The 42713-nt window shown below is 71.2% G+C and carries 39 protein-coding genes; 19 read left to right on the top strand and 20 right to left on the bottom strand.

What is annotated here, in order from left to right; translation table 11 throughout:
• On the top strand, positions 1-492 hold a 492-nt coding region (locus tag AB0F29_RS19790), incomplete at its 5' end, for a biotin/lipoyl-containing protein (protein WP_361873666.1).
• Positions 493-619: 127 nt separating this feature from the next.
• Positions 620-1216 (top strand): helix-turn-helix domain-containing protein, encoded by a 597-nt coding sequence (locus AB0F29_RS19785; protein ID WP_361873664.1) that lies wholly within the window; start codon positions 620-622, stop codon positions 1214-1216.
• 116 nt (positions 1217-1332) lie between these two features.
• On the opposite strand, the gene AB0F29_RS19780 is transcribed toward AB0F29_RS19785, so the two are convergent.
• Positions 1333-2292, bottom strand: a complete 960-nt coding sequence (locus AB0F29_RS19780) for a DeoR/GlpR family DNA-binding transcription regulator (RefSeq protein WP_361873662.1) — start codon at positions 2290-2292, stop codon at positions 1333-1335.
• 197 nt (positions 2293-2489) lie between these two features.
• Positions 2490-3929, bottom strand: a complete 1440-nt coding sequence (locus AB0F29_RS19775; RefSeq protein ID WP_007458836.1) for an NAD(P)H-quinone dehydrogenase — start codon at positions 3927-3929, stop codon at positions 2490-2492.
• Between the two features lie 272 nt (positions 3930-4201).
• Here AB0F29_RS19775 and AB0F29_RS19770 point away from each other — a divergent pair, with 272 nt between their 5' ends.
• The 3 genes from AB0F29_RS19770 to AB0F29_RS19760 all read left to right on the top strand — a co-directional run bounded on the left by AB0F29_RS19770 (position 4202) and on the right by AB0F29_RS19760 (position 7647).
• Positions 4202-4639 (top strand): gamma-glutamylcyclotransferase, encoded by a 438-nt coding sequence (locus tag AB0F29_RS19770; protein ID WP_361873660.1) that lies wholly within the window; start codon positions 4202-4204, stop codon positions 4637-4639.
• 116 nt (positions 4640-4755) lie between these two features.
• Complete coding sequence (locus AB0F29_RS19765) at positions 4756-5580, top strand: purine-nucleoside phosphorylase (protein ID WP_361873658.1); 825 nt, start codon at positions 4756-4758, stop codon at positions 5578-5580.
• 426 nt (positions 5581-6006) lie between these two features.
• Positions 6007-7647, top strand: coding sequence for a phospho-sugar mutase (locus AB0F29_RS19760; RefSeq protein WP_361873656.1), 1641 nt, complete (start codon positions 6007-6009; stop codon positions 7645-7647).
• A gap of 80 nt (positions 7648-7727) precedes the next feature.
• On the opposite strand, the gene AB0F29_RS19755 is transcribed toward AB0F29_RS19760, so the two are convergent.
• Complete coding sequence (locus AB0F29_RS19755) at positions 7728-8366, bottom strand: PH domain-containing protein (RefSeq protein WP_361873654.1); 639 nt, start codon at positions 8364-8366, stop codon at positions 7728-7730.
• A 171-nt stretch (positions 8367-8537) separates the two neighbouring features.
• Here AB0F29_RS19755 and deoC point away from each other — a divergent pair, with 171 nt between their 5' ends.
• Genes deoC through AB0F29_RS19740 form a run of 3 tightly spaced genes read left to right on the top strand, consistent with a single transcriptional unit; the run spans position 8538 to position 11837 of the window.
• Entirely contained in the window at positions 8538-9485 is a 948-nt protein-coding gene (gene deoC, locus AB0F29_RS19750; protein ID WP_361873702.1) for a deoxyribose-phosphate aldolase, read from the top strand.
• Between the two features lie 5 nt (positions 9486-9490).
• The gene (locus AB0F29_RS19745) at positions 9491-10930 is read left to right on the top strand and encodes an aldehyde dehydrogenase family protein (protein WP_361873652.1); all 1440 of its coding nucleotides are present in this window, start codon (positions 9491-9493) and stop codon (positions 10928-10930) included.
• Complete coding sequence (locus AB0F29_RS19740; protein WP_361873650.1) at positions 10920-11837, top strand: aldehyde dehydrogenase family protein; 918 nt, start codon at positions 10920-10922, stop codon at positions 11835-11837. The genes AB0F29_RS19745 and AB0F29_RS19740 overlap by 11 nt, the downstream gene beginning before the upstream one ends.
• Before the next feature lie 75 nt (positions 11838-11912).
• Here the strand turns inward: AB0F29_RS19740 and AB0F29_RS19735 are convergent, their stop codons facing one another.
• Positions 11913-12332 carry a hypothetical protein gene (locus AB0F29_RS19735; RefSeq protein ID WP_361873649.1) on the bottom strand — a complete coding sequence of 140 codons (420 nt, stop codon included), beginning with the start codon at positions 12330-12332 and terminating at the stop codon, positions 11913-11915.
• Between the two features lie 61 nt (positions 12333-12393).
• Here AB0F29_RS19735 and AB0F29_RS19730 point away from each other — a divergent pair, with 61 nt between their 5' ends.
• The gene (locus AB0F29_RS19730; RefSeq protein ID WP_361873647.1) at positions 12394-13098 is read left to right on the top strand and encodes a uridine kinase; all 705 of its coding nucleotides are present in this window, start codon (positions 12394-12396) and stop codon (positions 13096-13098) included.
• 6 nt (positions 13099-13104) lie between these two features.
• On the opposite strand, the gene AB0F29_RS19725 is transcribed toward AB0F29_RS19730, so the two are convergent.
• From AB0F29_RS19725 to AB0F29_RS19710, 4 genes are all read right to left on the bottom strand, one after another.
• Positions 13105-14121, bottom strand: coding sequence for a hypothetical protein (locus tag AB0F29_RS19725; RefSeq protein ID WP_361873700.1), 1017 nt, complete (start codon positions 14119-14121; stop codon positions 13105-13107).
• A gap of 61 nt (positions 14122-14182) precedes the next feature.
• Positions 14183-16450 carry a hypothetical protein gene (locus AB0F29_RS19720; protein WP_361873645.1) on the bottom strand — a complete coding sequence of 756 codons (2268 nt, stop codon included), beginning with the start codon at positions 16448-16450 and terminating at the stop codon, positions 14183-14185.
• Between the two features lie 67 nt (positions 16451-16517).
• A complete protein-coding gene (locus AB0F29_RS19715) occupies positions 16518-16985 on the bottom strand; it encodes a hypothetical protein (protein ID WP_361873698.1) in 468 nt (155 codons plus the stop codon).
• A gap of 355 nt (positions 16986-17340) precedes the next feature.
• On the bottom strand, positions 17341-18108 hold the full coding sequence (locus AB0F29_RS19710; RefSeq protein ID WP_361873643.1) for a SigE family RNA polymerase sigma factor: 768 nt from the start codon (positions 18106-18108) through the stop codon (positions 17341-17343).
• Positions 18109-18290: 182 nt separating this feature from the next.
• Here AB0F29_RS19710 and afsQ1 point away from each other — a divergent pair, with 182 nt between their 5' ends.
• From afsQ1 to AB0F29_RS19685, 5 genes are all read left to right on the top strand, one after another.
• Positions 18291-18968, top strand: a complete 678-nt coding sequence (gene afsQ1 / locus AB0F29_RS19705; RefSeq protein ID WP_006127084.1) for a two-component system response regulator AfsQ1 — start codon at positions 18291-18293, stop codon at positions 18966-18968.
• Positions 18965-20494 carry a HAMP domain-containing sensor histidine kinase gene (locus tag AB0F29_RS19700; RefSeq protein WP_361873641.1) on the top strand — a complete coding sequence of 510 codons (1530 nt, stop codon included), beginning with the start codon at positions 18965-18967 and terminating at the stop codon, positions 20492-20494. The genes afsQ1 and AB0F29_RS19700 overlap by 4 nt, the downstream gene beginning before the upstream one ends.
• Positions 20491-21126: a hypothetical protein gene (locus tag AB0F29_RS19695; RefSeq protein WP_361873639.1), complete on the top strand. Its 636-nt coding sequence runs from the start codon at positions 20491-20493 to the stop codon at positions 21124-21126. The genes AB0F29_RS19700 and AB0F29_RS19695 overlap by 4 nt, the downstream gene beginning before the upstream one ends.
• A 118-nt stretch (positions 21127-21244) precedes the next feature.
• Complete coding sequence (locus AB0F29_RS19690) at positions 21245-21817, top strand: VanZ family protein (protein WP_361873637.1); 573 nt, start codon at positions 21245-21247, stop codon at positions 21815-21817.
• Between the two features lie 93 nt (positions 21818-21910).
• Positions 21911-22117, top strand: a complete 207-nt coding sequence (locus AB0F29_RS19685) for a PspC domain-containing protein (RefSeq protein ID WP_215111184.1) — start codon at positions 21911-21913, stop codon at positions 22115-22117.
• Positions 22118-22276: 159 nt separating this feature from the next.
• Here AB0F29_RS19685 and AB0F29_RS19680 read toward each other — a convergent pair whose 3' ends face one another.
• Both AB0F29_RS19680 and AB0F29_RS19675 read right to left on the bottom strand, forming a co-directional pair.
• A complete protein-coding gene (locus tag AB0F29_RS19680; RefSeq protein ID WP_361873635.1) occupies positions 22277-22579 on the bottom strand; it encodes a hypothetical protein in 303 nt (100 codons plus the stop codon).
• Between the two features lie 134 nt (positions 22580-22713).
• Positions 22714-23868 (bottom strand): adenosine deaminase, encoded by a 1155-nt coding sequence (locus AB0F29_RS19675; protein WP_361873633.1) that lies wholly within the window; start codon positions 23866-23868, stop codon positions 22714-22716.
• Positions 23869-23971: 103 nt separating this feature from the next.
• Here AB0F29_RS19675 and AB0F29_RS19670 point away from each other — a divergent pair, with 103 nt between their 5' ends.
• Positions 23972-24733 (top strand): alpha/beta hydrolase, encoded by a 762-nt coding sequence (locus AB0F29_RS19670; RefSeq protein WP_361873631.1) that lies wholly within the window; start codon positions 23972-23974, stop codon positions 24731-24733.
• Between the two features lie 24 nt (positions 24734-24757).
• On the opposite strand, the gene AB0F29_RS19665 is transcribed toward AB0F29_RS19670, so the two are convergent.
• Positions 24758-25711, bottom strand: a complete 954-nt coding sequence (locus AB0F29_RS19665) for a LysR family transcriptional regulator (protein WP_361873629.1) — start codon at positions 25709-25711, stop codon at positions 24758-24760.
• A gap of 62 nt (positions 25712-25773) precedes the next feature.
• Between AB0F29_RS19665 and AB0F29_RS19660 the strand changes: the two genes are divergently transcribed.
• From AB0F29_RS19660 to AB0F29_RS19650, 3 genes are all read left to right on the top strand, one after another.
• On the top strand, positions 25774-27084 hold the full coding sequence (locus AB0F29_RS19660; protein WP_361873627.1) for an MFS transporter: 1311 nt from the start codon (positions 25774-25776) through the stop codon (positions 27082-27084).
• A 134-nt stretch (positions 27085-27218) separates the two neighbouring features.
• Positions 27219-27935: a L,D-transpeptidase gene (locus AB0F29_RS19655; RefSeq protein WP_361873625.1), complete on the top strand. Its 717-nt coding sequence runs from the start codon at positions 27219-27221 to the stop codon at positions 27933-27935.
• Between the two features lie 174 nt (positions 27936-28109).
• Entirely contained in the window at positions 28110-29138 is a 1029-nt protein-coding gene (locus tag AB0F29_RS19650) for a sigma-70 family RNA polymerase sigma factor (RefSeq protein ID WP_361873624.1), read from the top strand.
• 152 nt (positions 29139-29290) lie between these two features.
• Here the strand turns inward: AB0F29_RS19650 and AB0F29_RS19645 are convergent, their stop codons facing one another.
• Positions 29291-29665 carry an STAS domain-containing protein gene (locus AB0F29_RS19645; RefSeq protein ID WP_361873622.1) on the bottom strand — a complete coding sequence of 125 codons (375 nt, stop codon included), beginning with the start codon at positions 29663-29665 and terminating at the stop codon, positions 29291-29293.
• A 286-nt stretch (positions 29666-29951) separates the two neighbouring features.
• Between AB0F29_RS19645 and AB0F29_RS19640 the strand changes: the two genes are divergently transcribed.
• Positions 29952-33239 carry a S8 family serine peptidase gene (locus AB0F29_RS19640; protein ID WP_361873696.1) on the top strand — a complete coding sequence of 1096 codons (3288 nt, stop codon included), beginning with the start codon at positions 29952-29954 and terminating at the stop codon, positions 33237-33239.
• A gap of 80 nt (positions 33240-33319) precedes the next feature.
• On the opposite strand, the gene AB0F29_RS19635 is transcribed toward AB0F29_RS19640, so the two are convergent.
• The 8 genes from AB0F29_RS19635 to AB0F29_RS19600 all read right to left on the bottom strand — a co-directional run bounded on the left by AB0F29_RS19635 (position 33320) and on the right by AB0F29_RS19600 (position 42601).
• The gene (locus AB0F29_RS19635; RefSeq protein ID WP_361873620.1) at positions 33320-33910 is read right to left on the bottom strand and encodes a Uma2 family endonuclease; all 591 of its coding nucleotides are present in this window, start codon (positions 33908-33910) and stop codon (positions 33320-33322) included.
• 112 nt (positions 33911-34022) lie between these two features.
• Positions 34023-35300, bottom strand: coding sequence for a thymidine phosphorylase (locus AB0F29_RS19630; RefSeq protein ID WP_361873618.1), 1278 nt, complete (start codon positions 35298-35300; stop codon positions 34023-34025).
• Positions 35301-35426: 126 nt separating this feature from the next.
• A complete protein-coding gene (locus AB0F29_RS19625; RefSeq protein ID WP_018956019.1) occupies positions 35427-35873 on the bottom strand; it encodes a cytidine deaminase in 447 nt (148 codons plus the stop codon).
• Complete coding sequence (locus tag AB0F29_RS19620) at positions 35870-37135, bottom strand: ABC transporter permease (RefSeq protein WP_361873616.1); 1266 nt, start codon at positions 37133-37135, stop codon at positions 35870-35872. Before AB0F29_RS19620 ends, AB0F29_RS19625 begins: the two co-directional genes overlap by 4 nt.
• Positions 37132-38250, bottom strand: coding sequence for an ABC transporter permease (locus AB0F29_RS19615; RefSeq protein WP_361873614.1), 1119 nt, complete (start codon positions 38248-38250; stop codon positions 37132-37134). The genes AB0F29_RS19620 and AB0F29_RS19615 overlap by 4 nt, the downstream gene beginning before the upstream one ends.
• On the bottom strand, positions 38247-39830 hold the full coding sequence (locus AB0F29_RS19610) for an ABC transporter ATP-binding protein (RefSeq protein ID WP_361873694.1): 1584 nt from the start codon (positions 39828-39830) through the stop codon (positions 38247-38249). Before AB0F29_RS19610 ends, AB0F29_RS19615 begins: the two co-directional genes overlap by 4 nt.
• A gap of 311 nt (positions 39831-40141) precedes the next feature.
• The gene (locus AB0F29_RS19605; protein WP_361873612.1) at positions 40142-41191 is read right to left on the bottom strand and encodes a BMP family ABC transporter substrate-binding protein; all 1050 of its coding nucleotides are present in this window, start codon (positions 41189-41191) and stop codon (positions 40142-40144) included.
• 174 nt (positions 41192-41365) lie between these two features.
• A complete protein-coding gene (locus AB0F29_RS19600) occupies positions 41366-42601 on the bottom strand; it encodes an amidohydrolase (protein ID WP_361873692.1) in 1236 nt (411 codons plus the stop codon).
• Between the last annotated feature and the right edge of the window lie 112 nt (positions 42602-42713).

Genomic DNA, 42713 nt, shown 5'->3' with positions numbered 1-42713 from the left:
GTCGTCGCCGACCCCGCCTTCACCGCGGACCCGTTCACCATCCACACCCGCTGGATCGAGACGGAGTTCGACAACGACATCAAGCCCTTCACCGCCCCCGCCGACGCGGACACGGACGAGGAGGCCGGCCGGGAGACCGTCGTCGTCGAGGTCGGCGGCAAGCGCCTGGAGGTGTCGCTGCCGTCCTCGCTGGGCATGTCGCTGGCCCGCACCGGCCTCGCCGCCGGCGCGAAGCCCAAGCGCCGCGCCGCGAAGAAGGCCGGCTCCGCCGCCTCGGGCGACAGCCTCGCCTCGCCCATGCAGGGCACCATCGTCAAGATCGCGGTGGAGGAGGGCCAGGAGGTCAAGGAGGGCGACCTCGTCGTCGTCCTGGAGGCCATGAAGATGGAGCAGCCGCTCAACGCGCACCGCTCCGGCACCGTCAAGGGGCTCAGCGCCGAGGTCGGCGCCTCGGTCACCTCCGGCGCCCTGATCTGCGAGATCAAGGACTGACCGCCCGGCACACTCCGCAGGGGCCCGGCCCACGTCATGACGACGCGGGCCGGGCCCCTTCGTCACAGTGGCATCCTGGAACCCACAGAAGGTCCGAGGTCCGAGGACCTGGGGAGGGGCTGAAGCCATGGCAGGGGCGATCCCGATGGAGACGAGCACGGCACAACCGCCGGTCCGGCCGATGCGCGCGGACGCGCGCCGGAACCACGACCGGCTGGTGGGCGAGGCTCGCAGGGCCTTCGCCGAGCACGGCACGGACGCGTCGCTGGAGGACATCGCCCGCCGGGCGGGGGTGGGCATCGGCACCCTCTACCGGCACTTCCCGAACCGGGACGCCCTGATGAACGCGGTCTTCCAGGACGCCCTGAGCTCGCTCCTGGACCGCTCCCGGGAGCTGGCGGCGGCGGAAGCCCCGTGCCGGGCGCTGGTGGACTGGCTGGGCGCGATCGTCACTCATGCGGGTGAGTACCGCGGCCTGGCCCACGGCCTGATGTCCGCCTCCCACAACGGGAGCTCGGCACTCGTCCAGTGCCACCTGCCGCTCCGGGAAGCGGGCGCGGGGCTGCTGCGCCGGGCCCAGGAGAGCGGGTCGGTGCGGGCCGACGTCTCGATCGACGATCTGCTCCAGCTCACCAACGCGATCGCGCTGGCGGCCGAGCAGTCGCCCGACGACCCGGAGTTGGCGGAGCGGCTGCTGCGGCTGACGCTGCGCGGGCTGAAGTAGCGGGCCCTGCGGCCGGGCTCGTCGGCCGCTGCGCGGGGCTTCTCCCCGCCCCGCAAAATCCAGCCCCTCCGGCGTTTGAGGAGCGGGGGTTCGGGGGCAGCGCCCCCGACGTGGGCCTACCGGCGTCGCAGGTCCGCCACTCGTGCCCGCTCGCCCGGCACGTCCGCCAAGGCGGAAGCGCTGCGCAGCTGCGGCCCGAGACCGCCGTTCGGCGTGCGCCGCTGGCCGGGGAGCGGCATGTCCCGGCGGGGCTGACGCCCCGGAGGGGGGCTGCCCCCGCCGGACGCGTCCGCCTCCGGACCGGCCACCGTGATCTCCACGCCCTGGTCCGCCAGGGACTGGAGCTCGGCGGCGGCCCGCTCGTCGTGGAGCGGGGGCTCGTCGGTCACCAGACGGGTGATCAGTTCGGTGGGCACCGTCTGGAACATGGTGTCCGAGCCGAGCTTGGTGTGGTCCGCCAGGACGACCACCTCCGCGGCGGCCTGCACGAGAGCCCGGTCGACGCTGGCCGAGAGCATGTTGGAGGTGGACAGGCCACGCTCCGCCGTGAGACCACTCCCGGAGATGAAGGCCCGGGAGACCCGCAGCCCCTGGAGGGACTGCTCGGCCCCGCTGCCCACCAGCGCGTAGTTGCTCCCGCGCAGGGTGCCGCCGGTCATGACGACTTCGACCCGGTTGGCATGGGCCAACGCCTGGGCCACCAGCAGGGAGTTGGTGACGACGGTCAGGCCGGGGACCCGCGCGAGCCGGCGGGCCAGCTCCTGCGTGGTCGTGCCGGCGCCGACCACAATGGCCTCGCCCTCGCCGACGAGGCCTGCGGCCAGGTCGGCGATGGCAGTCTTCTCCGCGGTGGAGAGATGGGATTTCTGCGGAAAGCCGGACTCCCGCGTAAGACCGCCCGGCAAGACCGCACCGCCGTGCCGGCGGTCGAGGAGTCCTTCTGCCTCCAGTGCCCGCACGTCCCGCCGTACGGTCACTTCGGAGGTCTGGACGACGCGGGCGAGCTCACGGAGCGATACCGCCCCGTTGGCACGCACCATTTCGAGGATCAACTGACGACGTTCTGCAGCGAACACGGAACTGACAGTAACCTGGCCGTCGGTGAGTTTTCAGCAGTTTGCGCCGAATAACGGAAGTTGCACTTCAAAGGGGCCTCCAAGTGGTATAGGAGGCCCCTTTGCTGGTCGGCGGTGATCGTCAGGCGGTCGCCGCGCCGCCCGGACTGCCACCCGATTGTGGCGAGGTGCCGGAAAATGCCGCGCTTCCCGGGCTCTCAGCCCTCGCCGGTGAGCTTGCGGGTGTGCAGCTGCCGGGCCACTTCGGCGATCGATCCGGACAGGGACGGGTACACGGTGAACGCGTTGGCGATCTGTTCCACCGTCAGATTGTTGTCGACCGCGATCGAGATGGGGTGGATCAGCTCGCTGGCGCGCGGCGCGACCACGCAGCCGCCGACCACGATCCCCGTACCGGGACGGCAGAAGATCTTGACGAAGCCGTCGCGGATGCCCTGCATCTTGGCGCGCGGGTTACGCAGCAGCGGCAGCTTCACCACCCGGGCCTCGATCTTGCCCGCGTCGACCTCGGCCTGGCTGTAGCCGACGGTGGCGATCTCCGGGTCGGTGAAGACGTTGGCGGAGACGGCCTTGAGGTTCAGCGGGGCGACCGCGTCACCCAGGAAGTGGTACATCGCGATACGGCCCTGCATCGCGGCGACCGAGGCCAGCGCGAAGATCCCGGTGACGTCGCCGGCCGCGTAGACGCCGGGGGCGCTGGTGCGCGAGACCCGGTCGGTGAGGACGTGCCCGGAGTCCTTGAGCCGTACGCCGGCCTCCTCAAGCCCCATGCCCGCGGTGTTCGGGATCGCGCCGACCGCCATCAGGCAGTGCGAGCCGGTGATGACCCGGCCGTCGGCCAGGGTCACCTCGACCCGGTCGCCGACGCGCTTGGCGGACTGGGCGCGGGAGCGGGCCATGACGTTCATCCCGCGGCGGCGGAAGACGTCCTCCAGGACGGCGGCGGCGTCCGGGTCCTCGCCGGGCAGCACCCGGTCGCGGGAGGAGACGAGGGTGACGCGCGAGCCTAGCGCCTGGTAGGCCCCGGCGAACTCGGCGCCGGTGACGCCGGATCCGACGACGATGAGCTCCTCGGGAAGCTCGTCGAGGTCGTAGACCTGGGTCCAGTTCAGGATGCGCTCGCCGTCGGGCTGTGCGTCCGGGATCTCCCGGGGGTGGCCACCGGTAGCTATCAGCACGGCGTCGGCGGTGAGCCGCTCCTCGGTGCCGTCGGCGGCGGTGACGACGACCTGGCGGGACCCGTCGGCGGCCTGGAGCCCGTCGAGCCGGCCCCGGCCGCGCATCACGCGGGCGCCGGCCCGGGTGACGGAGGCGGTGATGTCGTGGGACTGGGCGAGCGCGAGGCGCTTGACCCGGCGGTTGACCTTGCCGAGGTCCACGCCGACGACCCGGGCGGCCTGCTCCACGTGCGGGGTGTCGTCGGCGACGATGATGCCCAGCTCCTCGTACGAGGAGTCGAAGGTGGTCATCACCTCGGCCGTGGCGATCAGGGTCTTCGAGGGTACGCAGTCGGTGAGGACCGAGGCCCCACCCAGACCGTCGCAGTCGACGACGGTCACCTCCGCGCCGAGCTGGGCGCCCACCAGGGCTGCCTCGTAGCCGCCGGGGCCGCCGCCGATGATCACGATCCGGGTCACGAAAAGTCCGCCTCGCGTTGTGTAACCCGCGGCCGTCTGCCGCCCCGGCCGGGGGTCCGGGGGATCGCCCCGGGGGAATGCAGTACGTACTCCATTGTCCCGCACGCGCCAAAGTGCTTCGCCCCGGGGCCCTCCATACGGGAAAGAGGGCGTCCGCCGCACGGGACCGAACCGCCGGGAACCGCACCGGGGACCCACCCCGCACTCCCCCGACCGGGGCCTTCGTCACAGGAACCGCCGCTCCCGCGCCCACCTCCCGTACCCTCGGTCCCATGTCGCTCTACGCCGCGTACGCCGGCAACCTCGACGCGCGGCTGATGACCCGCCGCGCTCCGCATTCCCCGATGCGCAGCACCGGCTGGCTCAACGGCTGGCGGCTGACCTTCGGCGGGGAGCAGATGGGCTGGGAGGGGGCGCTGGCCACCGTGGTGGAGGCGCCGCGCTCCCAGGTCTTCGTCTCGCTGTACGACCTGGCGCCGATGGACGAGGACTCGATGGACCGCTGGGAGGGCGTCGGGCTCGACATCTACCGGCGGATGCGGGTGCGCGTGCACACCCTGGACGGCGAGGAGCCGGCCTGGATGTACGTGCTGAACGGCTACGAGGGCGGGCTGCCCTCGGCGCGCTATCTCGGCGAGATCGCGGACGCCGCGGAGTCCGCCGGCGCACCGCACGACTATGTGATGGAACTGCGCAAGCGCCCCTGCTGACCAGGGCGGACCGGGGCCCGGTCACGCCGTGTTCGTGCAAAAGCACAAAGTCCCGTGGCGCGCCTCTGCGCCCGTACATCTACGCGCGTAGGGATTGAGCGGTTACGCTCGTCCGCGTGAACGCATCTGTTATTCCGGACAACATCCAGGGCGACCCGCAGGCAGCCGCCGCCGGGGCCGCCGCACGCCTGCGCGAGCTGACCGGCGCCGAGACCCATGACGTCGCCCTGGTCATGGGCTCCGGCTGGGCGCCCGCGGGCGAAGCACTCGGCGTCCCGGAGGCCGAGTTCCCCGTGACCGACCTGCCCGGCTTCCCGGCGCCCGCCGTCGAGGGCCACGGCGGCATGGTCCGCTCGTACAGGATCGGCGAGAAGCGCGCCCTGGTCTTCCTCGGCCGCACGCACTTCTACGAGGGCCGGGGCGTCGCCGCCGTCGCCCACGGGGTCCGTACGGCGGTGGCCGCGGGATGCGGGACCGTCATCCTGACGAACGGCTGCGGAGGGCTGCGCGAGGGCATGCGCCCGGGACAGCCGGTCCTGATCAGCGACCACATCAACCTGACGGCCACTTCCCCGATCATCGGCGCCAACTTCGTCGACCTGACCGACCTGTACTCCCCGCGGCTGCGCGCGCTGTGCAAGGAGATCGACGACACCCTCGAAGAGGGCGTCTACGTCCAGCTCCCCGGCCCGCACTACGAGACCCCGGCCGAGATCAACATGGTCCGGGTCATGGGCGGCGACCTGGTGGGTATGTCCACGGTCCTGGAGGCCATCGCGGCCCGGGAGGCGGGCGCCGAGGTGCTCGGCCTCTCCCTCGTCACCAACCTGGCGGCCGGCATGTCCGGAGAGCCCCTCAACCACGAGGAGGTCCTCCAGGCCGGCCGCGACTCGGCGACCCGGATGGGCGCGCTGCTGGCGAGGGTGCTCGACCGCGTCTGAGCCGAGCCCCTCGGGACCGGCTCGCCTGTTCTCGCATCCTCCGGACCGGTCCTGGCTGAGCCTTCCGGGACCGGCTCCGGCTGAGCCTTCGGGACCGGTCCTGGCTGAGCCCTTCGGGACTGACTCTGGCTGAGCCTTCGGGACCGGCTTTCGCTGAGCCCTTCGGGACCGGTCCTGGCTGAGCCCTCCGGGGATTGGCTCCCGTACCTGCCCTCCTCGGCCCGTTACTCTCCTCGGCCCGTTGCTCTCCTCGGCCCGCCCGGCCGCGTTTTCAGCCCGTCCGGCGTTTGAGGACCGGGGTCCGGGGCGGAGCCCCGGTTTCGGGAAGGGGCGGGGAGGGGAACAGCCCGCGCAGCGCCCGCACCACCCACGCCCCCGCCCCGCCCCGCCCGCACCCCACCCCCGTACCCCCGAAAGGCGGACCCCGTGCAGCACGACCTCATCGCGCAGGCCAGGACCTGGCTGGCCGAGGACCCCGACCCCGAGACGCGCGCGGAGCTGGGCGCGATCATCGAGGCGGGCGACGCCCAGGAGCTCGCCGCCCGCTTCGCGGGCACGCTCCAGTTCGGCACCGCCGGTCTGCGCGGGGAGCTCGGAGCCGGGCCGATGCGGATGAACCGGTCCGTGGTGATCCGGGCCGCGGCGGGCCTCGCCGCGTATCTGAAGGCCCGGGGCGAGGAGGGCGGGCTCGTCGTCATCGGCTACGACGCCCGCTACAAGTCGGAGGACTTCGCGCGCGACACCGCGGCCGTGATGACCGGCGCCGGGCTGCGCGCCGCCGTGTTGCCCCGCCCGCTCCCCACCCCCGTACTGGCGTACGCCATAAGGCATCTGGGCGCGGTCGCCGGGGTCGAGGTCACCGCCAGCCACAACCCGCCGCGCGACAACGGCTACAAGGTCTACCTCGGCGACGGCTCGCAGATCGTGCCTCCGGCCGACGGCGAGATCGCCGCCGCCATCGACGCGGTCGGGCCGCTGGCGGGCGTGGAGCGCCCCGAGGACGGCTGGGAGACCCTCGGCGACGAGGTCCTGGCCGCCTACCTCGCCCGTACGGACGCGGTCCTGGCCCCCGACAGCCCCCGTACGGCACGCACCGTCTACACCGCGATGCACGGCGTCGGCACCTCGGTGCTGACCGCCGCGTTCGAGCGGGCCGGGTTCCCCGTGCCGGTGCTCGTCGCGGAGCAGGCCGAGCCCGACCCCGCGTTCCCCACCGTGGCCTTCCCGAACCCGGAGGAGCCCGGCGCGATGGATCTCGCCTTCGCCACCGCGCGCCGGACGGCACCGGACCTGGTCATCGCCAACGACCCGGACGCGGACCGCTGCGCCGTCGCCGTGCCCGACACCGCCACGGAGGGCGGCTGGCGGATGCTGCGCGGCGACGAGGTGGGCGCGCTGCTGGCCGCGCACCTGGTGGAACGGGGCGTGAGCGGCGTGTTCGCCGAGTCGATCGTGTCGTCGTCGCTGCTCGGCCGGATCGCGGAGAAGGCGGGCCTCGGCTACGAGGAGACGCTGACCGGCTTCAAGTGGATCGCCCGGGTGGACGGCCTCCGGTACGGGTACGAGGAGGCGCTCGGCTACTGCGTCGACCCCGAGGGCGTCCGCGACAAGGACGGCATCACCGCCGCCCTGCTCGTCGCCGAGCTCGCCTCCGTACTCAAGGAGCAGGGCCGTACGCTCCTGGATCTGCTGGACGACCTGGCGCTGGATCACGGCCTGCACGCCACCGACCAGCTCTCGGTGCGGGTGGAGGACCTCTCGGTCATCGCGGACGCCATGTCCCGGCTCCGGGAGCGGCCGCCGGCCGCGCTGGCCGGTCTCGCCGTCACCTCGGCCGAGGACCTGGCGCGGGGCACGGACCGGCTGCCGCCCACCGACGGGCTGCGCTACCAGTTGGAGGGCGCCCGGGTGATCGTCCGCCCGAGCGGCACCGAGCCGAAGCTGAAGTGCTACCTGGAGGTCGTCGTGCCGGTGGCGGACGCGGCCGGGCTGCCCGCCGCGCGGGCCCGGGGGGCCGAACTGCTCGCCGGGATCAAGCGGGACCTGGCGGCCGCAGCGGGCATCTGACGCTCAGCTCACACGCCGAAGGGCCGGTCCCCCTGGGAGGGGCCGGCCCTTCGGCGTCCAGTCGCCCAGGTCTCCGCCTCTCAGCCGAGCGCCCCCACCACCACGAGCAGGACGGCCCCCGCGACGGCCGGGGCGATCACCTCGTACGCCCAGCGCACGGAGCCCCGGTCCGCGCCCTCGGCGGTTGTGTCGCCGGCCCGCTCGGCGATGTCCCGCAGATCGCGGACCGTCTGGTCGGCGGACGCGGTGCGCGCGGCGGAGTCGCGGACGTCGGCGCTGACGGAAGTGCGGCCGTAGGGGTCGTCGTGCGCCGCGCGGGCCGCGGTGCGCGCCGCCCGCTTTCGGGCGCGCAGGGAGACCGGGACGGCCCACAGCTGGTACTTCGTGCCGTCCTGGGCGATCAGCTCGGAAGAGTACGAGGCCCGTACGTCGGCGACCTCGGTCCAGGGCAGCTCGATCGTCCGGAACGGGTTGCGGACCCGGATGCGCTCGTCGTCCGCGAAGACGGCGGGCCGCAGGGTGAACGCCACGACCAGCGGCACCACGAGGAGCAGCGCGGCCGCCGCCAGCCAGGGCACCCGCCCCTCGCCCCGGATCATGGCGTCGCCCGCCATCCAGGCGATCAGCAGAAGCAGCAGCGACCCGCAGACCAGCGCGGCGACGGAACGGTAGGTCCGTGTCGCGGGGGGCGGCTCCGCGGGAGGTGTGGGGCTCGTCATGGGGCCGATTCTGCCTGACGGGCTCGGAGGGCGGCGGAGCGGCCGCACCGCACGGCCGCCCGGCCGTGGCTCCCGGAGGAGCCGGTACGGGAGGAGCGGGGTGCGGGACGCACGGACGGCCCGGCCCCCTGTACAGGTCGCTACGCGCGTAGATATGCTCCCCTGGTGACCATGCCCACCACTGCTCCCGCATTTTCCGACGCGACGGCGTCCGACAGTGCGCTGCGCCGCTTCCTGTTCGGGCTGCCCGGCGTCGACGCCGTCGGCCTCGAAGCGCGCGCCGCCGCCCTCGGAACCCGCTCGATCAAGACGACGGCCAAGGCGTACGCCATCGATCTCGCCATCTCGATGATCGACCTGACGACGCTGGAAGGCGCGGACACCCCGGGCAAGGTCCGGGCTCTCGCCGCCAAGGCCGTCAACCCCGACCCGACCGACCGCACCGCCCCGCGCACCGCCGCGGTCTGCGTCTATCCCGACATGGCGGCCACCGCCGCCGCCGCGCTGGCCGGCTCCGGTGTGAAGGTGGCGTCCGTGGCGACCGCCTTCCCGGCGGGCCGCGCCGCGCTCGACGTCAAGCTCGCGGACGTCCGCGACGCCGTGGCGGCCGGGGCCGACGAGATCGACATGGTGATCGACCGGGGGGCTTTCCTCTCCGGCCGGTTCCTGAAGGTGTACGAGGAGATCCTCGCCGTGAAGGCGGAGTGCGGGACCGCCCGCCTCAAGGTGATCTTCGAGACCGGTGAGCTGTCCACGTACGACAACATCCGCCGGGCCTCCTGGATCGGGATGCTGGCGGGCGCCGACTTCATCAAGACCTCGACCGGCAAGGTGGCCGTCAACGCCACCCCCGCCAACACGCTCCTCATGCTGGAGGCCGTCCGTGACTTCCGGGCGCAGACCGGTACGCAGATCGGCGTGAAGCCGGCCGGCGGCATCCGCACCACCAAGGACGCGGTGAAGTTCCTGGTGCTGGTGAACGAGACCGCGGGCGAGGACTGGCTGGACCCGCACTGGTTCCGGTTCGGTGCTTCCAGCCTGCTCAACGACCTGCTGATGCAGCGCCAGAAGCTCAGCACCGGCCGTTACTCCGGCCCCGATTACGTGACGGTGGACTGATAGCCATGGCATCCGCATTCGAGTACGCACCGGCGCCGGAGTCCCGCGCCGTCGTCGACATCGCCCCCTCCTACGGGCTGTTCATCGACGGCGAGTTCACCGAGGCCGCCGACGGCAAGGTCTTCAAGACCGTCTCGCCGAGCAGCGAGGAAGTCCTCTCCGAGGTCGCGCGCGCCGGCGCGGCGGACGTGGACCGGGCCGTGAAGGCGGCCCGCAAGGCGTTCGAGAAGTGGTCGGCGCTGCCCGGCTCCGAGCGCGCCAAGTACCTGTTCCGGATCGCCCGGATCATCCAGGAGCGCAGCCGCGAGCTCGCCGTTCTCGAAACCCTCGACAACGGCAAGCCGATCAAGGAGACCCGCGACGCGGACCTCCCGCTGGTCGCGGCGCACTTCTTCTACTACGCGGGCTGGGCCGACAAGCTGGATCACGCGGGGTACGGGGCGAACCCCCGCCCGCTGGGCGTGGCCGGTCAGGTCATCCCGTGGAACTTCCCGCTGCTGATGCTCGCGTGGAAGATCGCCCCGGCGCTCGCCACGGGCAACACCGTGGTCCTGAAGCCCGCCGAGACGACCCCGCTCAGCGCTCTGTTCTTCGCGGACATCTGCCGCCAGGCCGGGCTGCCCAAGGGCGTCGTGAACATCCTCACCGGTTACGGGGACGCGGGCGAGGCCCTCGTCACGCACCCGGACGTGAACAAGGTCGCCTTCACCGGCTCGACCGCCGTCGGCAAGGCCATCGCGCGCGCCGTCGCGGGCACGGACAAGAAGGTCACCCTGGAGCTGGGCGGCAAGGGCGCGAACATCGTGTTCGACGACGCGCCGATCGACCAGGCCGTCGAGGGCATCGTCACCGGGATCTTCTTCAACCAGGGCCAGGTCTGCTGCGCCGGTTCCCGGCTGCTGGTCCAGGAGTCGGTCCAGGACGAGGTGCTGGACGCCCTGAAGCGCCGGCTGTCCACGCTGCGCCTGGGCGACCCGCTGGACAAGAACACCGACATCGGCGCGATCAACTCCCCCGAGCAGCTCGCCCGGATCACCGCCCTGGTGGAGACCGGCGAGGCGGAGGGCGCGGAGCGCTGGAGCGCCCCCTGCGAACTGCCTTCGTCCGGCTACTGGTTCGCCCCGACGCTCTTCACGAACGTCACCCAGGCGCACACGGTGGCCCGCGACGAGATCTTCGGCCCGGTGCTCTCCGTCCTCTCCTTCCGCACCCCGGACGAGGCGGTCGCCAAGGCGAACAACAGTCAGTACGGCCTCTCGGCCGGCATCTGGACGGAGAAGGGCTCCCGCATCCTCGCGGTGGCGAACAAGCTCCGCGCGGGCGTCGTCTGGGCCAACACGTTCAACAAGTTCGACCCGACGTCGCCGTTCGGCGGCTACAAGGAGTCGGGCTACGGCCGCGAGGGCGGCCGCCACGGCCTGGAGGCGTACCTCGATGTCCGATAACAACCGACTTGGCGTCTTCAAGACCTACAAGCTGTACGTCGGGGGCAAGTTCCCCCGCTCCGAGAGCGGCCGGGTGTACGAGGTGACCGACTCCAAGGGTGCGTGGCTGGCGAACGCGCCGCAGTCCTCCCGCAAGGACGCGCGCGACGCGGTCGTGGCCGCGCGCAAGGCGTTCGGCGGCTGGTCGGGCGCGACCGCGTACAACCGCGGCCAGGTCCTCTACCGCGTCGCGGAGATGCTGGAGGGCCGCAAGGACCAGTTCGTCCGTGAGGTGGCCGCCTCCGAGGGGCTGTCGAAGTCCAAGGCGGCGGCCGTGGTGGACGCGGCGATCGACCGCTGGGTCTGGTACGCGGGCTGGACCGACAAGATCGGGCAGATCTCCGGCGGGGCGAACCCGGTCGCGGGCCCCTTCTTCAACCTCTCCACCCCCGAGCCGACGGGCGTGGTCGCGGTCCTCGCACCGCGGAAGTCGTCGTTCCTCGGCCTGGTATCGGTGATCGCCCCGGTCATCGCGACCGGCAACACGGCGGTCGTCGTCGCCTCGGCCGACGCCCCGCTGCCCGCGCTGTCGCTGGGCGAGGTGCTGGCCACCTCGGACGTGCCCGGCGGCGTGGTCAACATCCTGTCGGGCGTCACGGCGGAGCTGGCGGCCCCGCTCGCCGCCCACCAGGACGTCAACGCGATCGACCTCACCGGTGCGGACGCCGCCCTGGCGAAGGAGCTGGAGATCGCGGCGGCGGACAACCTCAAGCGCGTCCTGCGCCCGGGCCCTGCTCACGCGGACGGCGCGTCGGACTCCACGGACTGGTCGGCCTCCCCGGACACGCACCGCCTGACGGCGTTCCTGGAGACCAAGACGGTGTGGCACCCGACGGGCGCCCTGGGAGCCGCCGGCTCCTCGTACTGACGCACACCCGATGCCCGGACGGGGCCGCCCTCCCACCCCGGGGCGGCCCCGTCCGCCGTTGGTCCGCGCCGGGCGTCAGCCGGTGATGAGCCCGGTGGCCGTCCCCACCACCGGCAGGTCGCTCAGCGAGCCGCCGCTGGTGATCGGGTCCGTGAGGACGGCCGTGGTCAGCGGCTTGAAGTCCGCGATCTGGGTGCCCACGGCGTTGTCCAGGGGGTCCACCCCGGTGTTGGCCAGCGGGTCCAGCTGGAGGTCGGTGATCGGGGCGATGCTGCTGGCCAGCGAGGTCCCGAGCGCGCTGGTCACCGCTGGTCCGGCCGTCTCGCCGACCGCCTGGAGGGCCGAGGCGCCCTGGTCCGGGATCTCCGCCACCGGGGGCAGCTGGACGGCCCCCGCGGAGCCCGCGCCGGCTCCCAGGGCGGCCCCCAGCGCGGTGAGGGTCAGACCGGCGCGCAGCAGGGCGCGACGCTCGGGCTTACGTGCATGAAGTGCCATGTTTTCCACCTGATCGACCTGGTCGGGTAATCGTCTGTGCGCGCAGAGTAGTTGAGGTGTGATGCTGGATACCAACAGGAGACCCGAGGGATCCCCTGCGCGGGTCAATGCCGCACACTTCTGTTCTGTGAGTTCCCAACCGATCCCGACCCGCGTCGTCCTGCTCGCGGGCCCCTCCGGCTCCGGCAAGTCCGTCCTGGCCGCCCGCACCGGCCTGCCGGTACTGCGCCTGGACGATTTCTACAAGGAGCACGACGACCCGACACTGCCCCGGGTGCCGGGCTCCACGGACATCGACTGGGACTCAGCCGGGTCCTGGGACGCGGACGCGGCGGTGGCCGCCATCGCCGAGCTGTGCCGGTGCGGCCGTACGGACGTCCCGGTGTACGACATCGCCACCAGCTCCCGTACGGACCACGAGGCCTTCCACATCGAGCGGTCACCGCTGTTCGTGGCGGAGGGCATCTTCGCGGCGGACATCGTCGAACGCTGCCAGGAACTGGGGCTGCTGGCCGACGCGCTGTGCCTGCGCGGCCGCCCGTCCACCACGTTCCGGCGGCGGTTGGTGCGGGATCTGCGCGAGGGCCGCAAGTCGGTGCCGTTCCTGCTGCGGCGGGGCTGGCGGCTGATGCGGGCCGAACGCCGCATCGTGGCCCGCCAGACGGCCCTGGGGGCGTATCCCTGCGGCAAGGAGGAGGCGCTGGGGCGGTTCGCCGCCGCGGCGGCGGGGCGGTGCCGCAGGGCGGGCGTGGGGGCGCCGGAGTAGGGCCTTTCAGCCGGCCGCGGGGGCGGCGCAGCCGAAGGTCTTGGCGGCGGCCTTCGTGAAGGGGGCGACGTAGGCGTCCCGCTTCGGAAGGTCCTCGTGCCGCTTGCTCGCCTCCAGGTACTGCTGCCCCGATTCCACCGCCAGGTAGAGAGAGCCGCCATCCGCGCAGGGCAGGATGAATCCGACACCCTTGTCGACGATTTCGGCTTCCCGGCCGTCCGGCGTCGTGCCCTTGGCCGTGCCCGGGAACTTCCGCATGGCGTCGATGAGCAGCGGGTCCCGGGTGGCGGAGTACTTCATGAAGCCGTCCGAACGGACAAAGCCACGCGTCTCATCATCCAGGGTCAGCTTGCAGGCCCACAGGTCGGCGGGAGCCTTCTGCCCCTCTTCGAGCACCTTCGTCCCCGCCGGCACCTGGCCCGCCACGGTCAGGCCGTCCAGGCCGCACACCTGCCCTGCGGAGACCGGACGGGCGGCGTCGGAGCGCGGAGGCACGAGCGTCCCGGGCTTCTCGGGGAGGTCACCGCACTTGGTCCGGGCCGCGATGGTCCGTACGGTGTCGGTGGCCAGGGCGGCGAAGGCCGTGCGGTCGGCAGCCGGTTCGGTGATGCTGAACTCGGCGACCACCGGCCGGTCGGCCCAGCACTTCTCGGGCAGCATGACCCACGCTTTGTACGCATTGACCCCGCCGGTCACCTCGCCGGTGAAGAACGAGGCGCCCGGCGGGTAGGGCTCGCTTTCGAACGCCAGTGGGTCATAGCCCCGTACCCCCCAGAGCCGGACAGTCAGCCCGCTCTCGCCGGAACCGAGGACGACGGACGACTTCTCGACCCTGCACCTCGCATCCGTCAGGTCGTCGTCGTCCAGACCGTCCCCTTCGGCGTCCAGACGCCCGGACCCCGGAAGAACAGCGTCCACCTGCTCCGCCGAGACCAGGTCCCCGCAGAGCCGGTCCGCCGTCAGTACGTTGGTGTTGCGCCAGGCGTGCAGCAACCCCGCGATCACCACGACCACAGCGGCCACGACCGCCCAGACCTTCCACGCCGGACGCGTACGGCCTGCTGCTCCTGCTGTGCTCACGTGCTCACTTCCTTGTTCGCAGGGCCGAATACGCTTCCTCACGGCCGGTGATGTAGCTCTGTCCCGCTTCCTGGACGGCGTTCCGGACGGCGTTGCTCTCCTTCGCGGCCCCACGCGTGTCGGCCCAGTCCTGGATAAGGCCGTTCGTGCTGGTGACGCCCCACGCCGTCTTCTCGCTGACCTGGCCCTTCGCCACCAGTTCCGCCTCCTCCGCGGCACCGACGGACCACTCGTACATGGCGGCGTCCACGGCCCGCTGCGCGATGTCGCCGGCTTGCGGAATCATGTTGGCTACCGCCCCCAACCCGTGGTAGCCGTAACGCGCCTGGTCGTTGATCTTCCCGATCTCGGCGTCACGGACGTCGAGGATCATGTCCGTGGCGATGGCGTTCATGCCGCCGAAGGCCTGTCCCACATCACGTGACCTGACATCCCAGCCGGTCACGTTCTCGGTCAAGCTGCTCTGGGAAACGCGGTCGCCCGTGTCCAGGTGCTCCACCGCGTACTGGCGCTGCGCCTCATAGAGGGCGTCGAAGACCCGGATGGGATTTCCCGCCTCGTCCTCACCGGCCACCCCGTCGGACACACCACGCATTACCCTCAGCAGACTGGCCTTGTCGTTGGTGATGGAGGCGCTGTCGCCCGATCCTTCGATGTCGTCCAGGCCGCTCGGGCTGCCCGGCGCGTACCCACCCAGAATCGCGTGCGTATCCGCCGTGTAGTCGTTCAGCACGCGGCCGAGCGGCACCTTGAGGTTCTCGGGAACCGTGTCGCCCTTGGTCCCCTGGTCCAGCGTCGCGATGATGCCCTGCATGACCCGGGCCTGCCCCTCGCTGTGCGGCCCCGGTTTACCCAGCGGCGCACCCGGCTCGTTCCCCGTCGCGCCGACCTCCAGCGCGAGCCCCAGGCCGTGACGGCTCAGCGGGTCGTCGGTGGTGATCACCCTGGTACCGGCCACCACATGTTCCTGGGGCCACTCCCGCGCCCCGTCCCCGTTGCCTATGAGGTAGTCGAGGTGTGCCTGCCCGTGGTCCAGGTCCGGGTCGAAGAAGGCGGTCGAGGCGTCGGGGTTCTTGCTCATCACGCCGAGCAGGCTGTCGAGCGCGTCGGCCCGGCCCTCGCGGTGGTTGCCGCCCCATTGCTGGAATATGGCGCTGTTGTCCTTCTCGGCGGCGATCATGTCGTCGCCGAGCTTGTTGAGGAACTGGTCGTCGAACGGCACGTCGGCGTGCGTCATCATCTCGACGAACGGGCGGTAGCCGTAGAGCGGGTTGGTCTTCGAGTCGAAGTTCTTGGCACCGGCCTCCTTGAGGCCCTCGGTGAACCGGCGGTAGAACGCGCCGTCGCCGGTGCCGAGCCAGGCCTGGTACTTCGCCGAGCCGGGCCCGGCGTCCGCCATCGAACCCGGCACCTGGGTGGCCGTCGCCACCGTGTTGGCCAGGCCGCCCATCAGCCGCGTGGACTGGGCCCCGGAGGCTCCGCCGTCCTGCTCGCGGTCGGACAGGACATCGCTCAGCCTGATGGTGTCCTGGGGGCCCAGCTTCGTCAACAGCGACTGGCTGAACGCCTTGTCGCCGGCGTTGTCCCGCATCGAACGCTCGAACTCGGCGAGGTCGGCGGCGGAGACCTTCTTGCCGTCGATCAGGCGGTCCGCGATCTCCTCGGTGTTCCGCGCCTCGTACTCCTCGATGTCGCCGGCCGGCTTCGCGTTGAATCCGTTCATCGTGCCGTCGGTGACGTCCGAGTCCTTCACGACCGCCTTCAGGGCGATCTCCACCCCGGTGTCCGCGTCCGTCACGTCCGCGACCAGCCGGTCGATCGCCCGCTGCCAGGAGGCGACCGCGTCCCGCACCGACTTCTGGTAGTCCGGGTCGTGGTGGTAGGCGTTCCGCGCTCCGTCGCTCAGGGTCGTCGTGTCGAAGGCGACCAGGCCGCTGTCCGACACCTTCATGTCGGCCTTCAGGGCGTCGGCCCGCACCGCCTGCAGCTTGCCCTTGAACTCCGTGAACTGGGTGTGCGCGTCCCGGAGCAGGGAGGCGATCGCCTTCGCCTCGGCCTGGGCCGCTCTGTACTCGTTGAGCGTGATGCGGAACCGCGCGTTGGCGGCGTCCGAGCTCTGCCCGATCCAGGTCGGCTGCAACGTGATGCCCTGGACCTCTTTCTCGTACTCCTTCTCGCGCTTGCCGAGCTCGCCGGCCATGCCCGTCCACTTGTCCGCGGCGGTGGTCAGGGCGGACAGGTCCGTGGTCATGATCTCGTGATAGGTGGGCATACCCTTCCCCCCGTTGTCCGGATTACCCGATGAACTGCCGAATCGGCTCTTCGCGCCCCGCGGTCGGTCAGTAGCCGTCGATCGCGGAGGGCGGGCGGAACTGCTGCCCGGACAGCAGGTCCGACCCCTGGAGGTTCAGACGGGCCCCCAGGAGTCCGCTCTCGTCGCCGTCGAGCCGTTTCAGCATGGCCTGCACCTGCTGTTCCCAGGTCTTGTGCGCGTTCTTCAGCGCGCGTGAGGTGACCCATCCGTCGCCGTCCTTGGCGCCGAACGCCTTGACGGCTGCGGAGGTCTCCTCGTCCGCATGGGCGCCGGCCACCTTGGTCTGGGGCTTGATACGCGTACGGATGGCCTCGGCCGCGGCCTTCTTCCTCGCCGGGCTGGTGGCCAGCGAGGGGACACCGCCGGGAGCGAACGGCGGCGCGTAGCCGGGGGCGTACGGGACCTGGACCGACGCGTTCGGGTCCTGCCCCGGCGCGAACGGCCCGTACACGGGAGGCGGCGAGGGATCGAGGGGAGCCTCGTTGAGCCGCATCGACGTCGGTGCGTCGCCCGCCCCGGCCGTCCCTGTCGAGTCGCCTGCCTGGCCGCTCACTTGCCCCCCATGGATTACTTCGAGCCACCCGCCCTTGGCGTGGCCTGTTCAGACTAACAAGGGCCTCACCAGCCCCCGTGGCCCCCTTGGCCTCACGGAAAGCGGGGCCGTACAGGACCCCCCGGCCCGTACGACCCCGCTGTGTCTCCCCCGTGACCCGCGCCTCCCCCGAAGCGACGGGCCGTTCCCCCGTGGTGGTTCCCCCGAACCCCCTCGGTCCCCGTTTCCTTACTGCTCCCCCGTACCCCCGTACTCCCCCGCGGCCCCCGCCTCCCCCGAGACGGAGGGCCCAGCCTCAGGCCACCAACTCGCCGAAGGACTCCTGCTCGTCACGCCCGAAGCTGAGGACCTCGTCCTCGCGCAGCCGGCGCAGGGAGCGCCAGATGCTGGACTTCACCGTGCCGACACTGATGTCGAGGATCGACGCGATCTCCGGGTCGGTGCGGCCCTCGTAGTACCGCAGGACCAGCATCGTGCGCTGGAGTTCGGGCAGCCGGGCGAGCGCCTGCCACAGCACCGCCCGCAGCTCCGTGCCGCGCATCGCGTCCGTGTCGCCCACCGTCTCCGGCAGCTCCTCGGTCGGGTATTCGTTGAGCTTGCGCCGGCGCCAGGCGCTGATGTGCAGATTGGTCATGGTGCGGCGCAGATAGCCGCCGACCGCCGCCTTGTCGCTGATCCGGTCCCACGCCCGGTAGGTCGAGAAGAGGGCGCTCTGCAGCAGGTCCTCGGCCTCGAACCGGTCACCGGTCAGGTGGTAGGCGGTCGCGTACAGGGAGGCCCGTCGCTCCTGGACGTAGGCCGTGAACGCCGCTTCGGCGTCCGCGTCTCCCGTCCGGGCCGTGCGATCCCCCGTGGCCTCCCCGTACGCGCTCGCCGCCCCCTTGGGCGCGTCGAGCACCGTCATGTACGGCATGCGCACCTGCTCCGCCGCCGTCTGGTGCTGACGCCCGGCGCTCCGAACACACCCCCGCATGTTCATGACGCCGGACTTCTCCGTGCTCCGCCCGACGTCGTGGAGACGCGTGACTACTGCGCTTGAGCTGGTGCTGTGCAGTGCGTTCATCTCGCGCCCCCTATCGGTGGAGTTCGTTCGTTCCCTGTTGTCGAAGAGCTTGCCGGGGCAGTTTCATGGCGCTGTCCTCCGACTGTCACAGGCCTGTCACAGGGGTGGTCGGGGCCGTGCCCGGACAATCGGACCGGGCCACAGGTCGAACTGAAGCGCCACCATGGGCCAGAATGACGTTCGTGCCTTTCCTGTTGCTGATCGAGGACGACGACGCCATCCGCACGGCCCTCGAACTCTCGTTGTCACGCCAGGGCCACCGTGTGGCCACCGCGGCGACGGGAGAGGACGGCCTGGAGCTGCTGCGCGAGCAGCGGCCCGACCTGGTCGTGCTGGATGTGATGCTGCCCGGGATCGACGGTTTCGAGGTGTGCCGGCGTATCCGCCGCACCGACCAGCTGCCGATCATTCTGCTGACCGCGCGCAGCGACGACATCGACGTCGTGGTGGGACTGGAGTCCGGCGCGGACGACTATGTGGTGAAACCCGTCCAGGGACGGGTGCTCGACGCCCGGATCCGGGCGGTGCTGCGCCGGGGGGAGCGCGAGTCGACCGACTCGGCGACCTTCGGCAACGTGGTGATCGACCGCTCCGCCATGACCGTCACCAAGGACGGTGAGGATCTGCAGCTCACGCCGACCGAGCTGCGGCTCCTGCTGGAGCTGAGCCGCCGGCCCGGCCAGGCCCTGTCCCGGCAGCAGTTGCTGCGCCTGGTGTGGGAGCACGACTATCTGGGCGACTCCCGTCTGGTGGACGCCTGTGTGCAGCGGCTGCGCGCGAAGGTGGAGGACGTGCCGTCCTCGCCGACCCTGATCCGTACGGTGCGGGGCGTGGGCTACCGGCTGGACTCGCCTCAGTGACCGAATCCGCCAAGCGGTCCCTGCGCGCCGGTCTGCGCTGGACCAGTCTGCGGCTGCGCCTGGTCGTGGTGTTCGCGCTGGTGGCGCTGACGGCCGCGGTCTCCGCTTCGGGGATCGCGTACTGGCTCAACCGCGAGGCCGTGCTGACCCGTACCCAGGACACCGCGCTCGACGACTTCCGGCGGCAGATGCAGGACACCGCGGCGGAGCTGCCCACCCGTCCCACCAAGGACGATCTCCAGCGGGCCGCCGGTCAGATGGCGTCCAGCTCCCCGGGTTACAGCGTGCTGCTGGTGGCCGAACGCGAGCGCGGCAAGCCGATCGTGGGCTACTCCGATCTGGACAGCTTCACCCGGGCCGACGTGCCGGACTCGTTGCAGGAGCAGGTGGCCCGCAAGCAGTCGCTGACGTCGAGCAACGAGCACGAGTACCACCTGTTCTGGCAGCGGACGAGCATCGCGGGCACGCCGTATCTGGTCGCCGGTACGCGGATCATCGGCGGCGGCCCGACCGGCTACATGCTCAAGTCCCTCGACCAGGAGCGGCAGGACCTCAACTCGCTGGCCTGGTCGCTGGCGATCGCCACCGCCCTCGCGCTGGTCGGCTCGGCGCTGCTGGCGCAGGCCGCCGCGACGACGGTGCTGCGTCCGGTGCAGCGGCTCGGCGACGCGGCCCGCAAGCTCGGCGAGGGCAAGCTCGACACCCGGCTGGAAGTGTCCGGCACCGATGAACTCGCCGATCTCTCCCGTACGTTCAACAGGACGGCCAGCTCGCTGGAGAAGAAGGTCGCGGACATGAGCGCGCGGGAGGAGGCGAGCCGCCGGTTCGTCGCCGACATGTCGCACGAGCTGCGGACCCCGCTGACCGCGATCACCGCGGTGGCCGAGGTGCTGGAGGACGAGGCGGACACCCTCGACCCGATGATCGCGCCCGCCGTGCATCTGGTGGTCAGCGAGACCCGGCGGCTCAACGACCTGGTGGAGAACCTGATGGAGGTGACCCGCTTCGACGCGGGCACGGCCCGGCTGGTGCTGGACACGGTCGACGTCGCCGACCAGGTGACCGCGTGCATCGACGCGCGGGCCTGGCTGGACGCGGTGGACCTGGACGCGGAGCGCGGCATGATGGTCCGGCTCGATCCGCGCCGGCTGGACGTGATCCTGGCCAACCTGATCGGCAACGCCCTCAAGCACGGGGGTTCGCCGGTGGGCGTGCGGGTGCGGACCGAGGGCGAGGAGCTGGTCATCGAGGTACGGGACCACGGTCCGGGCATCCCCGAGGAGGTGCTGCCGCACGTGTTCGACCGGTTCTACAAGGCCAGCGCCTCCCGGCCGCGGTCGGAGGGCAGCGGGCTCGGCCTCTCCATCGCCATGGAGAACGCGCACATCCACGGCGGCGACATCACGGCGGCGAACTCCCCGGACGGCGGTGCCGTCTTCGAACTGCGGCTGCCGCGCGACGCCGAGAAGCTCGCGCACCACGGCGAACCGGGGGCGGACGCCCCGGACGGGAACGGGACGACGTGAAGCACGGCGATGTCACGTACCGGCGAGGCCCGCTCCGGCGGCGTACGGCAGCCTCGTTGGCGGCCGTGCTGGCGGCCGCGGCGCTGCTCTCCGGGTGCGGGATCCGTACGACCTCGGTGCCGGTGGACGCGGGGCCCGCGCCCTCCCGGGTGCCGTGCCGGCTGTCCTCCTCGGACGTCGCCACCCGGTCGCCTGACAGCGTGAGCACCACGGTGTATCTGGTGTGCACCTCACAGCTGGTCACCGCGGAACGTCCGGTGGCGGCGGACGCGACCGGCACCGACCCCCTGGTGGTCGCCCGGGCGCTGCTGGCGGAGGTCCAGCAGGCGCCGTCCCCGAACGAGCGGCGGGCGGGGTTCACCACCGCGGTTCCGGCGGGGCTGCGGGTGGCCCCGGCCCGGGACGGCGACCCGGCGGGCGCCGTGCGGCTCAGCAGCCAGCCGGAGGACCTGTCGGCGGAGGCGCTGGCCCAGCTGGTGTGCACGTACGCGGAGAGCGAGGCGCTGGTCCGGGACGGCTCGGTGGTCCTGGGCGGGCCCGGGGACTACCCGCCGCGCGGCTATCTGTGCACCTCGCAGACGAAGTCCCGGCCGGGCGACCTGGCCACGCCGGACGGCGTCCGGCTGGACTGACCCGGGTTCCGGGCGGTCGGGCGGCCCTCCCGGTCCGGGAGGAGGGTCCGCCCGGGAGAGCCGTCCGGGAGGCGGGCCGCGGCGGCGCGGAACCGATCCTGCCGGTCACGGCGTCTTGGTGGACGTGCGTCACAGTTCGGACGGCGAGACCGTCATCCACTTCCGCGCGGCGGGGGTCACTCTCCTTGTCGCGCATCTGCTGTTCGTCGGGTGGCTGACGCTGCGCCCGCTGGACGTTCCCTGGATCACGGCGGCGAATTTCGAGCCGCTCGCGGGGATCAGGGCGGACCTCACGCTGGGACCGGCCGAGGCGGCCCGCCGGATCGGCGGGGCGTTGTCGCTGCTGGCCCCGCTGGGGGTGCTGCTGCCGATGGCCGGGGGCCGGATCTTCGTCTCCCCCTGGGTCTCACTGCTGCGTACGGTCGCCGCCGGCGCGCTGATCTCGCTCGCCATCGAACTGGGCCAGACCGGAGTACCCGGTCAGATCGTCGACATCGACTCGCTGCTGCTGAACACCACCGGGGTGGCGCTCGCCCATCTGCTGGTCGTCCCGGTCTGCCGGGCCCGGCTGCGCCGCCTGGGCCTGCCGGGGGTACGGGACCTGCCCTGCTACCGGCACGAGACCCGTCTCAGGGACGAGGCCCCTGGGGGATCGACCCCGACGATTACCGGGGTCGGCCTCGCCCCGTAGAGCGATGCTTTGTCCCCCTTCGCGGCGCACCATGGATACATCGGGGAGCGCACGAGGCCGCTCCTCACACCACGGTTCGCGAAGGAGCCCACCATGGCCGCACTTGTCCGCCCCCGCGAAGGCCGCATGATCGGCGGAGTGTGCGCGGGCCTCGCCCGGCGCTTCGGCATCTCCGCCAACACGATGCGCGTCATCTTCGTCGTCTCCTGTCTGCTTCCCGGCCCGCAGTTCCTGCTCTACCTGGCGCTGTGGGCGCTGCTGCCGTCGGAGAAGTCCGCCTCCTCCGCGACGGCCTGGTGACGCGCCGGACCACGGGGAGCAGACGGGGAGCAGATACGCACAGTGGGGCGCACACCCTGGATCAGGGTGTGCGCCCCACTGTGCGTGTACGGGTGGCGCCGGTGGCCCGGCGCGCGGGCCGGGGCGTGGTCGCCCGGCCGGGGATCAGCCTGCGGCCTCTCAGCCGCCGAGCGGGATCCCGTTGGCGGTGAGGCCCTTGGTGGGCAGTCCGCCGAGCAGGCCGGTGACCGGGGCGGCCGCGTCGGTGGCTTCGCCGCCGAGGACCTTGCCGACGGTCTCCTGGACCGGCGCGTTCTGGGCCGACTTGGCGACGGTGTCGAGCGCCATCGTCGAGACGGGGAGCACCCCGGCCGCGGCCTCCAGCGGCAGCGAGGGGGCGGCGGAGGCGCTGCCGGCGGCGGCAGCGGCGAAAGCGGCGCCGAGAGCGGCGACACCGAGAGTCTTGGCAGCAGACTTCTTCATGGAGAATTCATCCTTGGGGAAGGGGATGTGAGCGGCTCTGCAAGCTAGCCACCCCGCTGCCCCTGCCGCAAACATCCCGACACGCGGAAAAGGGCCGGGTTTTCCCTTCCCGGCCCTTTGACGTATCGGGTCCCTCAGCCCGAGGAGGCTGCGGAACCGCTGGTCACAGCGGTCTGGCGGAAGAGCCACTCGGACTTCAGCTCCGCGTATCCGGGCTTGACGACGTCGTTGATCATGGCGAGACGTTCGTCGAAAGGAATGAAAGCTGATTTCATCGCATTGACGGTGAACCACTGCATGTCATCGAGCGTGTATCCGAAGGTCTCGGTCAGCCGCTCGAATTCCCCGGTCATGCTCGTGCCGCTCATCAGCCGGTTGTCCGTGTTCACGGTGATCCGGAAGTGCAGTTTGCGCAGCAGTCCGATCGGGTGCTCTGCGTACGAGGTGGCCGCACCGGTCTGGAGGTTGGAGGTCGGGCACATCTCCAGCGGGATGCGCTTGTCCCGTACGTAGGAGGCGAGGCGGCCGAGGGTGACCGAGCCGTCCTCGGCGACCTCGATGTCGTCGATGATCCGCACTCCGTGGCCGAGGCGGTCGGCGCCGCACCACTGGAGCGCCTGCCAGATCGACGGCAGGCCGAAGGCCTCACCCGCGTGGATGGTGAAGTGGTTGTTCTCCCGCTTGAGGTACTCGAACGCGTCGAGGTGGCGGGTGGGCGGGAACCCGGCCTCGGCGCCCGCGATGTCGAAGCCGACGACGCCCTGGTCGCGGTAGCTGTTGGCGAGTTCGGCGATCTCCAGGGCGCGGGCCGCGTGCCGCATCGCGGTGAGGAGGGCGCCGACGCGGATGCGGTGGCCGCTGGCGCGGGCCTTGCGCTCGCCCTCGCGGAAGCCCTCGTTGACGGCCTCGACGACCTCTTCGAGGGTCAGGCCGCCCTCCAGGTGCTGCTCGGGGGCGTAGCGGATCTCGGCGTAGACGACGCCGTCCTCGGCGAGGTCCTCGGCGCACTCGGCGGCCACCCGGAACAGCGCGTCACGGGTCTGCATGACGGCGCAGGTGTGGGCGAACGTCTCCAGGTAGCGCTCCAGCGAACCGGAGTCGGCGGCCTCGCGGAACCAGATGCCGAGCTTGTCGGCCTCGGTCTCGGGGAGGGAGTCGTAACCCTGCGCGCGGGCCAGCTCGACGATGGTGCCCGTCCGCAGGCCGCCGTCGAGGTGGTCGTGGAGCAGCACCTTGGGGGCGCGCCGGATCTGGTCGGAATCAGGGACGTTCGGGGTCTGGCTCGTCATCTTGGCACTCTAGCGCCTACGCGCGTAGAGCGCCCGGTGTCGATGCGTAACAGTGACCGCGAAGTCGGGTGGAGTACACCTCTCCTTCTGACACTGTTCTGTCATGGGACAGCGCGCACTCTCCTCGCCCGACGCCAGGCTGGGACGGGCCGTTCGGACGGCCGGAACGATGGACGAGGTCAGCGGCGTGGTGCTGCTGCTCCCGGGCGGCCGGGCCGACTCGCACCGTGGCCCCTCCCCCCTGTCGTACGCGGCACAGCTGCCGTTCGCCCGCTCCCTGGCCCGCGCCGGGGCGGGCGACGGGCTCGCGGTGCACGTGCTGCGCTACCGCCGCCGGGGCTGGAACGCGGGCGACGCGCATCCCGTGGAGGACGCCGCGTGGGCGGCCGACGAGGTGCAGCGCCGGTACGGCGACGTACCGGTCTGCCTGGCCGGCCACGGGATGGGCGGGCGGGCCGCGCTGCGGGCGGCCGGGCACGGCGCGGTCACCTCGGTCCTGGCGCTGGCCCCGTGGCTGCCGGAGCAGGCGTCGGCCGAACCGGAGCCGGTGAGGCAACTGGTGGGCCGGCGGGTGCTGATCGTGCACGGCACCAACGACGAGCGCACCGACCCGGAGTTGTCCTACCGGCTGGCCGAGCGGGCGAAGAAGTCCAACCGGGACACCTGTCGCTTCGAAGTCCATTCCGACGGCCACGCGTTGCGCCAGCACCGCTCCGAAGTGATGGCGCTGGCCGCCGACTTCGTGCGTGGCTCGCTCTTCGCCCGGTCCTATGCCCGCCCGGTCGCGGACGCGCTCGCCGCTCCGCCGCCGCTGGGGCTGCGGATGCCGCTGGCCGCCGGGTTCGGCCGGTCGCTGCGGCACTGAGCGCACGCCCCGCCGGGCGTCCGCTCAGTCCGGCAGCAGGTGGCCGCGGCGTGAGAGCAGGAAGCGTTTGAAGGCGGCGACCGGCGGGGTATCGGGGTGGCCGTCCAGCCAGGCGACCCCGATCTCGCGGGCGGCGCGCGGTGCGGTGACCGTCAGCTCGACGACGCCGGGGCGGGCGACCGCGGGCGGCGGCAGCAGGGCCACCCCGAGCCCGGCGGCGACCAGCCCGCGCAGGGTCTCCGCCTCCTCGCCCTCGAAGGCGACCCGGGGTGTGAAGCCCGCCTCCGCGCACAGGTCGTCGGTGATCCGGCGCAGCCCGTAACCGGGCTCCAGGGTGACGAACGTTTCGTCGGCGGCCTCCGCGAGCCGGATGCGCCGACGGGAGGCCAGGCGGTGGTCGTCGGGGACCACGAGGCGCAGCCGCTGTTCGTCGAGGCGGCGGGCGACGAGGTCGGGGGCGTCGGGCACGGGTGAGGTGAGGCAGAGGTCGAGGCCGCCCGCGCGCAGCCGTTCGATCATCGCCTCGCCGTAGTTCTGCACGAGCTGGAAGCGGACCTTGGGGTGGTCGACCCGGAAGGCGCGGATCAGGGCGGGCACGGTCTCCGAGCCCATGGTGTGCAGGAAGCCGAAGGAGACCCGGCCCGCCGTCGGGTCGGCGTCCGCCCGGACCGAGTCGGCGGCCTTCTCCACCTCGGCCAGGGCCCGTTCCGCCGAGCCGAGGAAGGTGCGGCCCGCCGGGGTGAGCGAGACCGTGCGGCCCCTGCGGGCGAACAGGGCGACGCCCAGGTCCGCTTCGAGCCGGACCATGGCCCGCGAGAGCGTGGACTGCGGGACGCCCAGCTCCTGTGCGGCCCGGGTCACATGCTCGTGCCGGGCGACCGCCTCGAAGTACGCGAGGCGAGGCGCGAGTACGGCCCGGATGTCTTCTTCGTAACTACTGGGTGACAGCCACGGCCCTGAGCTGCGTTCATGCGCCATGGGATTGATTATGGCGGTTTCGTGCATTGGACGCATGAAACGTCTCGCTCTACTTTCGACGTATGCCTCCCGCCAGTACCGGGGCATCCACCATCGCCGTGGATGCCTCTGCCCCGCAGTCCCCCGTCACCACCACCGCCGAGCCCGCCGCCGCCACCCATGAGCGTCTGGAGCCCGGCCGCCCCGGCTACCGCCGGATGAGCCTCGCCCTCTTCGCCGCCGGTGTCGCGGCCTTCGCACTCCTCTACTCCACCCAGGCGCTGCTGCCCGCGCTCTCCGCTTCGTTCGACGCGAGTGCCGGGCAGGCGAGCTGGACGGTCTCGGCGGCGACCGGGGCGCTGGCCCTGTTCGTGCTGCCGTTGAGCGCGCTCTCGGAGCGGTTCGGGCGGCGGCAGCTGATGACGGCGTCGCTGGCGATCGCGGTGCTCGTCGGGCTTCTGGTGCCCTTCGCCCCCTCGATGGGCGCGCTGATCGCGCTGCGCGCCGTCCAGGGTGCGGCGCTCGCCGGACTCCCGGCCTCCGCGATGGCGTATCTCGCGGAGGAGGTGCGGCCCAAGGCGCTGATCGCCGCGATCGGACTGTTCGTCGCGGGCAACAGCATCGGCGGTATGAGCGGGCGCATCCTCACCGGCTGGGTCGCCCAGGCCTGGGGCTGGCGCGCCGCGCTGGCGGCGGTCGGGCTGCTCGCGCTGGCGTGCGCCGTCGCGTTCCACTTCCTCATCCCGAAGGCCCGGAACTTCCGTCCCGGTTCGCTCAACCCGAAGGCCCTCGCGAAGACCGTCGCCACGCATCTGGCCGACCCGCTGCTGGTCCGGCTGTACGCGATCGGCGCGCTGTTCATGACGGTGTTCGGCGCGGTCTACACGGTGATCGGCTACCGGCTCGTCGAGGAGCCGTTCAGCCTGCCGCAGGGCGTCATCGGCTCGATCTTCCTGGTCTATCTGGTCGGTACGGTCTCCTCCGCCGCCGCCGGACGTCTGGTGGCCCGCCTCGGCCGCCGGGGCGCGCTCTATCTGGCGGTCTCCACCACGGCCGCCGGGCTGCTGCTCTCGCTGGCCGACCAGCTGGCCGCCGTCCTGCTGGGCCTGGTGCTGATCACGGCCGGCTTCTTCGCCGGGCACGCGGTCGCCTCGTCGTCGGTGAGCCGCACCGCGACGACGGGCCGGGCACAGGCCTCGGCGCTCTACCAGTCGGCGTACTACCTGGGCTCCAGCGCGGGCGGCACCCTGGGCGCGGTCGCCTTCCACGCCGGGGGCTGGACGGCGACGGTGGCCCTGGGGCTGCTCGCGGTCCTCGGGGTCGTCTCGATCACCCTGTACGGGACCCGGGTGGCGCGCGCGGAGCGGCGGGCGCTCGTCCCCGTCGCACGCTGAAGCGCAGGCGGGCGCTCGCCCCCGCCACGCGCTGAAGCACAACCGAGACATACCGGCGCGCAACCACCGCCCCCCTTCGCGCGTCTACCATGCGTAACCAACAACGCACTGTGGGCGAAGGGGAGTTGGCGCGCATGCGAGTCACGGCGAAGACATCCGGAAGACCTCTGCGGCGAGGGGTGGCCCTGTCCGTCGCCGGACTGGTGGCCGCTCCGGCCCTGGTCCTGGGCACCGGCACCGCCGCCCACGCGGCGTCCTGCACGAAGTCGGTGGGGCCGCACCAGAAGCAGGTCGAGAAGTTCCTGAAGCGGCCCGTGGACGGCAGGCAGTCGACGGCCGACTGCAAGGCGACCCAGAAGTTCCAGAAGAAGCACGGGATCACCCCCACCATCGGCTACGCCGGTCCGCTGACCTGGCGCACGATGAACACGATGCTCGCCCAGAAGGCGGCCGGGAAGAACCCCAACAAGGCGAAGAAGTGCCCCACCAACAAGGGGCGCATCGCCTGTGTCGACCTGACGCGGCAGCTGAGCTGGATCCAGGACGGCAAGAAGCTGACGTACGGACCGGTGCCGGTGCGGACCGGCCGGAACGGCGTCGAGACCCGGACCGGTTCCAAGAAGATCTACTGGCGCAACATCAAGCACTGGTCGACCATCTACAAGGTCTGGATGCCGCACTCCCAGTTCTTCGACGGCGGCCAGGCGTTCCACTCGGTCACCAAGTCCATGTACAACCCGCCGGGCTCCGGCGGCTGCGTCAACATGCGCCCCGCCGACGCGAAGGCATACTGGAAACTGCTGAAGAACGGCGACGACGTGTACGTGTACGGGCGCAAGCCCGGGACCTGAGCGACGCGCCGGGAGCACTTCCCGAGGGGTGCCGGACCCCGTGGCCGTGGCCGTGGCCATGGCGTGCGGCACCCCTTGTCCTCTTTCCGCCCCGGCTGTCAGTGGCCTGCGGTAGCTTCCGACGTACCGGGTGACGGATGCCACAGCGCGGCTGCGCGCGACAGGGGTGGAGCGATGAGCGATCTGACCACGACGACGGCCACAGGAGCGGCGGCGGGCGCCGGGGGCGCCGACGCCGCCGGGATCGACAGCCGCCTGGAAGGGCACCGGATCGAGCTGACGGGGTACTGCTACCGCATGCTCGGATCCGCCTTCGAGGCCGAGGACGCGGTGCAGGACACCCTGGTCCGGGCCTGGCGCAACTTCGACAAGTTCGAGGGCCGCTCCTCGCTGCGCTCCTGGCTCTACCGGATCGCCACCAACGTCTGCCTGGACATGCTGAACGCGGGCAACAAGCGGGCCCGGCCGGTCGACCTGACGGGCCCCACACCGCTCGCCCAGGCCGCGCTGAGCCCCCGCCCGGAGAACGTCTGGCTGGAGCCGATGCCCGACGGCCGGATCCTGCCCTCGGTCCAGGACCCGGCGGAGGCGGCCGTGGCGCGCGAGTCGGTGCGCCTGGCGTTCGTCGCCGCCCTCCAGCACCTGCCGCCCAAGCAGCGGGCCGTGCTGATCCTGCGCGAGGTCCTCGCCTGGAAGGCCGCGGAGGTGGCCGAGCTGCTGGAGACCTCCGTCGCCTCGGTCAACAGCGCCCTGCAGCGGGCCCGCGCCACGCTGACCGAGACGGAGGGCCGGGCGGGCGATGTGGCGGACCCCCTCGACGAGGAGCAGCAGAAGCTCCTGGAGCGCTATGTGAAGGCGTTCGAGGGATACGACATGACCGCCCTGACCGCGCTGCTCCACGAGGACGCGGTGATGACGATGCCGCCGTTCGACCTGTGGCTCCGGGGCACCGGGGACATCACGGGGTTCATGACCTCCATCGGCGCGTCGTGCGCGGGCTCCAAGCTGGTGCCCGTCCTGGCCAACGGCTCCCCCGGCTTCGCGCACTACAAGCCCGCCGAGGACGGGGACGGGTTCGTGCCGTGGGCGGTCCAGGTCATCGACATCCAGGACGGGGCGATCACCGGGATGCACTGCTTCCTGGACGTCCCGCGCTGGTTCCCGCTGTTCGGCCTGGCCGACCGGCTCCCGGCCGACGCGTAGCGGTCAGCGAGCGGGCCCGGCACCCCGCGGTACACGCGGGGCGCCGGGCCTCGGGTCGGCGCACCCGGGGCGCCGGGCCTCCACCGACCGCCGTACGCACGTAGGTGCGCGGCCGGCGACGGTACGGGGCCGGCGCCCGTGCGCGCCCGACGTCAGCGCGGGTCGGGCACCCGCCCCTCCGGGCCCGCCTCCAGGGTCACCACGTCGGCCAGACCCACCAGGTCCAGCAGCGAGCGGAGTTCGGGGGGCACGCGGCGCAGCCGCAGCGTGCGTCCGGACCGGCGGGCGACGAGCGCGAGGCGGGCCACCGCCTCGACCAGGGTCAGATCAGGCCGGATCACCCCGCCCACGTCGCAGTCCACCGCCGCGCCCGGGGCGAGGGCAGCCCCGCGCGGCTCGGCGAGGGCACGCTCCAGCTCGACGCAGAGGTCGGGTACGTCGGCGCGGCTGACCTGGCCGGTCACGGTCAGGGCGATCGGTTTCTCGGTATCCACACCAGGCAGACCGGACCGGCGGGCGAAATTCATCGGCCCCTCCGTGCGCCCCCTCCGTGCGGCCCCTCCGTGCGACCCCGCCACGGAGGGGCCGTTTTGCGACAACTGTGAGCTCCTGGCGCCTTGTGCATGAACCAACTCCCCCATGCTTCCCTCTAGTTCGGTGAACCGACGGTCCGCAGCCGTCGTTCCTGCGTCGCTGCGGACCGGCGGGACCGAGAAACCATCGAGTTCTCCAGGGGGAGAGTTGCGCAGACACGTGAGAACCGCGTGCATACCGGCGGTCGCCACTGCCGTGGCCGTGGCACTGGCGGCGGGCATGACCTCGTCCGCCGTCGCCCAGCCGGATCCCAGGGCGTCGTCCGACGCCCGGGCCCAGGACCGTACCCAGGACAGGGAGCTGCGTCGGCTGACTCTCGTCACGGGTGACCGGGTCACCGTCGACAAGCAAGGCAAGCCGGTCGCCTTCCGGCCCGCGAAGGGCCGGGAGAACATCCCGGTGCAGCGGATGAGCACCAAGGGGCACACACTCGTCGTTCCGGCCGACGCCCATCGGCTGATCGCCTCCGGCAAGCTCGACCGGCGGCTGTTCGACGTCACCGAGCTGAGCCGCCCGGAGAACCTCCGGGCCCAGCGCGACGGTCTGAAGCTGATCGTCGGCTACCGGGGCGAGCAGGCCGCCGCCGCGAAGGCGCAGGTCCGCGACGCGGGCTCCACCGAGGTGGGCCGGAGCCTGACAACGCTGAACGCCGAGTCGGTGACCACACCGAACGCCGACGCGCCGGCCATCTGGAAGGCGCTCACCGACCGGCGCGCGGGCGGTGAACGGGTCACCACCGCGCCCGGCATCGACCGGGTCTGGCTGGACGGGGTGCGCCGGGCGAGCCTGGACAAGAGCGTCCCGCAGATCGGCGCCCCGGCGGCGTGGAAGGCCGGGTTCACCGGCAAGGGCGTCAAGATCGCGATCCTGGACACCGGGACGGACGCCACCCACCCCGACCTCAAGGGCCAGATCCTCGCGGAGAAGAACTTCAGCGCCGCCAAGGACACCAAGGACCGGGTCGGCCACGGCACGCACGTCGCCTCGATCGCGGCGGGCACCGGCGCCAAGTCGGGCGGGAAGTTCAAGGGCGTGGCCCCGGACGCCAAACTGCTCGCGGGCAAGGTGCTCGACGACGACGGGTACGGCGAGGACTCCGGCATCCTGGCCGGAATGGAGTGGGCGGTCGCCCAGGGCGCAGACATCGTCAACCTGAGCCTCGGCGGGACCGACACCCCGGAGGTGGACCCGCTGGAGGCCGCGGTCGACAAGCTGTCGGCCGAGAAGGGCGTCCTGTTCGCCATCGCCGCGGGCAACGAGGGCGGCGGCGCGGGCACGGTGGGCTCGCCGGGCAGCGCGAACGCCGCGCTGACCGTGGGCGCGGTCGACGACCAGGACAGGCTGGCGGACTTCTCCAGCCGCGGCCCGCGGGTCGGGGACGGGGCGGTCAAGCCCGACGTGACGGCCCCCGGCGTGGACACCACGGCGGCGATCCCGTCCGGCTCGCTGATCGCGAAGGAGGTGGGCGAGAAGCCCGCCGGCTACGCGACGATCTCGGGTACGTCGATGGCCACCCCGCACGTCGCGGGCGCGGCCGCCCTGCTCAAGCAGCAGCACCCCGACTGGGCGTACAGCGAGCTGAAGGGCGCGCTGACCGCGTCCACGAAGCCCGGCGCGTACAACCCGTTCCAGCAGGGTTCCGGCCGGATCGCGGTGGACCGGGCGATCGCCCAGACCGTCGTCGCCGACCCGGTCTCGGTGAGCTTCGGGGTGCAGCAGTGGCCGCACACCGACGACGAGCCGGCCACCGAGAAGGTCACGTACCGCAACCTCGGCACGAGCGACGTCACCCTCGAACTGAAGGCGACGGGCACCGGCCCGGCGGGCAAGCCCGCTCCTGCCGGCTTCTTCACGCTCGGCGCGGACAAGGTCACCGTCCCGGCGGGCGGCACGGCGGAGGTGACGCTGACCGCCAACACCCGGCTCGGCGGCACGGCCGACGGCACGTACTCCGCGTACCTGGTGGCCACCGGCGGCGGCCAGACCGTGCGCACGGCCGCCGCGGTCGAGCGTGAGGTGGAGAGCTACGACGTCACGGTCAAGCACCTCGGGCGGGACGGCCGTCCGGCCGCCTACGCGGACAGCACGCTCTTCCGCTTCGACGCCGAGTCCGGCAACCCGTTCCTGAGCCCGCAGGTCGTCGACGGCACCGCGAAGATCCGGGTGCCCAAGGGCACGTACGTGGCCAACTCCACGGTCTACAACGACCCGGACGACGTCACCAAGGGCGCCGACTGGATCGCCCAGCCCAAGGTCGCGGTCACCAAGAACATCTCGTTGACGTTCGACGCCCGCAAGGCGAAGCCCGTGAAGCTCACGGTGCCGGACGCGAAGGCTAAGGCTCAGCTGTTCTCCCCGGACTACGTGGTGGAGGAGGCGAACGACACGGTCTCCTTCGGCTGGCTGATGGAGTCGCCGACGGGCATCCGCACGCTCCACGCCGGCCCGAAGATCACCGACGGTTCGCTCGCCCAGCACTGGTCGGGCACCTGGAGCAAGGGCGCGTCGACCGAGTACGACATCGCGGTCGGCGGCACGGTCAAGCAGCTCGCCACCGGCTTCGACCGGAAGTTCACCACGGCGCAGCTGGCCAAGGTGAAGATCACCATGGGCTCGGCCGCGCCGAAGAAGAAGGGTTCGATCACCGCCTTCCCTCTCCTGCCCACGCAGGGCGGCAGCTGGGCGACCTCGATCGATCAGAAGCTGCCCGGCACCCGCACGCTGTACGTCTCCACCGGGGACAAGGTGGCCTGGAGCTTCGACTTCGACCAGCAGGGCCCCCTCGACGCGGACGGCTGGCCGACGTACGAGGCCAACTACCAGGTCGGCAAGGAGGCGACGTACAAGGCGGGCAAGACGTACACGAAGTCCGTGAACACGGCGGTGTTCGGCCCGCTGGTGGACAAGGACTACGGCGTCGTCCGTGAGGGCAACGACATCACGGGCTTCCTCCCGCTGCTGGCCGACGGCCGGGGCAACGCGGGCGGGATGCTGTTCACGTCGGCCAAGACCGTCCTGTACCGCAACGGCAAGAAGCTCGGCCAGAACAGCGACCCGGTGGGCGGCGAGTCCTTCCGGGTCCCGGCGGGCGCGGCCGACTACAAGCTGACGACCACGGTCAGGCACAGCGCGAAGGTCAACCCGCTCTCCACCCGGGTGGACGCGGCCTGGACGTTCCGCTCGAAGAAGACCGCGTTCACCATGCTGCCCGTCTCCACCGTCCGGTTCACCCCGGCCGTGGGCGCCGACGGCCGGGTCAAGGCGGGCAAGACCGTCTCGGTGCCGGTGAAGGTGCACGGCGCGGCCGCGGGCAAAAACCTGAAGTCGCTGAAGACGTACGTCAGTTACAACGGCGGCAAGACCTGGAAGAAGGTCACCGTCAAGAAGGGCAAGATCACCGTCAAGAACCCGGCCAAGGGTAAGGCGATCTCCTTCTCCGCCAAGGTCACCGACAAGAAGGGCAACACCTCGTCGGTGAAGATCTACAGCGCGTACTTCGGCAAGTGACCCGGTACGTCCGGTAGTTCACGCTCGCATGACGGCGGCCCGCCGCACGGATCCTCTCCGTGCGGCGGGCCGTCCGCGTGTCAGCTGACCGGGAAGACGCTGGTGTCGATGACCAGCCCGAACGGCTCGGGAAGGGTCAGTTTCCGTCCGTACTCGACCGTTTCCAGGACCCGGTACGTACGGCCCTCCGGCTCGCCGTACAGCGTCGCGGTCGGGCGGCCGGAGTGCCACGGGTCGAGGAGCAGGAACAGCTCCACCCCGGCCTTGGCGTAGCCGTTCACCTTGCTGACGCGGTCGTGGTTGGCGTTGGCGCGGGAGGTGATCTCCACGACGAGCCGGGCCTCGTCGGCGGGGACGGTGCTGCGAGGCCCGGAGGCCACCGCACGGGGCACGACCACGAGGTCGGGGATGTAGATCCCGACCCGCCCCGGCAGCGAGAGGCCGAGGGTCTGGTAGATCTCCCAGTCCTCCGGGATGATGGTGTAGAGCCTGCGCTGGAGCAGGGCAGCGGTGGTGTTGTGGTCATTGGACGGCGGCGGCGACACGGTGACGATCTCCTCAATGATCTCCACCTTGCAGCCCTCGGGTGCGTCCGTCTCCTCCCAGATCCGGACGAGGTCGTCCCAGTCCTGACCGTGGCCCGGCACGGGTTCGCCGGTGAGTGCGCTCATGGCGGTCTCCTCCATCGGTACGTCACCTGGGGCCTCACGTCCGAGTCCAGCATGCCGAACGGGACCGGCGGCAGTCCACCGATCCCGTTCACCCATATGGGGAATCCGCAGGTCAGGCGATACGTTCCCGCACCACCGGCAGCGGTGCGAACGACGTGCCGGCCGGGGCGATGTCGTACGCCTCGGGCAGCGCCTTCAGCGCGTAGTCGAACTTCTCGGGGGTGTCCGTGTGCAGCGTCATGAGGGGCTGGCCCTCGGTGACGGTGTCGCCAGGCTTGGCGTGCAGCTCGACGCCCGCGCCCGCCTGCACCGGGTCCTCCTTGCGCGCGCGGCCCGCGCCGAGGCGCCAGGCGGCGACGCCGACGTCGTACGCGTCCAGGCGGGTCAGTACGCCGGAGGAGCGTGCGGTGACGATGTGCTGCTCGCGGGCGGTCGGGAGCGTGGCGTCCGGGTCGCCGCCCTGGGCGGAGATCATCCGGCGCCAGACGTCCATGGCGGAGCCGTCGGCGAGGGCCTTCTCCGGGTCGGCGTCCTTGAGTCCGGCGGCGTCCAGCATCTCGCGGGCGAGGGCGAGGGTCAGGTCGACGACGTCCCTGGGGCCGCCGCCGGCCAGCACCTCGACGGACTCGCGGACCTCCAGCGCGTTGCCCGCGGTGAGGCCGAGCGGGGTGGACATGTCAGTGAGCAGCGCGACCGTGCGCACCCCGCTGTCGGTGCCGAGCGCGACCATGGTGGAGGCCAGTTCGCGGGCGTCCTCGATGGTCTTCATGAAGGCGCCGGAGCCGACCTTGACGTCCAGGACGAGCGCTCCCGTGCCCTCGGCGATCTTCTTGGACATGATCGAGCTGGCGATCAGCGGGATCGCCTCGACGGTGCCGGTGACGTCACGCAGCGCGTACAGCTTCTTGTCGGCGGGGGCGAGGCCGTCGCCGGCGGCGCAGATGACGGCGCCGGTGCTGTCGAGGACGCCGAGCATCTCAGCGTTGGAGAGGTGGGCCCGCCAGCCGGGGATGGACTCCAGCTTGTCCAGGGTGCCGCCGGTGTGGCCGAGGCCCCGGCCGCTGAGCTGCGGCACGGCCGCGCCGCAGGCGGCGACCAGCGGGGCGAGCGGCAGGGTGATCTTGTCGCCCACGCCGCCGGTGGAGTGCTTGTCGGTGGTCGGGCGGGACAGCGCGTCAAAGTTCATCCGCTCGCCGGAGGCGATCATCGCGGCGGTCCAGCGGGCGATCTCGGTGCGGTTCATCCCGTTGATCAGAATCGCCATGGCGAGGGCGGACATCTGCTCGTCGGCGACCTCGCCGCGGGTGTAGGCGTCGATGACCCAGTCGATCTGCTCGGGGGTCAGCTCGCCTCGGTCCCGCTTGGTGCGGATGACGGAGATGGCGTCCATGGGAATCCTTCCGGCCGGGTGCGTACGCAAGAGTAAGAGTCCCCCCTGACTCTACGCGCATAGAGGGAGAGAGGAGCGGTGGCCCTTCCGGGAAAAGGGAAGGGCCACCGCCAGGAAATACGGGGTTCAGCCGAGGTGTTGCGGGCCGAAGGCCTGGGGCAGCATCTCGTCCAGCGTGCGTCGCCCGTCGGGCGTCTCCAGGAGCAGCTCCGGGCCGCCGAACTCGTACAGCAGCTGCCGGCACCTGCCGCACGGCACCAGGATCGCCCCGGTGCCGTCCACGCAGGTGAAGTGGGTCAGCCGACCGCCGCCGGTGGCGTGGAGCGCGGAGACCAGACCGCACTCGGCGCAGAGCGAGAGGCCGTAGCTGGCGTTCTCCACGTTGCAGCCGGTGATCGTGCGGCCGTCGTCCACCCGGGCGGCGACACCGACGGGATAGCGCGAGTAGGGGACGTACGCGCGGGACATGACGTCCCGGGCGGCCTCCCGCAGGGCTTCCCAGTCGGCCTCGCCGAAGGCCGCGGCGGGCGGGCCCCCGGCGGCAGGTGGGCCCCCGGCGGCGGGCGGCGTCACTTGCCCTCGCCCTTGCGGTACGACACGCCGTTGGCCTTGGGCATCCGCAGCCGTTGCGCGGAGAGCGAGAGGACCAGCAGCGTGGTGACGTACGGGGCGGCGTCGACGAACTGGCTCGGCACCTGGTCGGTCAGGAAGTACCAGGTGAACAGCAGCGCCGAGACGGCCGCCGCGATCACCGCGGAGACGTACTTCTTCTTGTACAGCTGCCAGATCACCGCGATGACCAGCAGGATCGCCAGCAGGAGCAGCATCGCGTGGACGTTCTCCGCACCGCCGCGCAGCTTGAGGCTGTCGGTGAAGCCGAAGAGTCCGGCGCCGAGCGCCATGCCGCCCGGCATCCAGTTGCCGAAGATCATGGCGGCGAGGCCGATGTAGCCGCGGCCGCCGGTCTGGCCCTCCTGGTAGATGCCGGTGGCGACGATCGCGAGGAACGCGCCGCCCAGACCGGCCAGACCGCCGGAGACCGTGACGGCGATGTACTTGTACTTGTACACGTTGACGCCGAGGGTCTCGGCGGCCACCGGGCTCTCGCCGCAGGAGCGCAGCCGCAGCCCGAACGGGGTGCGCCAGAGGATCCACCAGGTGGCGGGGATCAGCAGCAGGGCGACGACGGTGAGCAGGGACAGGCCGGTGACGAGCCCGCCGATGATCCCCGCGAGGTCGGAGATCAGAAACCAGTGTTGTTGTTGCAGGTCCTGCATCCAGTCCGAGAGCCCTGGAACGGTGATCCTGTCGATCGGATCGATGCGCGGGGACTGCTTGGAGGAGCCGCCCTGGATGCCGTCGAAGGCGAAGTTGGACAGGTAGCGGGTGACGCCGACGGCGAGGATGTTGATGGCCACACCGGAGACGATGTGGTTCACGCCGAAGGTGACGGTGATGACGGCGTGCAGCAGGCCGCCGAGGCAGCCGCCGAGGATGCCGAAGAGGACACCCACCCACGGGCCCCACTGGAACCCGGCCCAGGCGCCGAACCAGGTGCCGAGGATCATCATCCCTTCGAGGCCGATGTTGATGACGCCCGCGCGCTCGGCCCACAGACCGCCGAGTCCGGCGAGGCCGATCGGGACGGCGAGTGACAGGGCGCCGCGGACCTGACCGACCGAGGTGATGTCGTTGGCGCCGCTGATGAGGCGCACCAGCGAGATGAGGGCGAGCGCGCCCGCGATGATCAGCAGGACGACAGGCAGGGAGAGTTTGCGGCGGCCGTTGCCCTTCTTGGGGGCGGGACGTGCGGCGATGGTTTTGCTGGTGCTCACAGAGCCGCCTCCTTCTCGGTCGTGAGGGCGTGTCCGGCGGCGAGCTCCTCGCCGACCTTCTGCTGCTGGCGGCGGATGCCGTAACGGCGGACCAGCTCGTAGGAGACGACGACCGAGATCACGATCAGACCCTGCATGATCGTGGCGATCTCCTTCTCGTACCCGTACTGGTCCAGCGAGGCCGAGGACTTGTCCAGGAACGCGATGAGCAGGGCGCTGAGGGCGATGCCGAGCGGGTTGTTCCGGCCCAGCAGCGCGATGGTGATGCCGGTGAAGCCGATACCCGTGGGGAAGTCGAGGCTGTAGGTGTGGGTGTCACCGAGCAGCGTCGGCATGCCGGCCAGGCCGGCGACCGCGCCGGAGATCAGCATCGAGGTGAGGATCATCTTCTTGGCATCCACGCCGGATGCCTGGGCGGCGCTCTCACTGGCGCCGGTGGCGCGCAGGTCGAAGCCGAACCGGGTGCGGTTCAGCACGAACCAGTAGAGGAGGCCGCAGCCGGCGGCGACGAAGGTGAAGCCGTAGATCTCCCCCGCCATGTCGCCCATCGGCAGCCCCGGGAACCAGCCGGACTCCGCGATCTCACCGGTGGTCAGGTTGTTGGAACCGGCCGGCTGTTCGCCGAAGTTCTTCGGCAGGATCAACCAGGCGACCAGCGCGGTGGCGATCGAGTTGAGCATGATCGTCGAGACGACCTCGCTCACCCCGCGGGTGGTCTTGAGGAAGCCCGCGATCCCGGACCAGAACGCGCCCACGAGCATCGCGACGATCACGATCAGCGCGATGTGCAGCGGTCCCGGCAGGCTGACGCTCGCGCCGACCAGGGCGGCCACCATGGCGGCGAGGCGGTACTGCCCGTCGACGCCGATGTTGAAGAGGTTCATCCGGAAGCCGACGGCCACCGCGAGTGCGGCGAGGTAGTACGTACCCGCCTGGTTGACGATCAGGACCTGTACGTCGGCGTAGCTGGCCGACTCGAACATGATCCGGTACGGCTCGAAGGGGTGCTGCCCGGAGGCGAGCAGCACCACGGTCGTCAGCACGAGGGCGACGACCAGGGCGAGCACCGGGCCGGCGAAGCCCAGGATCAGCCGGTCCTTGTCGAATTTCTTCATCGGGCCTCGTCCTCCGGGCTTTCGAGGTGACCGGCGGCGGCGCCGGTCATGGCCGAGCCCAGTTCCTCCGGGGTGATGGTGGCCGGGTCGGCGTCGGCGACCAGTCGGCCGCGGTACATGACGCGCAGAGTGTCGGAGAGCCCGATCAGCTCGTCCAGGTCGGCCGAGATCAGCAGGACGGCCAGTCCTTCGCGGCGGGCCTCGCGGATCTGGTCCCAGATCTGGGCCTGGGCGCCGACGTCCACGCCACGGGTGGGGTGGGCGGCGATCAGGAACTTGGGCGCGTGGCTCATCTCCCGGCCGACGATCAGCTTCTGCTGGTTGCCGCCGGAGAGCGAGGCCGCGGTGACCTCGATGCCGGGAGTGCGTACGTCGTACTCGCGCACGATCCGCTCGGTGTCGGTGCGGGCCGCGCCGTTGTCCAGCAGCCAGCCGCGGCTGTTGGGCTTCTCGGTGACGTGGCCGAGGATGCGGTTCTCCCACAGCGGGGCGTCCAGCAGGACGCCGTGTCGGTGGCGGTCCTCGGGGATGTAGCCGATGCCGGACTCACGCCGCTTGCGGGTCGGCGCGTGCGAGATGTCGTCCGTGCCGAGCGTGATCACTCCGGCGTCCGGGTCGCGCATGCCCATGAGGGCCTCGATGAGCTCGGTCTGGCCGTTGCCCTCGACTCCGGCGATCCCCAGGACCTCGCCCTGGTGGATGGTGAAGTCGATGCCGGCGAGCACGTCGCGGACGGTGCCGTCGGGGTCGGTGACGGTGAGCTTCAGGTCCTGGACCCGCAGCATCGGCACGTCGGTGACGGTGGACTCGCGGGTCTCCGGGGAGGGCAGCTCGCTGCCGACCATCAGCTCGGCGAGCTGCTTGGTCGTGGTGGAGGCCGGGTCGGCGGTGCCCACGGTCGTACCGCGGCGGATCACCGTGATCTCGTCGGCGACGGAGAGCACCTCGCCCAGCTTGTGCGAGATGAAGATGACGGTCAGTCCCTCGGCCTTGAGCTCGCGCAGGTTGGCGAAGAGCGCGTCGACCTCCTGCGGCACGAGGACCGCGGTCGGCTCGTCCAGGATCAGGATGCGGGCGCCCCGGTAGAGGACCTTGAGGATCTCCACGCGCTGCCGGTCGGCGACCCCGAGGTCCTCCACGAGCGCGTCGGGCCGGATGCCCAGACCGTACGCGTCGGAGATCTCCGTGATCTTCTTCCGGGCGCCTGAGCCGATGCCGTACAGCTTCTCGCCGCCGAGGACGACGTTCTCCAGGACGGTGAAGTTGTCGGCGAGCATGAAGTGCTGGTGCACCATGCCGATGCCGCGCTGGATGGCGTCGCCCGGGTTGGAGAACGAGACCTGCTCGCCGTCGATCGCGATGGTGCCCTCGTCCGGCTTCTGCATGCCGTAGAGGATCTTCATCAGGGTGGACTTGCCGGCACCGTTCTCACCGACGAGCGCGTGGACCGTGCCCTTGCCGATGGTGATGTCGATGTCGTGGTTGGCGACGACGCCGGGAAAGCGCTTGGTGATGCCGTGCAGTTCTACGGCAGGGGGACTGCTGGACGCGTTGATGACGCACTCTCCTTGGCCGGACAGGAGCGGGGGCGGAGGGGCTGGGGGTGTCGGAGACCCCCTGGGGGGCGGGGGTGAAGTTATCGCGCCGGAGGGCTGTCTACACGCGTAGCGCTGCCGAATCGTGAAACACGGGTGCACGTCACGGTCCGGACGCGCGGTCCGGACCGGGTGGGAGAGCGCTGCGAGAGGCGGATCTTCTTCGAGTGGGGCTGTGGGAGGCCCGGCCGTCGGGCGGGGATGGGCCCGGGCCCTGTCCCTCCGCCGGCCGAAGTGCGGCGCGGGGACGGACAGGGCCTGGGGAAACCAGCCGTTCGGCAGGAGGGGCCGAGTGCTTACGGAGCGGTCTTGACGGTGATCTTGCCGTCGATGATCTCCTGCTTGGCCTTGTCGACGGCCGCGATGACGTCCGTCATCTTGGTGAACGCCGGGTTGGACATCGACAGGCCGACGCCGTCCTTGTCCAGGCCGTAGCGGATCTCACCGGTGGTCGGCTTGCCGTCCTGGACCGACTTGATCAGGTCGAACACCGAGTCCTCGACGTCCTTGGTGACGGAGGTCAGGATGGACTCCTTGTAGGCCGCGAGGCCCTTCTGCTGGTACTGGTCGGAGTCGACGCCGATGTTCCACTTGCCCGCCTTGGAGGCGGCCTCGATGGCACCGGAGCCGGCCAGACCGGCGGCCGAGTAGATCACGTCGGCCTTCTTGTCGAGCTGCCCCTGCGCGGCGGCCTTGCCGAGGTCGGGCTTGGAGAAGCCCCCGAAGTCCGGCGGCTGCGTCAGGTACTGCGGAAGCACGTTGACCGAGGCGTCGGTGTCCTTGACGCCCTGGACGAAGCCCGCTTCGAACTTCTTGATCAGCGGGGTCTCGACACCGCCGATGAAGCCGACCGTCTTCGACTTGGTGACCTTGGCGGCTGCGACGCCGGCGAGGTAGGAGCCCTGCTCCTCGTTGAAGACGATGTTGGCGATGTTGTCGCCGGTCACCGAGGCGTCGTCGATGATGCCGAAGGTGGTCTTCGGGAACTTCGGCGCGACCTTCTTGATGGCGGGCGCGTAGGCGAAGCCGACGCCGATCACCGGGTTGTTGCCGGAGCGGGCCAGCTCGGTGAGGCGCTGGACCTTGTCCGCGTCGCCCTCACCGTCGGAGGGCTCGGCCTCGCTGCCCTTGACGTCGAGTTCCTTCTCCGCCTTGGCGAGTCCGGCGTAGGCGGCGTCGTTGAACGACTGGTCGCCACGGCCGCCGATGTCGTAGGCGATGGCGGCCTTTTCGCCGCCCGAGTCGGAACCTGCGTCCGACGACGATTTTCCGCCACAGGCGGTGGCACTGAGAGCAAGCGCCGCGGACGCAATGCCCACGGTGGTGATCCTGGTGATCCGGCGCAAGGGAAGGCTCCTTCAAACCTGACCGAAGCGCCTCTTCCGGCGCTGGTTTCGCGGCGATCGTAACGCGCGTAGATGTCAGATAAGAGCACGTACGGAAGCCGTTATCGGATCGTCGTGAACAGAAGGCCTCCCGCAGGTCCACGAACGGCCCACGAAGCCTGTGTCAACGCTGCGCTAACGGTTCCCGTCGAACAGGGCCGCGGCGGTGAACAGCTCGACTCCCACGGTGATGGCTTCCTCGTCCACGTCGAAGTTGCCGCGGTGCAGGTCGAGCCCGCGCGTGTCGCCCGAGGTCCGGACGCCGAGGCGGGCCATCGCGCCGGGCACCCGCTCCAGGTACCAGGAGAAGTCCTCGCCGCCCAGGCTCTGCTCGGTGTCCTCGATCGCGTACGATCCGCGGCGCTCGGTCATCGCGGCGTCCAGCAGGCCGATGGACTCGGCGTCGTTCACCACGGGCGGCACACCGCGCACGTAGTTGATCACGGTCTTGGCCCGGTGCATTCCGGCCACCTCGTCGATGGCGGAGTGCACCAGGTCGGGGGCCGCGCGCCAGGCGTCCAGGTCCAGGCAGCGGACGGTGCCGGAGAGCTCGGCGTGCTGCGGGATGACATTGGGGGCGTGCCCGGTCTCCAGCCGCCCCCAGGTCACCGCGAGCCCGGAGCGGGCGTCGACCCGGCGGGCGAGCAGCGCGGGCACGTCGACGGCGATCCGGGCGGCGGCGGTGACCAGGTCGGTGGTCAGATGCGGCCGGGCGGTGTGCCCGCCGGGACCGTCGAGCGTGACCTCCAGCCGGTCGCAGGCCGAGGTGATGGCCCCGATCCGCAGCCCGATCCGCCCGACGTCCACCTTCGGGTCGCAGTGCACGCCGATGATCCGCCCGACGCCCTCCAGCACCCCGGACTCGATCGCGTCGAGCGCGCCGCCGGGCAGGACCTCCTCGGCGGGCTGGAAGATCAGCCGCACGGCGTGGGGCAGCAGCCCCTCCCGGTCGAGACCGGCGAGCACGAGCCCCGCCCCGAGCACGGTGGTGGTGTGCACGTCGTGCCCGCAGGCGTGCGCCCGGTCGGGCACGGTGGACCGGTAGGGCACGCCCGCCTTGGTGTCCGGGATCGGCAGCGCGTCGATGTCCGCCCGCAACGCCAGCATGGGCGTCACCCCGTCCCACTCCCCCACGTCGCACATGAGCCCGGTCCCGACCGCGAGGACCTTCGGCTCGAGCCCGGCCTTCTCCAGCCGGTCCTTGATGGCCGCGGTGGTGCGGAACTCCTGGTTGCCCAGCTCGGGATGCATGTGCAGATCCCGGCGGAAGGCGATCAGCTCGGCACGCAGTTCGTCGGAGAGCCTGCCGGGCAGCGCACCTCCCCCGGACTGGCCGGCCGGGTTGTGGGGGCGGGAGGCGCGGGACTTCAACTGGTTCACCCTAGGAAGGGTAGGCCCCTTGCCCCCTCAACTGACCACAGATCAACAAAACTTCAGCCGCTCAGGCGAACAAACTTCGTGTGAGGACGTGTGACGCTGGGTG

This window comes from Streptomyces sp. NPDC026589, from assembly GCF_040638385.1.
GTDB lineage: Bacteria > Actinomycetota > Actinomycetes > Streptomycetales > Streptomycetaceae > Streptomyces.
This window is presented reverse-complemented; position numbering and strand designations above follow the sequence as displayed.

Coding starts and splice junctions, on each gene's coding strand:
- AB0F29_RS19655 (WP_361873625.1), top strand. CDS start 27,219: ATGCGAGTCACGGCGAAGACATCCGGAAGACCTCTGCGGCGAGGGGTG.
- AB0F29_RS19710 (WP_361873643.1), bottom strand. CDS start 18,108: ATGAACGCACTGCACAGCACCAGCTCAAGCGCAGTAGTCACGCGTCTC.
- AB0F29_RS19720 (WP_361873645.1), bottom strand. CDS start 16,450: ATGCCCACCTATCACGAGATCATGACCACGGACCTGTCCGCCCTGACC.
- AB0F29_RS19615 (WP_361873614.1), bottom strand. CDS start 38,250: ATGAAGAAATTCGACAAGGACCGGCTGATCCTGGGCTTCGCCGGCCCG.
- AB0F29_RS19770 (WP_361873660.1), top strand. CDS start 4,202: ATGTCGCTCTACGCCGCGTACGCCGGCAACCTCGACGCGCGGCTGATG.
- AB0F29_RS19640 (WP_361873696.1), top strand. CDS start 29,952: ATGACCTCGTCCGCCGTCGCCCAGCCGGATCCCAGGGCGTCGTCCGAC.
- AB0F29_RS19635 (WP_361873620.1), bottom strand. CDS start 33,910: ATGAGCGCACTCACCGGCGAACCCGTGCCGGGCCACGGTCAGGACTGG.
- AB0F29_RS19630 (WP_361873618.1), bottom strand. CDS start 35,300: ATGGACGCCATCTCCGTCATCCGCACCAAGCGGGACCGAGGCGAGCTG.
- AB0F29_RS19660 (WP_361873627.1), top strand. CDS start 25,774: ATGCCTCCCGCCAGTACCGGGGCATCCACCATCGCCGTGGATGCCTCT.
- AB0F29_RS19665 (WP_361873629.1), bottom strand. CDS start 25,711: ATGGCGCATGAACGCAGCTCAGGGCCGTGGCTGTCACCCAGTAGTTAC.
- AB0F29_RS19670 (WP_361873631.1), top strand. CDS start 23,972: ATGGGACAGCGCGCACTCTCCTCGCCCGACGCCAGGCTGGGACGGGCC.
- AB0F29_RS19650 (WP_361873624.1), top strand. CDS start 28,110: ATGAGCGATCTGACCACGACGACGGCCACAGGAGCGGCGGCGGGCGCC.
- AB0F29_RS19685 (WP_215111184.1), top strand. CDS start 21,911: ATGGCCGCACTTGTCCGCCCCCGCGAAGGCCGCATGATCGGCGGAGTG.
- AB0F29_RS19645 (WP_361873622.1), bottom strand. CDS start 29,665: ATGAATTTCGCCCGCCGGTCCGGTCTGCCTGGTGTGGATACCGAGAAA.
- AB0F29_RS19675 (WP_361873633.1), bottom strand. CDS start 23,868: ATGACGAGCCAGACCCCGAACGTCCCTGATTCCGACCAGATCCGGCGC.
- AB0F29_RS19785 (WP_361873664.1), top strand. CDS start 620: ATGGCAGGGGCGATCCCGATGGAGACGAGCACGGCACAACCGCCGGTC.
- AB0F29_RS19745 (WP_361873652.1), top strand. CDS start 9,491: ATGGCATCCGCATTCGAGTACGCACCGGCGCCGGAGTCCCGCGCCGTC.
- AB0F29_RS19755 (WP_361873654.1), bottom strand. CDS start 8,366: ATGACGAGCCCCACACCTCCCGCGGAGCCGCCCCCCGCGACACGGACC.
- deoC (WP_361873702.1), top strand. CDS start 8,538: ATGCCCACCACTGCTCCCGCATTTTCCGACGCGACGGCGTCCGACAGT.
- AB0F29_RS19680 (WP_361873635.1), bottom strand. CDS start 22,579: ATGAAGAAGTCTGCTGCCAAGACTCTCGGTGTCGCCGCTCTCGGCGCC.
- AB0F29_RS19730 (WP_361873647.1), top strand. CDS start 12,394: ATGCTGGATACCAACAGGAGACCCGAGGGATCCCCTGCGCGGGTCAAT.
- AB0F29_RS19735 (WP_361873649.1), bottom strand. CDS start 12,332: ATGGCACTTCATGCACGTAAGCCCGAGCGTCGCGCCCTGCTGCGCGCC.
- AB0F29_RS19715 (WP_361873698.1), bottom strand. CDS start 16,985: ATGCGGCTCAACGAGGCTCCCCTCGATCCCTCGCCGCCTCCCGTGTAC.
- AB0F29_RS19740 (WP_361873650.1), top strand. CDS start 10,920: ATGTCCGATAACAACCGACTTGGCGTCTTCAAGACCTACAAGCTGTAC.